The sequence below is a fragment of the Cryobacterium inferilacus genome, assembly GCF_019599185.1.
Taxonomy (GTDB): Bacteria; Actinomycetota; Actinomycetes; order Actinomycetales; family Microbacteriaceae; genus Cryobacterium; species Cryobacterium inferilacus.
In genome coordinates, this window is the sequence record NZ_JAIEUL010000015.1 from 37,481 (window position 1) to 94,647 (window position 57,167).

Here is a 57,167-nt window from a genome sequence, read left to right on the forward strand (position 1 = left end):
CGACCGACGAGACGCGCTCGACCGACGAGACGCGCTCGACCGACGAGACGCGCTCGACCGACGAGACGCGCTCGACCGACGAGACGCGCTCGACCAACGGGGCGGGCGGGGGAGGGCGAGCGGAGCTAGGCGTCCATGACGTGCACGAGCTCGTCGATGAACGACGCGAAGTCGACCGAACGCTTGATCAGGCGCTGCACCTCAACCCGATCGGCGAAGACCTCGACGAACTGGTCGAACACCGCCTGGAAGGTGCTGCGGCCGGCGGCGCTGAACGCGATCAGCGCGACCACGTTGACCCGGTTGTCACCCCAGTCCATCGGGGTGTCGTTGATGACGATCGCGATCGAGGTCTGGGTGGCGCTCATCGACATGGCGTGCGGCACCGCGAGGTTGTCGGTGAACGCGGTGGATGACATCAGCTCGCGTTCGATCGCCCCGTCGACGTAGCTCTGGTCGATCAGGCCCTGCGCCATCATGCGCTCGCCCAGCGCGGTGATCATGGCGGTCTCGTCGCCGGCGTAGAAGTTGCGGGAGAACAGTGACTCGTCGAAGAACTGCAGCAGGTCGTTCTTCAGGCTCGCGCGCCGGCGCATCCGTCGCACCCGGCTGGCATGCTGACGGATGCGGTCGATGTCGCCCTGGGTGAGGAACGGCTGAATCACGATGACACTGTCGAGGTGCAGCTGTGGGTCGATGGTGGTGAGCACCAGGTCGGCGTCGAGGTCGGCCCAGGCCACATCGGAGCGGGTGATCACCGCGACGACCTCGAGGTCGTCGCCGAGCACCCGTTCGATGCGTTCGCGCAGCAGCACGTGCATGTCGTAGTAGTTCGGGCACACGATCGCGCAGGTCACCAGCTCCACCCGCCGGGTCTGCTGCTCGAGGTGCGCGCCCACGTGCATGGCGATGTAGGCGATCTCGTCGTCGTTGATCACGATCTGCTCTGCCCGCTGCAGCTCGCTGGCGATGTACACCGCGAGTTCGTAGATCAGCGGGTACGACGTCTTGATCGAGCGGGTGAGCGGGTTGCGGGAGTACGACTTGTCGTGCGCCCGGTTGATCAGGTTGCGCACGTGCAGGGTGAGCCGCACGATGAAGTCGTCGTCGTCGAGGTCGACGAGGTACTCCTGGCTGGCCCGGTCCACGATCGCGCGCATGCCCGCGAGCTCGTCCGGGCGCACATAGCTCTCGATCAGGGTCTCGGCCGGCTGGTCGTGCCCTGGGGTGATCACCCGGGTGGTGAGCAGGAAGGCGAGATAGGCCAGGTCGCCGCTGCCCAGGCACACGTCGAAATGCTTCATGACCAGGCTCGAGAGCGACGTGGCCAGCTCCGACGGCGGTTCGGCCACGGCCGGCGCGGGGGAGAGGTGCTTGGTGACCCGGTCGATGGCGATGGCCACGTGCAGCAGCACATTGTTGATGCCGTACTCGTTGATGAAGTAGCCCTGGCCGTCGAGCAGCGCGATGAGGTCGGTCTTGAAGGCGCCCAGGTTGTCGGCGCCGACCTGACCGGAGGTGAACTCGCGCTGGATGGTCTCCAGGTCGATCATGCCCCTGGCGCTCTCCTCGCGGAACATGCGGCTGAGCAGCTTGCGCCGGTCGGTCTCCGAGCCGGTGAGGGTGACGACGCTGCCATGCCGCACCAGGGTCAGCCCGCTGTCGGGCAGCATCAGCCGAACCCGGGCCAGGTCGGCCTCCACGGTCGAGTCGCTGACGAAGTATTCCGCCGCCAGCTCGTACACGTCGAGCCCGTCGGGCGACTCGGTGAGCCGGCGCACCAGGCTGGACACCCGCTGCTGCGGGGTGTCGGCATCCGTCTCGCGCAGTTTGGTGCGGTGCAGGGCCGTGAAGCTGGCGAACTCGTCGCGGTTGAGCCGGTAGCCGGCGGTGCCCGATTCGATGACGGTGAGCGGATGCGCGGCCGCCTTTACCGCGGTGACGTACGTGCGCACGCTGCGCGGGGTCACGCCCAGGCGGTCAGCAAGTTCGCCTGCCGTGATCCAGGTGGACGTCTGGGACAGGAGGTCCAGCATCCGTGTCTGTTTATCACTCATCGCGCGCAACTCCATTGTCTCAAGAGTAGTCAAGCAGAGTACGGGCCCGGCACGGGGGAACTCCGACGTTTTTCCGCACCTGCGGAAAAGGCTCTGGTGGCGCCGGCTAACCGTGAGGAGGACAGTGGATCTTGCATTCAAAGATCGATGAAAGGAACGAATCAATGAAGATTCTCATCGTTTGTGGAGCCGGCGCGTCCAGCGCCTTCGTAGCCCACCGGTTGCGGGGCACAGGCAAGGAACGTGGCCTCACGGTCACGGTCGTCGCCGGCAGTGAATCCGACCTTCCATCCTCGCTCGACGGCGTGGATGTGCTCCTGGTCGGACCGCACCTCGCTCCGCGCTTTGACCGCATCAAGGCTCAGGCTAAAAAGGCAGGCGTGGGAGTGGCGCTTCTGCCCGAATCGGTGTTCTCGGCGCGGGATGGCGCTGTGGCACTCGACCTGGCCGTGGACGCCCAACATGAACGTGCCTGGGTCTGACCCAGCCGTTCAGCTCCACCCCCTGATTGCCGGTTTCCGCCGGCCACCCGCACGAAGCCGCACCTCGACTGAGGCCGGTGACACTCCAGCACGTTGAAAGGCAAGGCGAACTCATGGCGCAACGCACCGTCCTGATCGGATCGACCCACGGGCTGCACGCTCGCCCCGCGAAACTCTTCACCAAGGCTGCCGCCGCCGCCGGTTCTCCCGTCACCCTGCAGAAGGGCGACGGCAAGCCGGTCAACGCCGCCAGCATCCTGGGCGTCATAGCGCTGGGCATCAACCACGGCGACAGCGTCACCCTCGCCACCGACGCCGACAACGCCGACAGCATCCTCGACGGCCTCGCCGTGCTCCTCCTCACCGACCACGACGCCTGAGCGGGACACGCTGATGATTGAACTGCAGGGCATCGGGATCGGCCAGGGCGTCGCCATTGGCCGGGTCCTGCGCATGCCCGAACCGCTTCCAGAGCCCGCCAACACCCGCAGCACACTCGACCCCGCCGCCGAATTGGCCCGGGCGACCGCGTCGATGCACGTCGTGGCCGAAGACCTCGAGGCCAGAGGCGAACGCGCCGGCGGCACCGCCCAGGACGTGCTCGAGGCGCAGGCCATGATGGCCGAGGACCCCACCCTGGTCGACGAGGTCACCGCCAGGCTCGACAAGCACCAGACCGCCGAACGTGCCGTGTTCGAGGCCTTCGCCGTCTTCCGCGATCAGATGGTGGCCCTGGGCGGCTACCTCGGTGAGCGCGCCGCCGACCTCGACGACGTCGCCCAGCGGGTCATCGCCAACCTCGGCGGCCTGCCCGCGCCGGGTGTGCCCGACCCCGAGGAGCCGTTCGTGCTCGTCGCCCACGACCTCGCGCCCGCCGACACGGCCCTGCTCGACCTCGACAAGGTGCTCGGCCTGATCACCATCGACGGCGGACCCACCTCGCACACCGCCATCCTGGCCAGGGAGAAGTCGATCACCGCGATCGTCGGCACCCACGCCGCCGCCCAGCTCGCCGACGGTGACGAGGTCATCATCGACGCCGCCAACGGCATCGTGCTGCTGGCGCCCACAGTCAAGCAGCTCGATGAGGCCCGCGCCCGCATCGATGCCCGCGCGGCCCGCGCCCTGGCGCCGATCGGCCCCGGCCGGCTCAAGGACGGCACCAGCGTGCCGCTGTTGGCCAACCTCGGTTCGGCGGATGGCGCGGCCAAGGCCGTCGCCCTCGGCGCCGAAGGGGTGGGTCTGTTCCGCACCGAGTTCCTCTTCCTCGACTCCGCCTCCGCGCCCACCGTGACGCAGCAGCGCGAGCAGTACGAGCGGATGCTGCGCGCCTTCCCCGGCCAGAAGGTCGTGGTGCGTGCGCTCGACGCCGGCGCAGACAAGCCCCTGGCGTTCCTCAACGACGCCGCCGAGGAGAACCCCGCCCTGGGCCTCCGCGGCCTCAGAGCCCTGCGCGCCAGCGAGGACATTCTGCGGGAGCAGCTCACCGCCCTCGCCGAGGCCGACGCGGCCACCGACGCCGACCTCTGGGTGATGGCGCCGATGGTGTCCACCGTGGAGGAGACCGCGTACTTCACCGCCCTCGCCCACGAGCTCGGCCTGAAAATGGCCGGGGTCATGGTGGAGGTGCCGTCCGCGGCCCTGGTGGCCCAGCACATCCTCAAGCACGCCGACTTCGCCTCGATCGGCACCAACGACCTCACCCAGTACACCCTGGCGGCCGACCGGATGCTCGGAAGCGTCGCCGCGTTCCAGGACCCGTGGCACCCCGCGGTGCTGCGCCTGGTGGGCGAGGTCGGCCTGGCCGGCGCGAAGCTCGGCAAGCCCGTGGGCGTCTGCGGCGAGGCCGCAGCCGACCCGCTGCTCGCCGTGGTGCTCGTCGGTCTCGGCGCCACCACCCTGTCGATGACGGCCTCGGCCCTCGCCGACGTTCGGTCCACCCTGGCCGACTTCACCCTTGAGCAGGCCAGGCACCTCGCCGACGCCGCTCTGTCTGCCGACGGCGCAGCATCCGCTCGCGCCGCGGCAACTGCAATCGCACACAGCTACACCAGCACCGCCCCCACCGGCACGGCCCCTACCGTGTCTGCCAACCCCGAGAGAGGTTCACTCTAATGACAACGACGTCCACCCCTACCAAGAAGGGCGCGAGGTCCACGTTCAGGCCTTCGGTACCTTCCTGAGCGGCATGATCATGCCCAACATCGCGGCCTTCATCGCGTGGGGCATCATCACCGCCTTCTTCATCCCCACCGGCTGGACCCCGAACGCGACCCTGGTCACGCTCGTTGACCCGATGATCTTGTACCTACTGCCGTTGCTGATCGCCAACACCGGTGGCCGCATGGTCTACGGCACCCGCGGTGGAGTGATCGCCTCGATCGCCACCATGGGTGTCATCGTGGGCAGCTCGATCCCGATGTTCATCGGCGCCATGATCGTCGGCCCGCTGAGCGCGTGGATCCTGATGAAGGTCGACAAGATCTGGGCCGGCAAGATCAAGCCCGGCTTCGAGATGCTGGTGGACAACTTCTCCGCCGGTATCCTCGGCTTCGCCCTGGCGCTCGGTGCGTTCTTCGGAATCGCCCCGCTGGTCACCGGCCTGAGCGCGTTCCTCGAGACCATCGTGGACTTCCTCATCGTCAACGGCCTGCTGCCGATCGCGTCGATCTTCATCGAACCGGGCAAGATCCTCTTCCTCAACAACGCCATCAACCACGGCGTGCTCACCCCCATCGGTGTGCAGCAGGTTCAGGAGAGCGGCAAGTCCATCCTCTTCCTGCTCGAGGCGAACCCCGGCCCCGGCCTGGGCATCCTGCTCGCGTTCTCGTTCTTCGGCGTGGGCCTGGCCCGCGCGAGTGCACCCGGCGCGATCATCATCCAGTTCCTCGGTGGTATCCACGAGATCTACTTCCCGTACGTGCTGATGAAGCCGATGATGCTGCTCGCCGCCATCGCCGGTGGCATGACCGGTGTTGCCGTGAACGTCGCCTTCCAGACCGGCCTGCGCGCCCCCGCCTCGCCCGGCAGCATCATCGCCGTGCTCGCTCAGACCCCCGGGACCGACTTCGTCGGCGTGATCCTCTCGGTCATCGCCTCCGCCGGTGTCTCGTTCGCGATCGGTGGTGTCATCCTCCGCGCCAGCCGCAAGAAGGACCTCGCCGCTGAGAACGACAACGAACTGGCCGCGGCCATCGCCAAGACCGAAGCCAACAAGGGCAAGTCCAGCTCCGTGCTGGGCAACCTCGGCGCCACCGCCACCAGCGGCTCCGCAGTGAAGAACATCGTCTTCGCCTGCGACGCCGGCATGGGTTCAAGCGCCATGGGCGCATCCGTGCTGCGCAACAAGATCAAGAAGGCCGGCATCGACGGCGTCACGGTGACCAACCAGGCCATCGCGAACCTCGACGGCACCGCCGACCTCGTGATCACCCACCAGGACCTGACGGACCGGGCCCGCGGCAAGAGCCCCAAGTCGGTGCACGTGTCGGTGGACAACTTCATGAACAGCCCCAAGTACGACGAGGTCGTACAGTCCCTGCAGGGCACCAACGAAGGAGCAACCAAGTAATGACCCAGAGCATTCTGGAACCAGCGAACGTGGTGGCCGCCGGCACGGCCACCACCCGCGACGAAGCCATCCGTGAGGCCGGCGCACTGCTGGTCGCCACCGGCGCGGTGAAGCAGGAATACGTCGACTCGATGTTCGAGCGCGAGAACTCCGTCTCCACCTACATGGGCAACTTCCTGGCGATCCCGCACGGCACCAACGACGCGAAGGAGTCGATCGTGCGATCGGCTCTCTCGCTCGTACGTTACGCCGAGCCGATCGACTGGGACGGCCAGCCCGTCAAGTTCGCGGTCGGCATCGCCGGCCTCAACAACGAGCACCTGGAGATCCTCTCCAAGATCGCCGTCGTCTTCTCCGACGAGGACGAAGTACAGAAACTGATTGACGCAGGGTCGCAGGCCGAGATCTTCGCCCTTCTCGAGGAGGTAAACGCAGAATGAAGGCCATTCACTTCGGCGCGGGCAACATCGGCCGCGGCTTCGTCGGACTCCTGCTCCATGAGGCCGGATATGAGGTTGTCTTCGCCGATGTGAATGCTCCTCTTATAGAGGCTCTGCAGCAGGCGCCGTCATACACGGTGCACGAGGCAGGAGAGGTGCCCACCGACAAGGTGGTGAACAACTTCCGCGCCATCAACAGCGCCACCCACGAGGCCGATCTCATCAATGAGATCGCCACGGCGGATGCCGTCACCACCGCGGTCGGTCCGACCGTGCTGCGGTTCGTGGCCCCGGTCATCGCGGCGGGCCTGGCCCGCCGCGAGGCCGGGCTGGCCCCGCTGGCCGTGATGGCCTGCGAGAACGCCATCAACGCCACCGACCTGCTCGCCGAGCAGGTCTGGGCGAACGTGTCCGACGGCGACCGGCAGGCCCTCGCGGGCCGGGTGGCGTTCGCGAACACCGCCGTGGACCGCATCGTTCCCGGCCAGGCGGCTGATGCCGGCATCGACGTGACCGTCGAGGCCTTCTACGAGTGGGTCATCGAAAGCCCCGCGTTCGGCGGCACCCCGCCGGTCATCCCCGGCGCCACCTTCGTGGAGAACCTCGCGCCGTACATCGAGCGCAAGCTCTTCACGGTGAACACCGGCCACGCCACCGTCGCCTACCTCGGCACCCAGGCCGGCGTCTCCAAGCTCTCCGACGCCCTGCTGGTGCCGGCGGTGGCGGATGGCGCCCGTCGGGTTCTCGAGGAGACCAGTGCACTGCTGGTGGCCAAGCACGGCCTCGACGAAGACACCCAGCGTGCCTACCGGGAGAAGATCCTCGGCCGGTTCGCGAACCCGGCGCTGCCGGACACCGTGGAGCGGGTCGGCCGCCAGCCGCTGCGCAAGCTCAGCCGCAACGAACGCTTCATCGGGCCGGCCGCGGAGATCGCCGAACGCGGTACCCGCCCGGTGGCGCTGCTGGAGGCCATCGCCGCGGCGCTGCGCTTCGACGTGGCCGACGATGAGCAGAGTGTGGAGCTCAAGCGGATGCTCGCCACCGACCCGGCCGAGACCATCGTGGCGAACGTGCGGGCTCGAGCCCACCCATCCGCTCTACGCCGATGTGCTCGAGGTCGTGCGCGGCGCTGTCACCGCAGCCTGATCCGTGGAATCCCTCGGTCCGAACGGGCCGGGGGATTCTAGCCGTGAATTGCCAAGGGCAATCGCATAGCATAGGATAAATCCTTGGTGTCTAGCACTGCCTTTATGGGCGTGTCTGGAGGCCAACATCCCGCACGACCAGCAACCAATACTTTAGCGATAGTGAGTTATGGCCAAAAAAGACGGTGTCATCGAGATCGAGGGCGCAGTAGTCGAAGCTCTTCCCAATGCGATGTTTCGCGTTGAGTTGACCAACGGCCACAAAGTTCTTGCCCACATTTCGGGCAAGATGCGTCAGCACTACATCCGCATCCTCCCCGAGGACCGCGTGATCGTGGAACTGAGCCCTTACGACCTGACCCGCGGTCGGATCGTATACCGCTACAAGTAAGCGTTGCTGTAAGTAACGGCCCACGGCATCCCGAGGGTACGAAGACAGCGATTACAAGGACACACCCATGAAGGTCAAGCCCAGCGTCAAGAAGATCTGTGACAAGTGCAAGGTCATCCGCCGTAACGGCAACGTGATGGTCATCTGCGAGAACCCGCGTCACAAGCAGCGTCAGGGCTAGTCACCCGACGAGTTAGTCAGCCTCACCGCTGGTCGAGCTTGTCGAGACCTACAACTCAATACATAGCAGTGCCGGGAACCCTCACGGGTGACACCATCGGTTGGAGGCCGATGCACAGGCGCTGTTACAGACCTCCACCCATCCCACAGGAGAAGCCACAATGGCACGTCTAGCCGGCGTCGACATTCCGCGCGATAAGCGCGTGGAAGTTGCACTTACTTACATCTACGGTGTTGGCCGCACGAGGGCACTCAAGACCCTCGTCGACACCGCAATCGATGGAAACATCCGCGTCAAGGACCTGACCGACGAGCAGCTCGTCCAGCTCCGCGACTACATCGAAGGAACCTTCAAGATCGAGGGTGACCTTCGTCGTGAGGTTGCCGCCGACATCCGCCGCAAGGTCGAGATCGGTAGCTACGAGGGTATTCGCCACCGCAAGGGCCTGCCCGTCCGCGGCCAGCGCACCAAGACCAACGCTCGCACCCGCAAGGGCCCGAAGCGCACCGTAGCCGGCAAGAAGAAGGCGCGCTAGGCCTCGCCTAGCCCGTCTCGCCTCTAGGATTCAGGAGAAATCATGGCAGCACCAAAGTCGGCCGTACGGAAGCCGCGTAAAAAAGAGAAGAAGAACATCGCTGTGGGCCAGGCCCACATCAAGTCGACGTTCAACAACACCATCGTCTCGATCACTGACACCACCGGTGCAGTCATCAGCTGGGCGTCCTCGGGTGGAGTCGGCTTCAAGGGTTCGCGCAAGTCGACCCCGTTCGCCGCTCAGCTGGCTGCAGAGTCGGCCGCCCGTCAGGCGCAGGAGCACGGCATGAAGAAGGTTGACGTCTTCGTCAAGGGACCGGGTTCAGGCCGCGAAACGGCTATCCGTTCGCTGCAGGCCGCTGGCCTCGAGGTCGGTTCGATCAACGACGTGACGCCCCAGGCTCACAACGGTTGCCGTCCGCCGAAGCGTCGCCGCGTTTAATTCCTTTCAGTGACTGGCTTCTGGGCTTGTTCGGGTCTCTTGATCCGGGCAAGCTCACTGGCCGTTCACCGCGATGGCCCCGCCTTGGCGGGCTCGTCGAGACACACAATTAAATAACTCGCCAACAAGTGTCATATAGCGGACACTTCGCCGAAAGGAATCAATAGTGCTTATCGCACAGCGCCCCACGCTCACCGAAGAGAACATCTCGGAGTTCCGGTCCCGGTTCGTCATCGAACCGCTCGAGCCCGGCTTCGGCTACACCCTCGGTAACTCGATGCGCCGCACCCTGCTTTCCTCGATTCCCGGCGCTGCTGTCACCAGCATCCGTATCGATGGAGTGCTTCACGAATTCAGCACCGTTCCCGGGGTCAAGGAAGATGTCACCGAGATCATCCTGAACATCAAGGGCCTGGTCATCTCCAGCGAGCACGACGAGCCCATCACCGCGTACCTGCGCAAGCAGGGCTCCGGCCAGGTCACGGCCGCCGACATCTCGGCTCCGGCCGGCGTCGAGGTTCACAACCCCGAGCTGGTCATCGCGACCCTGAACGACAAGGCCAAGTTCGAGCTTGAACTGACCATCGAGCGTGGCCGCGGCTACGTGTCGGCTACCCAGAACCGCAACGAGTACTCCGAGGCCGGCCAGATTCCGGTCGATTCGATCTACTCGCCGGTTCTCAAGGTGACCTACCGTGTCGAGGCAACTCGTGCCGGTGAGCGCACCGACTTCGACCGCCTCGTCGTTGACGTGGAGACCAAGTCGGCTATCTCGCCCCGCGACGCCATCGCATCCGCCGGTCGTACGCTGACCGAGCTGTTCGGTCTGGCCCGCGAGCTGAACACCGCCGCTGAGGGCATTGAAATCGGCCCCGCGCCGGTTGACGCCGTCCTCTCGACCGAGCTGTCCGTGCCGATCGAAGACCTCGATCTGTCCGTGCGCTCGTACAACTGCCTCAAGCGCGAAGGCATCAACAACGTCAGCGAACTGGTCGCCCTCTCGGAGACCCAGCTGATGAACATCCGCAACTTCGGTCAGAAGTCGGTGGATGAGGTCAAGGACAAGCTCGTTGAGCTCGGTCTGTCGCTGAAGGATTCTGTGCCCGGCTTTGACGGTGCGCACTTCTACAGCGGTTACGACGAAGAAACCAACTAAGGCTCGTCGTTCCTCGACGCCTTTCGACTTTGATACTGGAGATTACCGATAATGCCTAAGCCCACTAAGGGAGCCCGTCTCGGTGGCGGACCGGCGCACGAGCGCCTCATGCTCGCGAACCTGGCCGCCAGCCTGTTCACCCACAAGTCCATCAAGACGACCGAGACGCGCGCCAAGCGCCTGCGTCCGGTTGCCGAGCGCCTGGTGACCTTCGCCAAGCGTGGCGACCTGCACGCTCGTCGTCGCGTTCTCGCGACGATCGGCGACAAGACCGTCGTGCACGAGCTCTTCACCGAGATCGCGCCCCAGGTTGCGCTGCGCGATGGCGGCTACACCCGCATCACGAAGCTCGGCTTCCGCAAGGGCGACAACGCCTCCATGGTGCAGATGGAGCTCGTTCTCGAGCCCGTCACGCCCAAGGTGAAGTCGAACAAGGCCTCCGCCAAGGCGTCCGCGCCCGTCGCCGAGCCGGTTGCTGAAGAGGCACCCGAGGCCGAGGTCGCCCCGACCGAGACCGTCGAGGCCGACGCTGCTGACGCTCCCGCCGAGGACGCCAAGTAACACCTGCTTCACCCGTTTCACCTGAAGGGCCCGACTCCGGTCGGGCCCTTTTGTGCGCCCGGGGAGGGGTCGCTGGGGCGCGGCGGGGCGCATCCGTCGTCGGTGTGGGTTTGCTGAGCCCGCTCTGGCTGGGTGAGCCCGCTGTAGGGGGCTCATCCAGCCAAGCGGGGGTCATTGGCGCCCGAGGGGTGGCGTGAGGTGCCGGCCCGCCCGGTTCGCGCGCGCGGTAGGCCGGATGCCCGGGGCGGTTGGGTAGCCATGGGCCGGATGCCGGGGCGGTGCGCTGGAGCGGTGCGCGGGGCGCGGGCGGGCGCATCCGTCGCCGGTGAGGGCTTGCTGAGCCCGCTCTGGCTGGGTGAGCCCGCTGTAGGGGGCTCATCCAGCCATACGGGGATCATTGGCGCCCGAGGGGTGGCGTATTGTGCCGGCCCGCCCGGTTCGCGCACGCGCAGGAAGGGTGCCGGGGCGGTGCGTGGGGCGCGAACGGTCGCTTTTGTTGCCGTTGTGGGCTCACTGCACCCCCTCTCGGCGACCGCGCCCGCTATAGCGGGCGCGGTGGCCCGTAGGAGGTGCCGTGAGTGCAACTGTGGGGCGGTGGGCCACAGGAAGTGGCGCCGTGAACGGATCTGGCCAGGCGTCGCGGCGGGATCCGGCCGGGCGCGGTGGGCCACGGCGGGCGTCGCGGCGGGATCTGGCCGGGCGCCGAGCGCCGGGTGCTATCGGGCGGCGGGAGGTGCGGGGTCGAGTCAGCTGGGCTGAGGGCGGAATACCTGGAGGGTGTCGGCGCCGAGGGTGCTCGTGGGCAGCGTGCCGGAGAGTCGTTCCAGGGCGGCCGCCACGGAGTCCGCGTAGATGGCGCCGCCGGTCGGGCCGGGGTGGATGCCGTCGCCGGCGAGCACATCGACCCGCGGGGCGATCGCGCTGCTCCAGTCGGCCAGCACCACCTGGCTGCGGCGGGCGGAGAAGTCCGCCAGCTGGGCATTGACGCCGGGGGTCCAGTCGCGTTCGGCGAAGGCGTTGACCACGATCAGCTCGCGGCAGGGCCCGATCACACGCATGATCGCGGCGAGGTCGTCGGGATCGACCGGCCCGTTCGTGCCCAGGCCCACGAGCACCACCGTGCGCAGCGTGCCCGCGTCGCGTTGCGCGGCGAGGATCGCCGGGGCTGCGTCCATGCCGCGGGAGACGGCGGCGTCGATCGCGATGCCGGGGAACTCGGCGTGGAGCTCGGCCGCGGAGGCGAGCATCACCGAGTCGCCGACGGCGGTGATGGTGGAGCCCCTGGTGGCCTCGGCGTCAACCCCGGCCCGCTGGGCGGCGGCATCAAGCAGGGCCTGGGCGGCCGCAGCCTTCTCCGCCCGCACGAGCGCCTGCTGGCCGCGAAGCACCTCGGCCTGCGCCGTCGTCATGCTGGGCGCCGTGACGACGGATGCCACGGTTCCGGCCAGCAGCACCAGCACCATGGCCGCCGCCAGGGAGACTGTCGCGACCGCGCGGCCTCGACGGTCGGTGGCCCCGGACGGCGCCGGCTCGGCGGGACGGGGAGCGGGTGCCGGGTCGGTGCCCGGGGCGGGCACGGGGGAGACCACGGCCGCTGCCGATGGCGCTGCGGTTGCCGCTGCTGTTGATTTTGTCGCTGTCGCTGTCGCTGTCGCTGTCGCTGTCGCTGCCGCCGCCGCCGCCGTGCCCGCGCCGGACACGCGGGCCCACGCCCGCCGGGCTGCCCCGCGTAACCCCAGCCGGCGGATCGGCATCTCCAGCCACCGGTGCGAGAGCGTGGCGGCAGCGACTGCGAGGGCCAGGGCCAGCAGCCCGGTCGCCGCGACACTCGACACTCCCCGGCCGAACGGGGCCCAGAGCTGCACGAGCACCAGCAGCGGCCAGTGCCAGAGGTAGAGGCCGTAGGAACGTTCACCGAGGTAGCGCAGGCCACGGGTGTCCAGCATCCGCCCGAACCGGCCGCCGGCCACGCCCGCCCAGATCACCACGGCCGAGAGCAGGCTCACCAGGAGGAGGCCGCCGCGGTAGGTGACGGCCGCGTCGTCGGGCAACCAGATCGCAGCGGCGAGCAGGCCGGCCAGGGCGGCCGCTCCGCACCACGGGCGCGCCTGCGCCAGAGCCCGATGCCAGGCAGACCTGACGACGGTCGACCCCGACGCCGCCGTCGGCGACAGTGGCCGCAGCAGCAGGGCCAGTCCGGCGCCGATGAGCAGGCCGAAGCTGTGCGTGTCCGAGCCGTAGTACACCCGGGTGGGGTCCATGCCCGGCTGGAAGCCGACGCCCATCCAGACCGCCGACGCGACCGCGAGGGCGGCGATGACGGCCACGCGGAGGCCCGGTCGCGGAATGCGCAGCAGCGCCAGCAGCAGCAACGGCCAGAGCAGGTAGAACTGCTCCTCCACCGCCAGCGACCAGAGGTTGCGGAACAGTTCCGGCTGCGCCGAGCCGAAGTAACTGGATTCGGAGGCCATCGACACCCAATTGTAGCTGAACGTCGCAGCTCCCAGCAGCTTCCAGCCGAGGCCCACCAGCACGTCGCCGCCGATCAACCACGCGGTCGTGCAGGCCACGAGCACCAGCGGCACCAGCGCCGGCAGCAGCCGCCTGGCCCGGTGCAGCCAGAACCGTCGCGCCGAGAACCGGCCGGTGCGGTCCCGTTCGGCCAGAATCAGGCCGGTGATGAGGAACCCGCTGATCACGAAGAAGATGTCGACGCCGATGAAACCGCCCTGCAGCACCGGTGGGAACAGGTGATACACGAGCACCAGGGTGACGGCGACGCCGCGCAGCCCGTCCAAGCCGCTCAGCCGGCGGATGCCCCTGGCCGGCGGGCCGGCAACGATGACAGTTGTGGCACGGTCGCGGGGTTCGGTACGTAGGGAACTGGTCATAACGGTGCAGCCAGACGATGGCCCGTCCAACGATAACCCGGCCCCGCCTCTACACTGACCTCTGTGAGTCTTCCCGAGCCCGTCGACGGCACCCTTCCGACGCTCCCGGCACAGCTCAACCCGGATGGCGCCCTCGCCGAGCCCAGCGATTCACTGCCCGCGCCCGGGTCCACCCGCATCCGGCTGGACATCGGCTACGACGGCACCGACTTCTTCGGCTGGGCCGTGCAACCGGGTTACCGCACCGTGCAGGGCCAGATCGAAGAGGGCCTGGGCTCGATCCTCAAGCGGCACCAGCCCACCCCCACCCTCGTGGTCGCCGGCCGCACCGACTCAGGCGTGCACGCCCTGGGCCAGGTGGCGCACTTCGACCTCAACCCCGACCAGGTGAACGCGCTCGTGCGGGTCAAGCGCGGCACCGGCACCCCCAAGTACCCCAACGAGCTGGCCACCATGGTGCAGCGCCGGCTCGGCGGCATCCTGGTCACCCAGCCCGAGATCGTGATCCACCGCTCCAGCCTGGCGCCCGCCGGGTTCGACGCCCGCTTCTCCGCGCTCTGGCGGCGCTACGAATACCGCATCTCCGACACCGGCGCGCTGCGCGACCCGCTGCAACGGATGCGCACCACCTGGCACGGCTTCGCCCTCGATCTGGCCTCGATGCAGGAGGCCGCGGCCACGCTGATCGGCCTGCACGACTTCGCCACCTACTGCAAGCCCCGCCCGGGCGCCACCACCATCCGCACCCTGCAGTCCTTCGAGTGGCGGCGCGACCCGGACGGCGTGCTCGTGGCGACGCTGCAGGCGGATGCGTTCTGCCACTCGATGGTGCGCGCCCTCGTGGGCGCGTGCGTGTCGGTGGGGGAGGGCAAGCTGGTGGGCACCCGGCTGGTGGACCTGCGGATCGAACGCGCCCGCACCAGCGAGTTCAAGGTGATGCCCGCGCAGGGCCTCACCCTGATGGAGGTGGGCTACCCGGAGGACGCCGGCATGGCCATCCGTGCCGCGCAGACGCGGGCACGCCGGGAACTGCCGGAAGACGAGTGACTCGCCCGGATCTCCGGTCTGGTGTTGCGCGGGGTTGCCCGGGCAACTAGTGTTGTTCCTTGGTGTCTTAGGCGTTGCAGCCAGGCACACGAACGTGAGCCCTCCATCGATCGTGTTCTCTTCGAGAACACACCCGGAGCGGGATTCACGAACACCTCCGTTCGAAAACAAGAAAGCAGCACAACAGTGACGCGCACTTACACCCCCAAGGCAAGCGAACTCCAGCACGACTGGGTCGTCATCGATGCCACCGACATCATTCTGGGTCGGCTCGCCAGCCACGCCGCGATTCTTCTTCGCGGCAAGCACAAGGCGACCTTCTCCCCCCACATGGATGGTGGCGACTTCGTCATCATCATCAACGCCGAGAAGATTGCCCTGACCGGCAAGAAGCTCGACCTCAAGATGGCATACCGCCACTCCGGTTACCCGGGCGGCCTCACGGCCACGAACTACTCGGAGATGCTCGAGAAGCACCCCACCCGTGCGGTAGAAAAGGCGATTCGCGGCATGCTGCCGAAGAACTCGCTCGGCCGTGCACAGCTGCTGAAGCTCAAGGTCTATGCAGGCCCCGAGCACCCGCACGCTGCGCAGCAGCCCAAGCCGTACACCCTCAGCCAGGTCGCTCAGTAGCGTCGGCCCCAGACTTCTCGATATCTAAGAAAAAAGGATTCACACCATCGTGGCGAAGATCGCAGACCAGATTGACGCAGCTCCCGAGAGTTTCACCACCGAGACTCCCGCTGAAGTTGCAACCAAGGCGCCCCGCGCCGTCCTCAACGTTCCCGGCGCAGCCGTGGGCCGTCGCAAGCAGGCCATCGCCCGCGTGCGCATCGTTCCCGGCGCCGGCAAGATTGTCGTCAACGGGCGCGAGCTCGACGACTACTTCCCGAACAAGCTGCACCAGCAGCTGATCAACGACCCGTTCAAGGTCCTCGACCTGCTCGGCAGCTACGACGTCATCGCACGCATCACCGGTGGTGGCCCGTCCGGCCAGGCCGGCGCGCTGCGTCTCGGCATCGCCCGCTCGCTGAACCAGATCGACGAAGAGAACAACCGCGCCATCCTCAAGAAGGCCGGCTTCCTCAACCGTGACGCTCGCGTCAAGGAGCGCAAGAAGGCCGGACTCAAGAAGGCCCGTAAGGCGCCGCAGTTCTCGAAGCGCTAACCCGCTAGTCGAGTTCGCACTCCTATGGCTCGACTATTCGGCACGGACGGCGTCCGGGGCCTGGCTAACCGTGATCTCACGGCTGGCCTGGCCCTGGGCCTCGCCCAGGCGAGCGCCGTGGTTCTCACCTCGGGCCGCCGTGCCGCGCTCCGCGCCGCGCAGGGCAGACGCCCCGTCGCCGTGGTCGCCCGCGACCCCCGCATTTCCGGTGAATTCATCACCTCCGCCGTTGCAGCAGGCCTGGCCAGCTCCGGCGTAGACGTGCTGGACGCCGGCGTCATCCCGACGCCCGCCGCCGCATTCCTCATCGCCGATATCGGCGCAGACTTCGGCGTGATGATCTCCGCCTCGCACAACCCCGCCCCCGATAACGGCATCAAGTTCTTCGCGTTCGGCGGCACCAAGCTGCCCGACGCCGTCGAGGACCGCATCGAATCGGTGCTTGATGCCGGGGACCAGCTGCTCACGCCGATCGGCGGCGATGTCGGGCGCATCCGTCGCTTCGCCGACGCGGAGGACCGTTACGTCGTGCACCTGCTCGGCACCCTGCCGCACCGCCTCGACGGCATCCACGTGGTGCTCGACTGCGCGCACGGCGCCGCCGCCGGCGTCTCCCCGCAGGTCTTCACGGATGCCGGCGCCCGCGTCACCGTGATCGGCGCAGACCCCGACGGCCTCAACATCAACGACGGGGTGGGCTCGACCCACCTCGACAACCTCGCCCGGGCCGTGCTCGAACACGGCGCAGACGTGGGGATCGCCCATGACGGTGACGCCGACCGCTGCCTGGCCGTGGACCGTGACGGCAACATCGTCGACGGCGACCAGATCATGGCGATCCTGGCGGTGTCGATGAACGAGCGCGGTGTGCTCAAGGACAACACCCTGGTGGCCACCGTGATGAGCAACCTGGGCCTGAAGAAGGCCATGGCCGCCAACGGCATCCGCATGATCGAGTCCAAGGTGGGCGACCGCTACGTGCTCGAAGAGCTCGACGCGCACGGGCTCTCGCTTGGCGGTGAGCAGAGCGGGCACGTCATCATGACGAAGTTCGCCACCACCGGCGACGGCATTCTCACCGGGCTGCACATCGTGGCCGAGATGGCCCGCACCGGCAAGACCCTGGCCGAGCTGGCCAGCGTGATGACGGTGTTCCCGCAGATTCTCGTGAACGTGCGCGGCGTCAACCACCACGGGCTGAACGGCGACGAGGTCATCGCGCAGGCCGTGCGCGACGCCGAGGCCGAGTTGGGCGACACCGGCCGGGTGCTGCTGCGACCCTCCGGCACCGAGCCGATGGTGCGGGTCATGGTCGAGGCCGCCGACCAGCCCACCGCGGACCGGCTGGCGCACGCGCTGGCCGACGTCGTGCAGTCCCGCCTGGCCCTGTAGGCCGGCAGCCCTCGCGGTTCTCGCGGCATCCGCTGGGCTGACTGTGCCCCGTGCGGACAAGTGCACCCGGCACACCGGGACCAATTGTCCGCACGGGGAACAGTTGCCGATGGTTAACGGATGCGGGCGGCCGGGAGAACCCGACCGCCCGCATCCGCTGCATCGTGCTGTTACGGCGTGGGCATGCCGCCGTTCACGTTCAGCGTCTCGCCGATGACGTAGCTGGACTCGCCCGAGGCCAGGAAGACGTACGCCGGGGCCAGCTCGGCCGGCTGGCCGGGACGACCCAGGGGAGTCTGCTCGCCGAACTCGGGAAGCTCCTCGGTGGGCTGGCCGCCGGCAGTCTGCAGCGGCGTCCAGATCGGCCCAGGTGCCACGGCGTTCACACGGATGCCCTTGGGCGCGAGCTGCTGGCCCAGGGCCTTGGTGAACGCGTTGATTGTGGCCTTCGTGGAGGCGTAGTCCACCAGGTTCTCCGAGGGGGAGTAGGCCTGGATCGAGGTGGTGTTGATGATGCTCGAACCGGGCGCCAGGTGCGGCAGCGCGGCCTTGGTGAGCCAGAACATCGCGTAGACGTTGGTCTTGAAGGTCTCGTCGAACTGCTCATCGGTGAGGTCGAGCAGGTCCTCCACATGCTGCTGCTTGCCCGCGTTGTTCACCAGAATGTCGAGCCCGCCGAGTCCGTCGACGGCGGATGCGATGATCTTGCGGCAGAACGCGGAGTCGGTGAGGTCGCCGGGCAACGCTACGGCGGTACGGCCGGCCGCCTCGATCAGGGCGACGATCTTCTGCGCGTCCTCTTCCTCCTCCGGGAGGTAGGAGATCGCCACGTCCGCGCCCTCGCGGGCGAAGGCGATGGCCACGGCGGCACCGATGCCGGAGTCGCCGCCGGTGATCAGGGCCTTGCGGCCGGCGAGGCGCTCAGAGCCGCGATACGACGTCTCGCCGCGGTCGGCGGTGTTGTTCAGGTCCGCGTCCAGGCCCGGGCCGTCCTGGGACTGCGCGGTGGTGTCGATGTCGGCGTACTTCTTGCTGGGGTCTTCGAAGGTGTACTGGTCAGAGGACATTCCTGGTGCCTTTCATTCGTCAGCGGCTGGCGTCCGCCGTTATGCTGCGGACGCAACTACCGAGCCTAGAAGTACTCGTCTGAATGCCGGCTGAGTAGATTCCTACGAGAATCCTGCGGACGCTCGGTTGTTCACGGCACTCTGAGGGCCGGACTCGGTGCGGCGAGCAGATATCGCACGTGTGGCCGAAGCGGGGCCCCACGCCCGCCCGGCTACTTCCCCCTCTTCTGGTCGTCCACGAGAACCGCCACGGTGCGGGCGGGCACGGTGACCGTGCCGGATGCCTTGTCCCAGGTGGTGGTCTTGACCACGGCATCCGTGCCATCGGCCTGGATGCTGCTGAGCGTGTAGGTCTTGCCGGCCAGGTCCGCCAGGGCGATGGTCTGCGGCTCCGGGCTGGCGTTGAACACCGTGAGCAGCCCGTCCACCTTGCGGTCGACATCTTTCCCGACGGTGTCGTCGATGCGCATCACGATGACCCCGGGGATGGCGGTGGGTCCGCCGGCGGGGAAGCTCAGCTTCTGCGTGATCAGCTTCGCATCGCCCAACCTGAACAGCTCGGTGGACTGCTTGAGCCGAAGCAGGTCTTGGGCCTGGCTCGACGCCGCCGCGATGTCGGCCGGTGTCGGCACCAGCGCCGGGTTCTCCAGCAGCGGTCGCTGGATGTCCCACTTGTCTTCGTTGGAGCCCGCCGACGGCAGGCCCACCCCGAAGTTGTTCGTCTGGCCGGTCCAGTCGATGCGGTTGAACCAGTCGCCGGCGTTGTAGCTGTCCCGGTCGAGGGACTTGGAGCGCAGCAGGTCGGTGCCGGCGTGCCAGAGTGACGGGGCCTGGGACAGGGTCGCGGTGGCCAGCGACAGGGTGTTCATACGCACCCGGTCGGTCATCGCGGAGTCGGCCGGCATCTTGAGGGCGAGCAGGTCGAAGAGCGTCTCGTTGTCGTGCGCGTCGACGTAGTTGATCACCTCGGCAGGCTGGTCGGCGTAGCCGGCCGGCGAGCCGTTGTAGTCGAGCTCGTCGCCGCGCTTGACGGAGCCGTCAGCGGTCACGAAGCTGAAGTCCCGCAGGTTCGCGGCGAGTCCGAGCCGCACCAGGTCGCTGGCCTGGGCCAGCCTGCTCGACGCCTGCTCAGGCGTGCCGTTGATGGCCGCGCCGTTCGGGTCGGTGCCGAGGCCGGTGCCGAAGCCCTGCTGCTGCACGGTGCCGCCGTCGACGGGGCTGCCGCCGTGTACGGCGTCACGCAACCTGTCGTTGAAGGTGCCGATCCCGGTGCCGCCGAGCTGACCCTGCGTCGCCTGCTCGAACAGGGCGTTGTCGGCGACCTCACCGAAGTTCCAACCCTCGCCGTAGAGGTAGATCGCCTTGCCGTCCACGCCGTCCTTCTTCTCGGTGAGCGCGTTCAGGGCCGCCCGCACCGCGGCCAGGTTCGCCGTGGAGTGGTGGCCCATGAGGTCGAACCGGAAGCCGTCGACCTTGTACTCCCGAGCCCAGAGCACGACCGAGTCCACCATCAGCCGTTCGGCCATCTGGTGTTCGGTGGCCACGTTCTGGCAGCAGGTGGATGTTTCCACCGCGCCGAGCGGGTTCAGCCGGTGGTAGTAGCCGGGCACGACCCGATCGAGCACCGACGTGGCGGCCTGCCCGCTGGCGTTGGTGTGGTTGAACACCTTGTCGAGCACGACCTGGAGGCCGTCCTCGTGCAGGGCACCCACCATGTCGCGGAACTCGGCCACCCTGGCCCCGCCGCGCGGGTTCACCGCGTACGAGCCCTCGGATGCCTGGAAATGCAGCGGGTCGTAACCCCAGTTGAAACCGTCGGCGTCGGCGCTGGCCTGCACGCAGGCCTGCTGCTCCGGCGAGGCCGGACCGAACGATTCGAGATCGCACGCCGGCTCGGCCTGCTTGGCGCGGTCCTCCTCGATGGTGGCGATGTCGAACGTGGGCAGCAGGTGCACGGTGTTGAGGCCGGCATCCGCCAGCGCGGCCAGGTGCTCGGTGCCGGCGCTGTCCACGCCGAACGCGCCGTAGGTGCCGCGGAGCGGTTCGGGCACGGTCTCGTCGGAGATCGAGAAGTCGCGAACGTGGAGCTCGTAGATCGACCGGTCGACGGGGTTGTCGATCGTGGGCGACTTGGTCTTCTCCCACGTCTTGGGCCGGATGTCCTTGTCCGCCAGGTCGACGAACACCGATCGGGTGGAGTTCGTCGTGAGTGCCACCGAGTACGGGTCCGTGACCTGGTTCACCTCGATGGTGCCCGTGGTGGGTGCGAACACCGTGACCTCGAACATGAAGGATGCGTCGGCCCACTTCTTGGCGCCGGTCGCCGACCACGTGCCGTCCTTCTGCCGCTTCAGGGCGACCCGCTCGGGCTCGGCGGCGTCGCCTGCGGTCCAGACGAGCAGGTCGACGTCTTGGGCCGTCGGTGCCCAGACGGCGACCGTCGGGCGTTTCTTCGCCCACGTGACGCCGAGCGCCCGGGAGGATGCGGCATCCGCGTAGAGGTCGTCGAGCACGCCGGGCAACTGCACTCCGGTGAGGGCGGTGAGCACACCGTCCGCATCGGCCTGGCTGACCTGCAACTGGGTGGTGAGCAGTCGCTCGACCGCGGCGCGGTCCGTGTCGGCGGGGCGCAGCACGACGGAGTCTGCCAGAGCGGGGAACGCCGACTTCTGCGTGTCGGTCAGCCCGGCCTTGTCGTAGCCGAGTTTCACGGTGTCGCCACCGGTCACGGCTCCGTCTGCGACGGTCAGCGACGCGTCAGCCGAGCTGTGCAGGGCATAGACCAGGTCGGCCGGATCGGCATTGACCGGCAGCAGGTCGCGCGGCCAGGCCAGAGTCTTCTCGTCGATCCAATGGGCACGCTGCTGCCCGGTGCCGGCCAACGGCTGGCTGGCGGACTCAACGGTGAGCACGTGGCTGGCCAGGTCGTAGCTGAAGGCGGTGTCTTCTCCCTCGGTCACGCTGAAGCCGATGTCTGCGCCGTTCGGCACACCATCCGCGCCGTAGTTCTCTGCCCAACCGAGGTTGTGCGTCACCTTGCCTTCGTAGCTGCCGGTGGGCAGGGTGCTCGTGTTCCAGGTGAGGATGCCGTCACCGTCGATGTCCTGCAGCCAGGTGGCGAGGCAGTCGGGTTTCCAGTCGCCGGGGCAGCCGGCCTCTTCCTGGAACGAACCGGTGGCCGTGACGATCGGGCCCTGGGCGGTGTTCTGGAAGAAGTTGTTGCGCGGGTCGAAGTAGAACGTGACCGGTCCGCCGGGCGCGGTGAAGGAGACGTTCGAGCCGTTCGGCACCCCGCCCGCCCCATAGTTGACGTCCCAGGAGCCGTTGATCGCGATCTTGTACTCGTAGACGCCGGCCGGCAGGTCGAAGGTGGCGGCGTAGATGCCGTCGGCACGCTGGGTGAGCTTCGCGGCCTCGCAGCCGGGCTGCCAGTCGCCCGCACAGCCGATCTCCGAGTCGAGGCTGCCGGCAACGGTTACCAGGTCGAGGGTGGGCGTGGGGGCGTCGGTCTCGGTGAGGGCGACCGTGTTGCCCACGGACGCGAAGGCGGAGGCGGCGGCGCGCTGGCCGGCGGCATCCGTGGTCACCGCGCGGTACTCCACCAGGGTGCCCGTGTCCAGGCCCTTCGTGTCGTGGAAGACCCGCGGCGTGGTGTCCTCGGCGGTGCCGAGGCTGGTCCACTCCGGGGAGCCGACAACACGCCAGGCGAAACCGGTCTCGGCCCAGGTGCCGTCGTCGACCGTGGCGCCGACGGGTGACACTCCGGATACGCCGGCGCCGGCTGTGGGGGCGGCGACCGTGATCGCGGTGGCGGCGGTGGGCGCCGTGACCGTGCGGTCGGCGACGAGCACGACCGAGCCGAGCGCGGGCACCGTCACCGAGAGCTCACCGGTGGCGGTGGCGGTGGCGGGGGTTCCGGCTCCGTAGAGCACCGAGAAGGCGGCGCCGTCGGTGAGGGTGGGTACCGTGACGGTCTTGGCGGCGGCCGAGTTGTTGACGGCGACGAGGTGCTCGATCTTTTCGGTGCGATCGACCCGGCTGAAGGCGTACACGCCGGCCCCGGTGTCGGTGTAACGCTCGATCTGGGCGCCGGTGGCCAGGGCCGGGTGCTCGGTGCGGAGCGCGGACAGGGCGCTGATGTGGGTGTAGAGCGGGGCATCCGTGCCGAACCTGTCGACCGACCCCGCCTTCTCTCCCGTGATCAGCGGCTGGTCGGTGTAGTCGGTGACCTGGCTGGCGAACAGGGACTGGCGGGCGTCCTTGTCGCCGCCGGCACCGGCGAAGCCCTGCTCGTCGCCGTAGTACACGACAGGCTGGCCGCGGGTGAGGTACATGAGTTCGTGGGCGAGCTTGTCGCGCTGCACCGGCGAATCGGAGTTCTTCAGGAACGAGCCGATGCGACCCATGTCGTGGTTGCCGAGGAAGGTCGGCAGGGCGTAGGCGTTGGAGTCGGGGGTGGTGTACCGGTCGTCGCTGGCGTACAGCTGGCTGAGGCCCTTGGCCGAGTTGCCGGCCGCGAAGCTGGTGGCCTGCGACTGGAACCCGAAGTCGAGCACCGAGCTGAGGTCCGTGTCGCGCACGTAGGGAGAGGTCTTGGCGGCATCCGCGTCGTAAACCTCGCCGAACATGAAGAAGTCGGGCTTGCCCTGGGAGTGGGCGTAGTCGCGCACCGCGGTGGACCAGGTCTGCCAGAACTCGAGGTTGACGTGCTTGACGGTGTCGATGCGGAAACCGTCGATGCCGAGGTCGACCCAGGTCTTGTAGATGTCGACGAAGCCGTCCACGACGGCCGGGTGCTCCGTCATCAGGTCGTCGAGGCCGGAGAAGTCGCCGTCGAGGTTGCTCTCTCCCTCGAAGGTCGAGTCACCACGGTTGTGGTAGAGCGTGGGGTCGTTCAGCCAGGCCGGCACCTTGCGGTCGGCGTTGGCCGGGGTCACGGTCGGCGTGTACGGGAACGAGGTCGTGTCCAGCGCGGGGAAGTCGGAGGTGCCCGCGTAGTCGGCGGGGTCGAAGGCCTCGCCGGCGGCGGTCGTGTATGGCGAGGTGGCCTTGTCGATGTAGCTGTAGGCCTTCTCGGCGTTGTCGATCAGGTCGGCGGTGTGGTTGGTGATGATGTCGAAGTAGACCTTGATGCCGCGGGCGTGCGCATCGCCGATGAGGGCCTCGAGTTCGGCGTTGGTGCCCAGGTGCGGATCGATCCGGGTGAAGTCGGTGATCCAGTAGCCGTGGTAACCGGCCGACGCGTCGGCGCCTTCGCCCTGCACCGGGTTGTTCATGAACGACGGGGTGAGCCAGAGGGCGGTGGTGCCGAGCCCCTGGATGTAGTCGAGGGAGGAGCGGAGACCGGCGAGGTCGCCGCCGTTGTAGAAGCCCTTCGCGGTCGGGTCGAAACCGGAGTCCATCGGGTCGGAGCCGAGGCCGGCGGTGTTGTTGGCCGGGTCGCCGTCTTTGAACCGGTCGGTCATCACGAAGTAGAACTGCTCATTGCTGCCGGGCTGGCGGACGGGCGCCGTCGCCAGCGGAGCATCCGCCTCGGAGTACGGTCCGGCGAGAGAGAGCGCTTCCAGACCGACGCGTTTTTTGGCGAGGTCGAAGCTGAACCGCAGGGTGCTCTCGCCCCCGATGGTCAGCGGGATGTTGTCCGCGCCGCCGTCCAGCCCGTAGGTGACATCCCAGCTGTCGTTGAGGGCGACTTTGTACTCGTAGCTGCCCGCGGGGACGGTGAACTCGGCGGCCCAGATGCCCTCGGTTCCGGTCGGGACGAGCTCGGTCGCCTCGCAGGCCGGCGCCCAGTCTTCGGCACAGCCGAGCTCGTCTTGCAGGCCGCCGACGAGGGCGACGGTCGGCGTGGCAGCGGCCGCCGCCATCGGGGCGAAGACCAGCCCGGAGACGATAATCGCCCCTGAACCGATCGTGGCCAGGATGCGGCGTGCGGCGATCTGATTAGTCAGCATTGACTTTCCCCTGTTCGGCGCCAACGGCGCAACGGACAACCCTCGGGACACTACTCCGCGTCACGCAGAAACTGCAAGCGTTTGCATTAATCAGCCGCGGATCGGCCCCGAACAGAAATCAAGCCTGACCGGCCTGTCGCGCTGTCCCTGGCCGACCGCGGGTCGCGCCCGAACGCTGATCGAGCCCGTCGGTCAGACCTTGCGGAGCAGCACCTTGTCGACGGTGTGGTCGGAGTCCTTGCGCAGTACCAGGGTGGCGCGGGAGCGGGTGGGACGCACGTTCTGCAGCAGATTGGGCTCGTTGATGGTGCTCCAGATGGTGCGGGCGCGGGCGCGGGCCTCGTCTTCGCTGAGCGAGGCGAACCGGTGGAAGTACGACTTCGGGTTGGTGAACGCGCCCTGCTGCAGCCGGAGGAAGCGGTCCTCGTACCAGCGCGCGATGTCGGCGGTGCGGGCGTCTACATAGATAGTGAAGTCGAACAGGTCGCTCACTGCGAGACCGTGACCGGGCAACGGCGGCTGCAGCACGTTCAGGCCCTCGACGATGAGGATGTCCGGCTGGCGCACGATGACCTCGGCGTCGGGCACGATGTCGTAGTTCAGGTGCGAGTAGAACGGTGCGCGCACCTCTTCGGCGCCGCTCTTGATGGCGCTGACGAAGCGCAGCAGGGCCCGCCGGTCGTACGACTCCGGGAAACCCTTGCGCTCCATCAGCCCGCGACGGGCCAGTTCGGCGTTGGGGAAGAGGAAACCGTCTGTGGTGACCAGCTCCACCCGGGGGGTGTCCTCCCAGCGGGCGAGCAGCTCGCGCAGCAGCCGGGCGATGGTGGATTTGCCCACGGCGACCGACCCGGCCACACCGATCACGAACGGGGTGTGCTGGGCGCGCTGGCCGAGGAACGCGCTGGTGTCGCGGTGCAGCTGGCGTGCCCCCGCCGCGTAGAGGTTGAGCAGGCGGCTGAGCGGCAGGTAGACATCCGACACCTCGTTGATGTCGAGCGGCTCGCCCAGACCACGCAGCTGCACCACTTCGGTTTCCTTCAGCGGCAACCGGGTGGAGGGTGCGAGGGATGCCCACACAGCACGATCGAGTTCAACGAACGGGGTGCTGTGACCGTTATTACTGGGGCTCGCCACCGGCTCGGACATCTGACCAAGCATAGTGCGACTAAAATCAGGGCCATGTGCGGAATCGTGGGATATGTCGGAGACAACAAAAGCGTCGAAGTGCTCATGGGAGGACTGCGTCGCCTGGAATACCGGGGGTATGACTCCGCGGGAATCGCGGTGATCGACAAGGACGGCCGGCTCAATACGGCCAAGCGCGCCGGCAAGCTCGCCGTGCTCGCCGCCGAGCTCGAGGCGCACCCGATCCCCAACGGGGTCACCGGCATCGGCCACACCCGCTGGGCCACCCACGGCGGCCCCACCGACGGCAACGCCCACCCCCACCTCGGTGACGACGGCAAGCTCGCGCTGATCCACAACGGCATCATCGAGAACTTCTCGCCGCTCAAGGAGGAACTCCTCGCCGAGGGTTACACGTTCCTCAGCGAGACCGACACCGAGGTCGCCGCCGTGCTGCTCGGCCGCGAGTACCGCCGCCTCGGCGACCTGGGCGAAGCGTTCCGCACCGTCGTCGCGCGCCTGGACGGCGCGTTCACCCTGCTGGCCGTGCACGAGAACGAGCCCGGCGTCGTCGTCGGCGCCCGCCGCAACTCCCCGCTGGTGATCGGACTGGGAGACGGCGAGAACTTCCTCGGCTCCGACGTCGCCGCGTTCGTGGAGTACACCCGCCGGGCCGTCGCGATCGGTCAGGACCAGATCGTGACCATCACCCCCGACCTCGTCTCGGTCACCGACTTCTTCGGCACCCCCGTCGAGGTCGAAGAGTTCGACATCGCCTGGGATGCCTCCGCCAGCGAAAAGGGCGGCTGGTCCAGCTTCATGGCCAAGGAGATCTCCGAGCAGCCGGATGCCGTCACCAACACCCTGCGCGGCCGCATCCACGACGGTCAGGCCGTGGTGCCCGAGCTCGTGGCGTTCGGCGACGACGTGCTCGCCGGCATCCAGCGCATCGTCATCGTGGCGTGCGGTACCGCCGCGTACGCCGGTCAGACCGCCAAGTACGCCATCGAGAAGTGGGCGCAGGTGCCGGTGGATGTCGAACTCAGCCACGAGTTCCGCTACCGCGACCCGGTGCTCACCGACCACACCCTGGTGATCTCGATCAGCCAGTCCGGCGAGACCATGGACACCCTGATGGCCGTGAAGTACGCCCGCGAGGCCGGCGCCAAGGCGATCTCGATCTGCAACACCCAGGGCGCCACCATCCCGCGCGAGTCCGACGCCGTGATCTACACGCACGCCGGCCCCGAGGTGGCCGTCGCGTCGACGAAGGGCTTCACCGCCCAGATCGCCGCGCTCTACCTCTTCGCCCTGCACCTGGCGCGGGTGCGCAACACCCTCAGCATCGAGGAACTGGCCGAGCAGGTCGCCGAGCTGCAGGCCATCCCCGAGAAGATCGCCACCACCCTGCTGCAGGGTGAGGCCGTGCAGCAGCTCGCCACCTGGATGACCGACTCCCGTGCGGTGCTGTTCCTCGGCCGCCACGTGGGCTTCCCGATCGCGCTCGAGGGCGCGCTCAAGCTCAAGGAACTCGCCTACATCCACGCGGAGGGCTTCGCCGCCGGCGAGCTCAAGCACGGCCCGATCGCGCTGATCGAACCCGGCCAGCCGGTCTTCGTGGTGGTGCCGAGCCCGCGCGGGTCGGCGCACCTGCACCCCAAGGTGGTCTCCAACATCCAGGAGATCCGCGCCCGCGGTGCCCGCATCATCGCGATCGCCGAACAGGGCGACGCCGCGGTGCTGCCGTTCGCAGACTCCGTGTTCCACATCCCGCTGGCCGCTCCGCTCTTCGAGCCACTGCTGGCCGTGGTGCCGCTGCAGCTGTTCGCCATCGGCCTGGCCACCGCCAAGGGCCTGGACGTGGACCAGCCGCGCAACCTGGCCAAGTCCGTCACGGTCGAATAAAACGGTCGAATAAACAGGTCGAATAAACCGGTCGCACAGGCCAGACCCCGAGAAACGGATGCCGGGGCCTCGTCGCTTCATCGCCTCGCGATGCGGCGCGAGGCCCGGGCATCCGTCTGGTTGTTACCCCAGAGATTGAGCACAGCATGATCAAGGGCATCGGAGTCGACATCGTCGACCTGGCACGCTTCGACCGGCAGGTGGCGCGCACCCCTGGGCTGGTGGCGCGGTTGTTCGCGCCCGCCGAGCGCACCCTGCCGACGCACTCCCTGGCGGCCCGATTCGCGGCCAAGGAGGCCCTGATCAAGGCGCTCGGCGACAGCGTGGGCGCCAGCTGGCAGGAGATGGAAGTGATCACCGACCCGCACGGCAACCCCTCCTTCGCGCTCAGCGGTGTGGTGCAGGCCGCGGTCGCCGCCCGCGGCGTCACCAGCGTGCACCTCAGCCTCACCCACGACGCCGGGGTGGCCTGCGCGTTCGTCGTGATGGAGGGAGGCGCATGAGCGAGTTCCGCGAGGCCGTCATCGACCTCGGCGCCATCCAGGCCAACGTGGCGCACCTGCGCCGGCTCATCCGCACCCGGCACACTATGGCCGTGGTCAAGGCCAACGGGTACGGCCACGGCGCCGTGCAGGTGGCCAGGGCTGCCCTCGCCGGCGGGGCCGACTGGCTCGGCGTCGCCGACATCGACGAGGGCCTGGCCCTGCGCGCCGCCGGCATCGACGCGCCCCTGCTGGCCTGGCTGCACTCACCCGAACCCGACTTCGCCGCGGCGATCGTCGCCGACATCGACCTCGGCCTGTCGTCGGCGCTGCAGGTGCGCCAGGCCGCGGATGCTGCCAGCCGGCTCGGCCGCACCGCCAACGTGCAGATCAAACTCGAGACCGGCCTCAACCGCAACGGTGTCGACGAGGCCGACTGGGCCGAGGTGCTCACCCTCGCCGCCGCATTCGAGCGGGTGGACCGGCTGCGCGTGCGCGGCCTGTTCAGCCACCTCGCCAACACCTCGGCGGCCGACGACGAGGCCGCGATCGCCAGCTTCGACCGTGGGCTCGCCGCCGCCCTCGCGGCCGGGCTCACCATCGACCTCGCCCACCTGGCCTCAACCGCGGCCGCGCTGCGGCTGCCCGCCGCCCGGTACTCCATGGTGCGGCTGGGCATCGGCATCTACGGGCAATCCCCGTTCGCCGACGCCGACTCCGCCGCACTGGGCTTCACCGCCGCCATGACCCTGCGCGCCCGGGTCGCCGCGGTGCGCCGGGTCGCCGACGGCGCCGGCGTCTCCTACGACTACCTGTGGCGCGCCGCCGGCGACACCACGCTCGCGCTCGTGCCGCTCGGCTACGCGGATGGCGTGCCCCGGCAGGCCATGAACGCCGCCAGTGTGGCCATCAACGGGGTGCAGTACCCGGTGGTGGGTCGCGTCGCCATGGACCAGTTCCTCGTGGACGTCGGCTCGGCCCCGGTCGCCGTGGGCGACAACGTGGTGCTCTTCGGCGACGCCGCCACCGGCGCGCCGACCGCCGCCGAGTGGGGCGCCGCCGCGGGCACCATCAACTACGACATCGTCACCCGGGTGGGCGCCCGCGTGCCGCGCCGGTACCTGCCGGCCGCCGTCACCGGCACGGATGCCTCGGCCGACGCCTCCGACGCCGACGCCTCCGCCTCCGCCTCCGCCTCCGCCGACGACACCGACGCCACGGCCGCCGAGCGAGCAGAGTCCTAGCCCGATGCGCCGAATCATCCCGAACCCCGAGTCGATGCACGACCTCGGCCGTGAACTGGCCAGGTGGTTGCGCGCCGGCGACCTGATGGTGCTCACCGGGCCGCTCGGCGCCGGAAAGACCACCTTCACCCGCGGCCTCGGCGAGGCGTTGCAGGTGCGCGGAGCCGTCACCAGCCCCACCTTCGTGCTGGCGCGCACGCATCCGAGCACCGTCGGCGGGCCGCCGCTGGTGCACGTGGACGCCTACCGGCTGGCCAGCGCCATGGAACTGGACGATCTCGACATCGACTTCGCCCGTTCGATCGTGGTCGTGGAGTGGGGCCGGGGGCTGCTCGACGGCATCACCGAGTCCTGGCTCGACGTGGAGATCGAGCGTCCCGTCGGCGCCTCGGAGGCGTCGGTCGACGCCGCGGTCGACGCCGAAGACGCCGCCGCCCTCGACCTGCCCGAACCGCGCACCGTCACCATCACCGGCCACGGCCCACGCTGGCAGGCCGGCCCGGACTCCCCGGTGCGCGCATGACCGCCACCCGCCCCACCGGGGCCCGGTACTGGCTCGCACTCGTGCTCACCGGCATCATCGGCGGGCTGCTGTCCGGCCTGTTCGGCGTCGGCGGCGGCATCGTGATGGTGCCGCTGCTGATGGCACTGGTACGCATGGACCAGCGCCGCGCGGCCACCACCTCGCTCGCCGCGATCGTGCCCACCTCCATCGTGGGCTCGCTCACCTACCTGGCCACCGGGCACATCGACCTGGTCGCCGGTGGCATCATCGCCGCCGGGGCCGTGGTGGGCGCCGTCATCGGCAGCAACCTGCTGCAGCGCATCTCGCTGGTCTGGTTGCGCTGGCTGTTCATCGCGCTGCTGCTCGTTGTCGCCGCACGGATGCTCGTGGTGGAGCCGGAGCGCGGCGCCGCCCTCGAGCTGAACTGGGTCGTGGTGCTCGGCTACGTGGCGTTGGGCCTGGCGATGGGCATCGCATCCGGCCTGTTCGGTATCGGCGGGGGAGTGATCGCGGTGCCGGCCCTCGTGGCGGTGTTCGGCGTGAGCGACCTCATCGCCAAGGGCACCTCCCTGCTGGTGCTCGTGCCCACCAGCATCGTCGGCACGGTGACCAACCTGCGCGCCCACCTGGTGGACCTGCCCGCCGGCCTCGTGGTGGGCGCCGCGGCCACGGTCGCGGCGGTGCCAGGGGTGGCTCTGGCCGTGCTGATCCCACCGCGCCTGTCGAGCATCCTCTTCGCCGTGCTGCTGATCCTCGCCGCCGCCCAACTGACCGTGAAGGCCATCCGCGCCAGGCGCGCCTGACCCCCGCCCCGCCGCCTGCCCCCGCCCGCCCGCGAGTTGCCACTTGCGGCCGGTTGCGCGGCCCTGAAGGGGCCGCAACTGTCCTCTCGCGGCGGAGCGTGTGGGCGAGTGGCCACTTGCGGCCCGTTGGAGGCGCGTGAAGGGGCCGCAACTGTCCTCTCGCGTGGATGCGTTCAGCTGAGTTGCCACTTGCGGCCCCTTGGGGCCCGTGAAGTGGCCGCAACTGTCCTCTCGCGTGGAGGGGCGCGCGCGTCGACCGGTGCATTCGGCTGAGTTGCCTCTTGCGGCCGGTTGCGCGCCCCTGAAGGGGCCGCAGCTGTCCTCTCGCGGGGGAGCGTGTGGGCGAGTGGCCACTTGCGGCCCGTTGGAGGCGCGTGAAGTGGCCACAACTGTCCTCTCGCGTGAGGGCGGGCGCGTCGACCGGTGCGTTCGGCTGAGTTGCCACTTGCGGCCGGTTGCGCGCCCCTGAAGGGGCCGCAACTGTCCTCTCACGGGGGAGCGTTCAGCTGAGTTGCCACTTGCGGCCCGTTGGAGGCGCGTGAAAGGGCCGCAACTGTCCTCTCGCGTGCCTTCGGGCCGGCGGATGCGCGCGGGCCCGGCAAAGGCACGCCCGCTGGCCGAATAGGCTGGACGGGTGCTCCTCGCCATTGATACCTCCGCCGGCACCAGCGTCGCCGTCGTCGACCTTGCCCGGGGTGTGCTCGCCGAACGCGGCGTCGCCGACACCATGCGCCACGCCGAGGTGGTCGGCCGCCTCATCCAGGAGTGCCTCACCGAGGCCCAGGTCCCGGTCGCGGCCCTGTCCGGCGTCGTCGGCGGCATGGGCCCCGGCCCGTTCACGGGCCTGCGCGTCGGCATCGCCGCCGCCCGGGTCTTCGCGCTCGGCATCGATCGCCCGCTCGTGCCCGTGGTCAGCCACGACGCCATCGCCTACGGCCACTACCGCACCGGCCACACCGGCCCGCTGCTCGTGGTCACCGACGCCCGTCGACGCGAGGTCTACTGGTCCGCGTATAGCGGGGCGGATGCCCAGCACCTGCCGGCGCGCATCGGCCCCCCGGCCCTGGCCAAACCGGCCGAGCTGCTCGAGGCGGACTTCGTGCACGCCGCCCTGCCCCGTCTCGACGCCGCCACCATCTCGGCCGGCGACCTCGGCATGGTCGCCGAACTGACCTTCGCCGCCGGTCTGCCGTTCGCCTCCGACGAGGCCCTCTACCTGCGCTCACCCGACGTGACCGTGTCCACCACCGGCCCCAAGCGGGTGAGCTGATGACCTGGCAGCTGCGCAGGGCCAAGCCCGCCGACGTCGACGCGATCATGCTCCTCGAGACGTCGATCTTCGAAAACGACGCCTGGTCCACCGAGATGATGGCCCGCGACGTCGCCGACCCCGGCTGCTACTACCTCGTCGCCTTCCCGCCAGACTCCCCGGAGCACATCGTCGCCTACGCCGGACTGCAGGCGGCCCCGCGCTCGCCGGAGAGCGACATCCAAACCATCGCCGTCGCCGAGGAGGCCCGCGGCCACGGCCTCGGCCGGGTGCTCATGCAGAGCCTCATCACCGAGGCCCGCAAGCGCGGCGCCCGCGAGGCCTTCCTCGAGGTGCGCGCAGACAACCCCGGCGCCCAGCACCTGTACCGCTCGCTCGGCTTCGAAGACCTCGGTGTGCGCCGCGGTTACTACCAACCAGACAACGTGGATGCGATCGTCATGCGCCTGCCCATTCCGCCCGCCGAGATGCACTTCACGGATGCCGCCGCCCCCGCCGCCGCACCGGCCACCGCCCCCGGCGTGCCGCCCGCCGCCGCAAGCAGCGACCCCGCTGCAAGCAGCGACCCCGCCGCATCCGCCCCGGCTCGCCCCATCAACCGCAGCAACCCGCTGGTGCTCGGCATCGAGACCTCCTGCGACGAGACCGGCATCGGCATCGTGCGCGGCACCACCCTGCTCTCCAACACCATCGCCTCGTCCATGGACGAGCACGCCCGCTACGGCGGCGTCGTGCCAGAGGTGGCCGCCCGCGCCCACCTCGAGGAGATGGTGCCCGCCATCCAGGCCGCCGTCGCCGAAGCCGGGATCCGGCTCGACGAGATCGACGCCATCGCCGTCACCAGCGGACCCGGCCTGGCCGGCGCCCTGATGGTCGGCGTCGGCGCGGCCAAGTCCCTCGCCGTGGCGCTGGACGTGCCGATCTACGCCGTCAACCACCTCGTCGGCCACGTCGGCGCCGACCTGCTGCGCGGCGACGGCGTGACAACGGATGCGCCGCTGGAGTACCCCACCATCGCCCTGCTGGTCTCCGGCGGGCACACCTCGCTGCTGCTCGTGCGCGACCTTGTCTCCGACGTCGAACTGCTCGGCGAGACCATCGACGACGCCGCCGGTGAAGCCTTCGACAAGGTCGCCAGGCTGCTCGGCCTGCCCTACCCCGGCGGCCCACAGATCGACCGGGTCGCCGCGACCGGCGATCCCACCGCCATCCGGTTCCCCCGCGGGCTCAGCCATCAGAAAGACGTCGCCAAGCACCGCTACGACTTCTCCTTCTCCGGCCTCAAGACCTCGGTGGCGCGCTGGGTGGAACAGAAGCGCGACGCCGGCGAGACCGTGCCGTTGAACGACGTGGCGGCCAGCTTCCGCGAGGCCGTCGTCGACGTGCTCCTCACCAAGGCCGTCGCCGCCTGCACCGACCTAGGCGTGCCCCGGCTGCTGCTCGGTGGCGGTGTAATCGCCAACGCGCGGCTGCGCCAGGTGGCGATCGAGCGCACGGATGCGGCCGGCATCGCTCTGCGCATCCCGCCGCTGTCGCTCTGCACCGACAACGGCGCCATGATCGCCGCACTCGGCGCCCAGCTGATCATGGCCGGGCACGAACCATCCACCCTCGATTTCGGGGCGGACTCCACCCTGCCGGTGTCGCTCATCCAGGCCTGAAAACCCGGCCGGCCCAGCAATTCGCTCGGCGGCACGATACTCTGGGCGCGGGGGTACGCGCCGTCGCAACACGTTGACCCCCTGCGACGTGGGTGCCACTATGGCACCGCGGAACCCAACGTCGAGAACTGTCCCTGACGCTGTACCCACTCGAAGGAGTCTCCGACATGACCGACCAGAATCCTCCCGCCACCCCGCCGGCAGCCAACCAGCCCACCCCGCCCCCGGCATACGCTCCGCCCACCGCGCCCGCATACGGTGCCGCACCGGCTGCCCCCGCCGCGTACTCCGACAAGGGCTACGGCGCCCCGGCCGGCGGAGACAAGTACAACGTGCTCGCGATCATCTCCCTGGTCAGCGCCTTCTTCGTCTCCCTTGCCGCGATCATCTGCGGCCACATCGCGCTCAACCAGATCAAGAAGACCGGCGAAAAGGGCCGCGGCCTGGCCATCGCCGGACTCGTGCTCGGCTACCTCGGCCTCATCACCGGGATCATCGTCTTCGCGTTCCTCATCATCGCCTGGATGGCAGCGCTGAACAGCGGCAGCATGACCGGCACCTACTAGGCCTCACGCCGGCCCTCGCGGGCCGGTGGAGCCCAGGCCACCCGACGGACCCCGCGTCACAGAAAGGGAATGAACGATCATGTCCGATCCGAACACTCCAGACCCCGCCGTACCGCACGTCCCCGAGGTGCCCCAGGTACCCGACGTCCCCCAGGTTCCCGACGTCCCGCAGGTGCCCGACTTCCCGCAGTCGAACGCGGCCGGGCCCGGCGAGGGGTCTGTGCCCGCGGGTTCGTCGCCCACCGGGTCGTCGCCCACCGGGTCGTCGCCTGACCCCGCGGCCGGCCCTCCGGTTCCGCCGCCCGGCTCCGGCGCGGCCCCGGATGGCTCGGCCGCGGGCTACGGCCCGCCACCGCCCGGCACCGGTCCGGCGCCCGGCTACGGCCCGCCGCCGCCCGGCTCCGGCGCGGCTCCCGGCTACGGCACCCCGCCGCCCTACGGCGGCGCGCCCGCCGGCGGACCTGCCGGCGGCTACACCGGCGCGAAGACGCCCGTGCTCAGCCTCATCTCCATGATCGCCGGCATCGTCGGGCTGCTCAGCGTCCCGATCGTCTTCCTGCCGATCGTCGGCGGGATCTTCGCCCTGTTCCTACCGGTGGCGGCGGTGATCCTCGGCTTCCTCGGCCGCACCCGTGAGGCCGCCGCCCGCGGGTTCTGGCTCACCGGCCTGATCACCGGGTTCGTCGGCATCGCCGTGGCCCTGTTGAGTATCCTGCTGTGGTCGCTGCTCTTCGCCAGCATGCCGATGACCGGCTACAACAACGACTTCAACTACTGATCCACCCGAGAGAACACACCATGTCCAGCCCACAGCCCGCACCTTGCGGCTCGCTCCACCGCGCGGCAACGGCCCCCGACCGCGCATGAGCACTGGACAGTCGCACACTCAGGCGCCCCGCCAGCCGGAGCCCGGCACCTCGGCTGCGCCCGAGCCGGCACAGACCCGCGCCGAGGCCAGGGCCCGCGCCGCCGCTCAGGAGCGAGCCGACGCGCAGCGCGCCGGTTCGCCCAGCCGCCCGCCGGCCGGCCTGACCCGGCCGCCGGCGGCCGGTGAGCTGGCCTACGAGTCCACCATCACCGCGCCCACCGAGTGGGTGCCGTACGTGTACACCACCGCCGAGATCCAGACCCACGCCGCCAGGCGGGGCCTGAGCATCGCATCCGTCGTCTGCGGGGTGATCGGGGTGCTGGCCGGCATCTTCGTGATCTGGGGTGCACCGCTCAGCCTGGCCGCCATCGTGCTCGCCCTCGTCGCCCGGTTCGTCGAGAGCCGGGCCGGAGCCCTGTGGATCCTCGGTCTGGCCAGCGGCATCATGGGCCTGCTGATGGCCGTGCTGTGGTTCGTCGTGAACACCCAGATGGTGCCCGCTTACTACAGCTGACCCATTACAGCTGAATGACCACAGCTGAGCGACCGCGGCTGAGCGACTACAGTTCTGGTGCCCCAGGGGCCCGGCCGACCCGCTCCACCAGCAGGGCCACCTTGTGCCCGGCGGCGCGGGTCAGTACCAGCGTGCCGGACTCCCCGCCCTTGAGCTTCAGCCGGGTGCGCAGCGTGGCCGGATCCACATCCACCCCGCGCTTCTTGATCTCCAGGGTGCCGATCTTGCGTTCCGCCAGGGCCACGCGCAGCTTCTTCTCATCGGTGGGCAGCACCTCCAGCACCCGGAACGCCGTGGCGAACGGGGTCGGGGTGTGCGTGGCATTGGTGAGGTAGGCCAGCCCCTCGCTGAGCATGAGCGCGTCCATCGACCGGGCCAGGTCGCCGATCAGGCGGGCACGGATGATCGCCCCGTCGGGTTCGTAGAGGTACTCGCCGAGCTCGCCCACCCCCACGTCCTCGCTGTCGCCGGGGGCGGTCAGCTCGGCGACCACGCCCTCCTTGCCGAGCAGCAGCGCCGCACGACGGATGCCGGGGCGCGCCAGCGCGCCGAACCACAGACCCATCTCCACCAGCTTGCCGTCCACCGAGACCCACTGCGCCTCGGCGGTCTCGGGGATCTGCTCACGGTCGTGGCCGGGGCCGAGCTTGACGCCGATGGGCATCCGCTCGCGGAGGGCGAAGACGTCGTCGAGGTTGGGGGAGTAATCCTCCGCGCGGGTCAGCCGGCTGGTGTTGCCGTGGCCGGCCGTGCGGCGGGCCGGGTCGAACCAGAGCGCGTCGAAGTCGGTGGGGTCGACGCTGGCCGCGTCGGCGCAGACCACCGAAGAGCTGGGGAAGGGGGCGAGGTTGAAGCTCGCGACGGTGGCGGTCACCTCGTCGATGTCGATCGCGGTGACGGTCAGGTCCATCGCGGCCATCGCCATGGCGTCGCCGCCGATGCCGCAGCCCACGTCGGCGACCCGCTTCAGGCCCGCCTCCACGAACCGGCCGGCGTGCAGCGCGGCGACCCGCAACCGGGTGGCCTGTTCGAGGCCGGCCTCGGTGAACAGCATCCGGCTGGCGAAATCACCGAACTTGGCCGTCGCCTTGGCGCGCAGTCGAGACTGGTAGAGCACCGCATTGACCAGTGCGGGGGAGTGCCCGGCCTTGCGCAGGTCACTGACCGTGCGTACCACGTCGGCGCCGGCCTGATAGGGCGGCAGGGAGTCCAGCAGGCGCAGGCCTTCGGGTGAGAGCAGCTCCACGAGCTCGGCGCGATCCATCCCGCAAACCTATCAACCGAAACGTCGCGACCGACCAACCCCGATTGGCACTCACGTTGCGTGAGTGCCAGTTGCGCCCTAAACTCGACTTAGCACTCTCGCTGTGAGTCTGCTAACTACGTCTTAGCTAAGAAAGAGGTCAACCGTGTCGGTCTCCATCAAGCCGCTCGAAGATCGCATCGTCATCAAGCAGGTGGATGCAGAACAGACCACCGCTTCCGGACTTGTGATCCCGGACACCGCCAAAGAGAAGCCCCAGGAGGGTGAAGTTGTCGCCGTCGGCCCCGGCCGCATTGACGACAACGGCAACCGCATCCCGCTCGACGTCGCCGTCGGCGACAAGGTGATCTACTCCAAGTACGGTGGAACCGAAGTCAAGTTCGGTGGCGAGGACCTCCTCGTTCTGTCGGCCCGCGACGTTCTCGCGGTCGTCGTTCGCTAGTCACACCGCTTATCGTTGAATCCCGGATGGCCTCGGCCATCCGGGATTTTTCATGTCTAAAGGGGTAGCAGTGCCAGAGAGATCGACCGAACGGATGCCCGCGGGCCGGCCGCCGCGCAGCCCGGCGAACACCGGCCTGATCTTCGCGTTCTGCTCCTACGGGCTCTGGGGTGTGCTGCCGCTGTACTTCCTGCTGCTCGCGCCCACCGGGGCGTTCGAGATCGTGGCCTGGCGGGTGCTGTTCTCCCTGGTCTTCTGCGCCGTGCTGATTCTGAGCACCAGGGCCTGGCGTCCGCTGGTCGCAGCCCTCCGCACCCCGCGCATCCTGTGGACCATGGGTCTGGCCGGCGCGCTCATCTACATCAACTGGCAGACCTTCATCCTCGGCACGCTGAGCGGCCATGTCGTCGAGACGGCGCTGGGGTACTTCATCAACCCGATCATCACCGTGCTGCTCGGGGTGTTCGTGCTGCACGAGCGGTTGCGACCCGCGCAATGGGCGGCCGTGCTGATCAGCTTCATCGCCGTGGTGGTGCTCAGCGTCGGCTACGGTCGGCTGCCCTGGATCTCGCTGATCCTGGCGTTCTCCTTCGGTCTGTACGGGCTGATCAAGAAGCGGGTCGGCGGTCACCTCGACGCGCTCACCGGGCTCACGCTCGAGACCATGTGGCTCGCCCCGGTGGCGATCATCCAACTGGTGGCGGTGTCGATCATCTCCGGGTTGACCTTCGGTGCGGTGTCGCCCGTGCACACCATCGGGCTGATCGGGTCGGGGGTGCTCACCGCCGTTCCGCTGCTGTTCTTCGCGGCCGCGTCGCGCCGGTTGCCGCTGACCACGATGGGGCTCGTGCAGTATGTCGCCCCTGTGCTGCAGTTCCTCGTCGGCGTGGTCATCCTGCACGAGCCGATGCCGCCGGAGCGCTGGCTCGGCTTCGGCCTGGTCTGGCTGGCGCTGATCGTGCTCACGGTCGACATGATCACCGCGGCACGGGCCAGACGTCGGCTCGTGCCGGAGACGTTTTAGCGGCGGCGAGGCAAGCATCCTGATCAGAGGCCCGTTCGTAACGATTTGGTCGCGTTACACGGCTGTAACACGACCGCCTTGTTTGATGTCCCTGAGGTGAATAGCTTTTACAACACGGCAACGATCGTTCGCCGTGCTCTTCTTTCGATTCCCCTTACCCTAGGAGCAACATGAGCGTATTCGCTAAGGCCTCGGCCTCCCGCTCGGCACGCGCCGTCGTAACCGGCGTCGCCATCTTCGGCGTCAGCGCACTTCTGCTCACCGGCTGCAGCACTGCTGCCGAAGAGCCGGAGGCATCCGAAGCACCCGCAGCCGAGAGCAGCGACGTCACCGCCATCGAAGCCGGCGAACGCGACCTGGCCATGAAGATCGGTACGATCCTCCCGCAGAGTGGCGCGCTGGCCTTCCTCGGCCCGCCCGAAGAAGCCGGTGTCAACCTGGCCGTGCAGGAAGTCAACGAAGCAGGACTCGGCATCGACATCGAAGCCATCCTCCGCGACTCCGGCGACACCCAGACCGACACCGCCACCGTCTCCGTGACCGACCTGCTCTCGCAGGACGTCTCGGCGATCGTCGGTGCGGCATCCTCTGGTGTGTCCCTCACCGTCATCGACGCCATCACCGGCGCCGGTGTTGTGCAGTTCTCGCCGGCCAACACCTCGGCGCAGTTCACCGACTACGAGGACAACGGCCTGTTCTGGCGTACGGCTCCGTCCGACGTGCTGCAGGGCGAAGTCCTCGGTAACCTGATCGCCGAAGACGGCAACAGCACCCTCGGCCTCATCGTGCTCAACGACGCGTATGGCACCGGCCTGGCCGAGTACACCACCACCGCGTTCGAAGCAGCCGGTGGCGAGGTCGTCGCGACCTCACTGTTCAACGAGGGTGACTCGAACTTCGCCGCTCAGATCTCCGAAGTGACCGCGGCCAACCCCGACGCGATCGCCGTGATCTCGTTCGACCAGGCCAAGATCATCACCCCGGCCCTGGTCGGCAGCGGATACCCGGGCGACTCGCTCTACTTCGTTGACGGCAACCTGGCCGACTACAGCGCCGACTTCGCAGCCGGCCTCATCGAGGGCTCCAAGGGCACGCTGCCCGGCCTCGACACCGCCACCCTGGGTGACTTCACCGACCGTCTCCTCGAGGTCGACCCGGCCCTGACCGACTTCAGCTACGCCGCTGAGTCGTACGACGCCGTCATCCTGATCGCGCTGGCCGCGTACGCAGCCAACGACATCTCGGGTGAAGCCATCGCGAGCCACCTGCAGCAGGTCTCCGGCGGCTCCGGCGACGGCGAGACCGTCACCACGTTCGCCGAGGGCGCCGCGCTCCTCGCCGAGGGTGAGCAGATCGACTACGACGGTTACTCCGGCCCGATCACGTTCGACGAGAACGGCGACCCGACGGATGCCACCATCGGCATCTTCGAGTTCAACGCGGACAACACCTACAGCCGCATCAACTAGTCCCACCCGCTGACCCGCGGCGCCCGCACAGGCGCCACGGCACGCACACAGAAGGGCCCCGGCTTCGGCCGGGGCCCTTCTGCGTGCCCGGCCCCCCTGCTCAGTGCCCGGCCCTCCTGGCGGCGTGCCCAGCCCGCTGCAGTCGGTGCCGACTCGCGCGGTCGGGGCGCATAACTCCTGCAGGATTTGGGCGACCGGATGCCGTTCCGCGGTTTTCCGGGGCCGGGCATCCGTTGCCGGGAGAAATTGCAGGAGTTATGCACCACCGCCGGCCGAGACACGGGGATTGTGGGGGCGAGGCCGCTGGCGTGGGCGTCGCGGGGGATCAGGGTGTGCGCTGGCGGGCTCAGGGGCCGCTGTGCGCGATACGGCAGGCCAGGCCAGGCTCCGGCGAGCTGGCGGCGGAACGGGCGGCAGCGGGGCAAGTCGGGTGAAGCGGGTACGGCGGATGCCGCGAGTTAGTCGTCCTGACCGAGGGTGCCCAGATACAGGCCGATCACCTTGGGGTCGTTCAGCAGCTCACGGCCGGTGCCGGTGTAGGCATCCCGACCCTGGTCGAGCACGTAACCGCGGTCGCAGATCTGCAGGCAGCGGCGGGCGTTCTGCTCGACCATGATGGTGGTCACGCCGGCCTTGTTGATCTCCTTCACGCGCAGGAACGCCTCGTCCTGACGGACGGGGGAGAGGCCGGCGCTGGGCTCGTCCAGCAGGAGCACGTGCGGGCCCATCATCAGCGCCCGCGACATCGCCACCATCTGGCGCTCGCCGCCGGAGAGCGAGCCGGCCCGCTGGGTGAGCCGCTTGCCGAGTTCGGGGAAGATCTCGGTGACGAACTCGAGCCGCTCGGCCAGGCCCTTGGGCTTCTGGTACATGCCCATCTCCAGGTTCTCCTGGATGGTCAACGTCGGGAAGACGTTGTTGGTCTGCGGCACGAACCCGACCCCCTTGGAGACCAGCTTGTTGGCCTTGAGGTTGGTGATGTTGTCACCGCGCAGCCGGATCTCACCCTCGCGCACCTTCACGAGGCCGAAGATCGACTTGAGCAGCGTCGACTTGCCGGCGCCGTTCGGGCCGATGATGCCGATCAGCTCACCGTCGTATGCGGTCAACGAGCACTCGTTGAGGATGTTCACGCCGGGCACATAGCCGGCGGTCACGTTCTTCACCTCGACGACCGCGTTGCGCACCGGGGCGGGCGTGGCGTCAACCAGCGGGCTAGAGTTCGTCATCGAGCAGCTCCTTAATAGCTCCGACATGTTCCTTCTCGGCGTCGGGATCCTCGCCGAGGTCCTCATCGTGGTGCTGGCCCAGGTACGCGTCGATCACGGCCGGGTTGCGCATCACCTCGTGCGGGTCGCCCTCGGCGACCACCTTGCCCTCGGCCATCACGATCACCCAGTCGGCGATGTGACGCACCATGTGCATGTCGTGCTCCACGAAGAGCACGCTCATGCCCTCGGCCTTCAGGTTCAGGATGTGGTCGAGCAGCGACTGCGTCAGCGCCGGGTTGACCCCGGCCATCGGCTCGTCGAGCATCACCAGCGTCGGTTCGCTCATCAGCGCCCGCGCCATTTCGAGGAGCTTGCGCTGCCCGCCGGAGAGGCTGGCCGCGTAGTCGTCCTTCTTGGCGTCGAGCTTGAACCTGGTGAGCAGGTCGAGAGCCTTGACCCGGTTGCCGGCCTCCTGCTTGCGCCAGAGGAACGGCAACAGCGACCGGAAGATGTTCTCCCCGATCTGCCCCTTCGCGCCCAGCAGCATGTTGTCCATCACCGTGAGCAGGCCGAGGGCCTTGGTGAGCTGGAAGGTGCGCACCTGGCCCATCCTGGCCACCTTGAAAGCGGACTTGCCGCCGATGGGGGTGCCCTCGAAGGTCCACGCTCCGGTGTCGGGCTTGTCGAAGCCGGTGAGCAGGTTGAACAGTGTGGTCTTACCCGCACCGTTAGGCCCGATCAGGGCGGTGATGGCGCCGCGGGGAACCTCGAGGTGTTCCACATCCACCGCGGTGAGGCCGCCGAAGGTGCGGCTGACGCCGTCCACGACCAGGATCGGGTCCTTCTTCTTGCAGCCGGGTACGGCCTCGCCGATGTGCATGTCGACGGTCTTGACGGGCTTGCCCGTTGGCACGCTGTTACTTGACAAAAGCCAGCTCCTTCTTATTTCCGAAGATGCCCTGTGGTCTGTAGATGACTATCAGCATGATCGCCACGCCCACCAGGATGAAGCGCAACTGTCCGGCCTGCACGCTCGACATGAACGGCAACCAGCCGGCCTCCACCGCACGGGCGATGAACCCGGAGAAGAAGGACAGCAGCACCCAGAAGATCATCGAACCGATCACCGGTCCGAGAATCGTCGCCGCCCCACCGAGCAGCAGGATGGCGTAGACGAAGAACGTCAGCGACGTCTGGTAGTTCGACGGAACCACGGCGCGCGGCAGGATGAAGATCATGCCGGCGATGGTGCCGTAGACGCCACCGAGGATCAGCGACTGCATCTTGTACGAGTACACGTTCTTGCCCAGCGCCCGCACGGCGTCCTCGTCTTCACGGATGGCCTTGACCACGCGACCCCAGGGGCTGCGCATGATCTGCCAGGTGAACAGGCAGGCCAGCACCACGATGGTCCAGGCCACGATGCGCAGCCACCAGTCGTAGGCGTTGTACTCGAACGGGCCGAAGCCGTAGGTGCCCTCGGGGATCGGGTTGAGGTCGGCGAAGCCGCCCTTGTACCCGCTGAGCCCGTTGGCGGAGCCGGTGAGAGCGTCGAAGGTGTTCGTGGTGAACAGCAGTCGCACGATCTCGGCCGCCGCGATGGTGACGATGGCCAGGTAGTCCGCCCGCAACCGCAGGGTGGGTATACCCAGAATCAGTGCGAAGACCACGGATGCGCCGACACCGACGAGCACGGATGCCCACACCGGAAAGCCGAAGCTCAGGGTGGAGATCGCGAAACCGTATGCGCCGAGGGCCATGAAGCCGGCCTGGCCGAAGTTGAGCAGGCCGGTGTAGCCGAAGTGAATTGCCAGGCCCAGCGCCGCAAGGGCGTAGGCGGCGGTGGTCGGGCTGATCAGCTCGACGGCCGCGTTGCTAAAGATTGCTCCCCAGTCGATCATCGTCAGCCCCTAGCCAATTCTCTCTTTGCGACCCATGATGCCTTGCGGCCGAAGCAGCAGCACCAGGATCAAAACGACAAGTGCACCGACGTACTTGAGGTCGGATGGGAGCCAGAGCGTCGACAGTTCGACGAACAGGCCCACGATGATCGACCCGATCAGGGCGCCGAACGCGGTACCGAGGCCACCGAGGGTGACGGCCGCGAAGACCAGCAGCAGGATCTGGAAGCCCATGTCCCAGCTGACGCCGGGCCGGAAGTACGCCCACAGCACGCCGGACAGGCCGGCCAGCGATCCACCGAGGATCCAGACGATGCGGATGACGCCGTCGACGTCGATCCCGCTCGCCGAGGCGAGGCTGGGGTTGTCCGACACCGCTCTGGTGGCCTTGCCGATGCGGGTGCGCAGCAGGAAGAACGACACCGCGAGGAGCACGACGATGCTGATCCCCATGCTGGCCATGTCGATCGGCGACAGCGCGATCGGACCGAAGTTGATGTCGGCCAGGCCGGAGCCGGGCAGCTGGCTGGTGCTTCCGCCGTAGAAGTACTGGTAGGTGTACCGCATGGCGAGGGAGAGGCCGATGCTGACGATCATCAGCGGGATCAACCCCACACCCTTCTTCCGCAACGGTTTCCAGATGGCGGCGTCGAGGGTGAACCCGAGCACACCGCTGAGCACGATGGCGATGAGGATGGCCAGCCAGATCGGCAGGGAGAACGCCACCGAGAGGGTGAAGGTCGCCAACGCCCCGAACGTGATCATCTCCGCGTGCGCGAAGTTGCTCAGGCCCGTGGTGCCGAAGATCAGCGAGAGGCCGATCGCGGCCAGGGCGAGCAGCAGGCCGAAGTTGAGGCCGTTGACGAACCGGTTGAGGAACTGGTCGAAGAAGCTGACGGTGACCCGTTCGCCCTCCCCGAGGAAGAAGTTCACCGACCGGGAGTCGGTCAGGCCGAATTCGGCCTCGGTCTCTGAGTTGCCCTCTTCGACGATGACGCCATCCGGGAGGGTGTCTTCGTCGAGGATGACCGTGTAGGTCTCCTCGTTGTCGGGGACGCCGATGCGCCACCGGCCGTCGGCATCCGTCACGACTTCGGCCTCGTAGCCGCCGCCCTCTACGGAGATGAGTACGTCTTCGATGGGTTCGCCACCGAATTGCACATTCCCCGAGAGCACGTAGTCGTACTGGTCAGTGTTGATTTCATCCGCATGAGCAGCGCTCGCGCCGAACGTGGATAACGTCAGGGCAGTCAGAAGTAGGCCGAATAGCAGCACCAACATTCTGGGCATTGTTCTGCGGACAGCATGTGTATTGCTCACTGCACCTCCATGGCGGCACCGTCGGTGCGTATTCGAGCTGGCACGGACTTGCCTGCCAGCGACCTTGCTGACAGTACGTGCCGATTATTGCGCATATGTTTCGTACCCCGATCGATGCTGGATCGATTTGGGATCACGGAATGCGTTCGGCCTTCTGTCGCTTAACATTGATTACCGGTTACATCTCTTGGATTTCCGGACATTTTTCCCCATCCGCGAATGTAAAAGAGGTTCCATGGATCAGCCAGATCCCTTCGGTTTCACCGGTCTCACCTACGACGACGTTCTCCTGCTGCCGGGACACACCGACGTCATTCCCAGCGAGGCCGAGACAAAGTCCCGGTTGACCCGCAGAATCAGTGTCGCGACGCCGTTGCTCTCCAGCGCGATGGACACCGTCACCGAGACGCGCATGGCCATCGCCATGGCTCGTGAAGGCGGCCTGGGCATCCTGCACCGCAACCTGTCGATCGCCGACCAGTCGGAGCAGGTCGACCTGGTCAAGCGCAGCGAATCCGGCATGATTACCAATCCGGTAACGACTTCGCCGGATGCCACCGTGGCCGAGGTGGATGCCCTCTGCGGGCAGTTCCGCATCAGCGGTCTGCCGGTCGTCGACAACGACGGTGTGCTCGTGGGCATCATCACCAACCGCGACATGCGGTTCGTCTCCTCGGTGAAGAAGCACACCACCAAGGTGCGCGAGGTCATGACCACCTCCCCGCTGATCACCGGCAAGGTCGGCATGGCGCCGATGGATGCCGTGGCCATCTTCGCCACCCACAAGATCGAGAAGCTGCCCCTCGTCGACGACTCCGGCCGGCTCACCGGCCTGATCACGGTGAAGGACTTCGACAAGAGCGAGGAATACCCCAACGCCACCAAGGACGACGCCGGGCGCCTGCGCGTCGGCGCGGCCATCGGCTTCTTCGGCGACGCCTGGCGCCGGGCATCCGCCCTGCTCGAAGCCGGCGTTGACGTGCTCGTGGTCGACACCGCCAACGGCGACAGCGCCGGGGTGCTCGAGATCATCCGCAAGCTCAAGAGCGACTCGGCCTTCGCCGACGTCGACGTCATCGGCGGCAACGTCGCCACCCGCTCCGGCGCCCAGGCGCTCATCGACGCGGGCGCGGACGCGATCAAGGTGGGCGTGGGCCCCGGCTCGATCTGCACCACCCGCATCGTCGCCGGCGTGGGCGTGCCGCAGATCACCGCGGTCTACCAGGCCTCGCTGGCCGCGCGCGAGACCGGCGTGCCGGTGATCGCCGACGGTGGACTGCAGTACTCCGGTGACATCGCCAAGGCGCTCGTCGCCGGCGCGGACACCGTGATGCTCGGCTCCCTGCTGGCCGGTTGCGACGAGAGCCCCGGCGAGCTGGTCTTCACCAACGGCAAGCAGTTCAAGACCTACCGCGGCATGGGGTCGCTGGGTGCGCTGCAGACCCGCGGCAGCAAGACCTCCTACTCCAAGGACCGCTACTTCCAGTCGGACGTGCCGAGCGACGACAAGCTCATCCCCGAGGGCATCGAGGGTCAGGTGCCCTACCGCGGCCCGGTGTCGAACGTGGCGTACCAGCTCATCGGCGGGCTGCGCCAGTCGATGTTCTACGTGGGTGCACGCACCATCGAGGAGCTCAAGCAGAAGGGCAAGTTCGTGCGGATCACCTCCGCCGGCCTCAAGGAGAGCCACCCGCACGACGTGCAGATCATGGTCGAGGCGCCCAACTACCGCCGCTAGCCATCCGCTCAACCGGGTAGCTGTTACCCGAACGGACAATTGCGCCCGGTACGCCGGGCGCAATTGTCCGTTTTGGCAACAGTTGACGGATGGCGGTGCCGGTCGGATGCGCGCGGCAGAGCCGGGTTGACGCATCCGCGCGCCCACCGGCCGGGCCGCCGGGGACGGGCTGAGTGTGGGCTGCGTCTAAACTGGGCGGGTGAGTATGGAAATTGAGATCGGCCGGTCCAAGCGCGCTCGGCGCGTGTACGCCTTCGACGACATCGCGGTGGTGCCCTCCCGGCGCACCCGTGACCCCGAGGATGTGTCGGTCGGTTGGTCCATCGACGCCTACCAGTTCGACATCCCGTTCCTGGCTGCCCCGATGGACTCCGTCGTCTCCCCGACGACCGCGATCATGATGGGCCAGCTCGGCGGACTGGGTGTTCTCGACCTGGAGGGCCTCTGGACCCGCTACGAGGACCCGGAGCCGCTGCTCAAGGAGATCCGTGAGCTGCCCGCGAACCAGACCACCGCGCGCATGCAGGAGATCTACGCCGCACCGATCCAGCCGGCCCTCGTCACCGAGCGCCTCGCCCAGATCCGCGCCGCCGGGGTCACCGTCGCCGCAGCCCTGTCGCCGCAGCGCACCCAGGAGCTCTACGAGACCGTTGTCGCCGCCGGCGTCGACCTCTTCGTCATCCGCGGCACCACGGTCAGCGCCGAGCACGTCTCGCGCAACCAGGAGCCGCTGAACCTCAAGAAGTTCATCTACGACCTCGACGTGCCCGTCATCGTCGGCGGCGCCGCCACCTACACCGCGGCCCTGCACCTGATGCGCACCGGCGCCGCCGGCGTGCTCGTCGGCTTCGGCGGCGGCGCGGCGTCCACCACCCGCACCAGCCTGGGCATCCACGCCCCCATGGCCACCGCCGTGGCCGACGTCGCCGGCGCTCGCCGCGACTACATGGACGAGTCCGGCGGCCGGTACGTGCACGTCATCGCCGACGGGGGCCTCAGCACCTCCGGTGACATCGTCAAGGCCATCGCCTGCGGTGCGGATGCCGTTATGCTCGGCACAGCCCTGGCCCGCGCCACCGACGCCCCCGGCGGCGGCTTCCACTGGGGTGCGGAAGCGCACCACTCCCAGCTGCCCCGCGGCAAGCGCGTGGAGGTGGGCACCGTCGCCCCGCTCGAGGCGATCCTGTACGGACCGGCCCCCGTCGCCGACGGCACCGCCAACCTGGTCGGCGCCCTGCGCCGCTCGATGGCGACCACCGGATACAGCGGAATCAAGGAATTTCAGCGGGTAGAGGTAGTTGTCGCGCCGTACTGAGTGAACTAGCGTCGAAGCAAGCACCACCGATGGCGATGGGAGTTTGCAGATGACGCACGATAATTCGGTGACCAGGTCCACAAAACTCGGACCTGAGGAACGCGCGGCGGCGATCGAACGCCTGAAGTCCGCGGAGCTGGACATCCTGGTGGTGGGCGGCGGCATCGTCGGCACCGGTTGTGCCCTGGATGCCGTCACCCGCGGCCTGAACGTGGGCCTGCTCGAGGCCAGGGACTGGTCCTCCGGCACCTCCAGCCGGTCATCGAAGTTGGTGCACGGCGGCATCCGCTACCTGGAACAGCTGGACTTTCGCCTCGTGCGGGAGGCGCTCACCGAGCGCGGACTGCTGCTCAAGCGCATCGCGCCGCACCTGGTCAAGCCGGTGCGGTTTCTGTACCCCTTGAAGAAGCGGGTGTTCGAGCGTGCCTACGTGGGCGCCGGCATGCTGCTCTACGACGTGCTGTCGTACATCGGCGGACGCCCCGGCGTTCCGCACCACCGGCACCTCAGCCGTAGCCAGGTGGCGAAGCTGGTGCCCAGCCTCAGCCACAACGCCCTCGTCGGCGGCATCACCTACTACGACGCCCAGGTGGATGACGCCCTGTACGTGGCGTCGCTGGCCCGCACGGCGGCCGCGTACGGTGCTCACGCCGCCAGCCGGGTGCGGGTGGAGGGCTTCATCAAGGTGGGCGAACGCGTCGTCGGCGTGCAGGCACACGACCTGCAGACCGGGGAACGGTTCGAGGTGCGCGCCAAGCAGGTCGTCAACGCCACCGGGGTGTGGACGGACGACACCCAGCGGATGGTCGGCGAACGCGGCACCTTCAAGGTGCGCGCGTCCAAGGGCATTCACCTGGTCGTGCCGCGCGACCGGTTCCAATCGTCGATGGGGCTGCTGCTGCGCACCGAGAAGAGCGTTCTGTTCGTCATCCCCTGGGGGCGGCATTGGCTGATCGGCACCACCGACACGGACTGGCACCTGGACAAGGCGCATCCGGCGGCCACGGCCGCGGACATCGACTACCTGCTCGAGCACGTCAACGCCGTGCTGCAGGTGCCGTTGACCCGGGAGGACGTGGAGGGCGTGTACGCGGGCCTGCGGCCGCTGCTGGCCGGGGAGAGCGAGCAGACCTCCAAGCTGTCCCGCGAGCACCTCGTCGGGCACTCGGTGCCCGGTCTGGTCGTGATCGCCGGCGGCAAGTGGACCACATACCGGGTGATGGCCAAGGACGCGATCGACGCCGCGGTGGATGCACTCGACGGGCTCGTTCCGCCGTCCACCACCAAGGAGATCCCGTTGCTCGGCGCCGAGGGCTACCGGGCGGCGTGGAACAAGCGTGCGAAGATCGCCTCGTCGTTCAACCTGCACACCGTGCGGATCGAGCACCTGCTCAACCGCTACGGCACCCTCACCGATGAGCTGCTCGACCTGATCAAGGAGCGGCCGGAGCTCGCCGACCCGCTGCCCGGCGCGGACGACTACATCCAGGCCGAGGTGATCTACGCGGCCACCCACCTGGGCGCCCTGCACCTCGAGGATGTGCTCGCCCGGCGCACCCGCATCTCGATCGAGGCCTGGGACCGCGGGGTGTCCGCGGCGCCGGTCGCCGCGCGGCTGCTCGCCGGGGTGCTCGACTGGGATGCCGAGCGTGAGGAGCGGGAGGTGTCGCACTACCTCAAGCGGGTCGCCGCGGAGCGGGCCTCGCAGACCCAGCCAGACGACGAGTCCGCCGACCGGGTGCGGCTGGAGGCGCCGGACATCGTGACGAACTGAGCGCGCGCGTACGTCGTCTGCTCTCGCGGGGATGAGACCCCTGTGGCTGGATGACCCTCCTATAGCGGGGTCATCCAGCCACTCAGGGTGCATCGACTGGTGCACGAGGCGCTTCCCGCCCGGGGCGGAGGCGGTCATGAGCGCGCATGAACTAGTCCGCAGGTAGGCGGCGTCGTCGCGCAGCCCGGGCTTCGTCGGGGATGAGCCCCCTGTGGCTGGATGACCCTCCTATAGCGGGGTCATCCAGCCACCTGGGGTGCGGCGACCCGTTCAGGACGCGAGCAGCGACCCGGGGCAAGGCGGCGGCGCGCCGTTGCGTCTAGCGAGCGCGGGGAATCCCTTTTCTGGTGAGGAGGTCCCCGAGAGCCGGAAGGGAAGTCGCGACCGGCCAGCCCCAACGGAAGACATCGAATCCCAGGGCGCGAAGCCGGTCTTCGCGGATCTTCTCGGCAATGACGATGTCGGCAGTGGACCGCCCGCCTGTGAACTCTTCCCGCAGATACTTGCCGAGCCCGTCGAATTCGCCCGCCTTGCCGACAGAGCGCCAGAAGAAGTCGGTGAAGCCGATCAAGCCGTCGCGATCCCAGTGCGGCACTTGCAACTCGGGCAGGAGGAAACCGAGCATGAAGATGCCGGCACGGCTGATTGACTCGCCGGCCGACCCGGACAGCGGAGACGCGAACTCCAAGACCCGCCGCGCCGCCGTTCGCCCGTGAACCCGCCCGAGCTGAGCGAGGGCTTGTTCGAGTTCCGCCCTGGTGGTCAAGGCCTGGCCGTCGCGTGGTTCGTGGATGGCCTTGTCCATCACCGCTACCGCTTGGCCGAACCGGAGCACTCTGGCCAGCGTCACCGCCGTGGCGGCGACGGAGGTCACACGGAGCCCCTCGTGCACAATGAGGTCGAGGTCGTGTTCCTGCGTATGGCGCACCACTCCGTGGCGAGCCCGTCCCCCGGCCGCATTCGTGACGGTGACATGAATCTCGGTGGGCCACGCGCCGACGATGGGGAGGCCCCAGAGCGCGGCCGCCGACACGTGTGAGTACACCGCAGGCTCCTCCGCCACTGCGGCGTGGGCGTGGATGCGTCGGATGTAGCGCTCATCCGCGCCGAGGGCTTCCCACTCAGCGGCGAGCACATACACACCGCGCCGCAGGCGAACGACCGTGCGACGGTCGAACTCCCTGCGGAGTTCGTGCTGGAGGCCGACCCGCGCCGCGTCGCTGGCCAGGATGAGTCCGCTGTGCACGGACAGCGCTGCGAGGACCTGCACGGTGGCCGATGAAATGGTGTCCATGCCGAGAGGCTCGCAGAGCGAGAGGGCTCTGAGGCCAGGCGAGGCGCATCTGTGCACTTTCGCGAACGCTCGCCCCCTGTGGACTGCCACGCTCTGGATCAGCCCGCCAGCCCACTCTGGATGGATGAACCCCTTGTGGGCGATCAGGACGGGTGGATGCTCCTGCTCTGGCTGGATGAGCCCCCTAAAGCGGGATCATCGAGCCACACGGGGTGCATCGAACCTCAGGCACGAACAACCGAACGCGGGGCACGCGGCGAGCGGATGCTCACCGCCGCGGCCCGCGCATCCGCCCGGGTCCGCTCCCGGCGAACCGGCCGCGACCCTCCGGTAGAATGACTACACCGCCCACAAGCCTTCAGGAGTCGCACCATGGTTGACGTTCGACGGGTCAAGCTCCCCGGTGTGGGTGTGCTGCACACCTTCATCACCGACGACGGCGGCAAGGTCGGTGTCATCGCGCACCGCTCCGGTCATAGCGACCTGATCACCTTCGCCGACGACGAAGGCGGCCCCGACGCCAGCAAGGTCTCGCTGCGCCTGAGCGAAGACGAGGCGCACACCCTCGCCGAACTGCTCGGCGGCACCCAGATCACCGAGTCGCTCACCGCGCTCGACCAGATTCCCGGCCTCAGCATCGACTGGTTCACCGTGGACTACGAGGACCACATCGCCGGGCAACCGCTCGGCAACCCGGCCGAGCGCGGCATCGCCGGGCTCACCGTCGTGGCCGTCGTACGCGGCGAATCCGCCAACCCCGCCCCCGCGGCCGACTTCAAGGTCTTCCCCGGCGACACCCTCGTGGTGGCCGGTTCTCCCGAGAAGGTGGCGAAGGCGTTCGCGTTCTTCCGCACCGGTGAGATCAAGGCCAAGCCCGTCGACTCGCCGCCAGGAGGTTAGCCGATGCACCTCGGTGAAGACCTCCTCACCCTGGGCATCCTGCTCGTGGTGGCCTACGTCCTCGGCCGGTTGGGCAAGCTGATCGGCCTGCCGTCGATCCCGATCTACATGATCGTCGGCCTGCTGGCCAGCCCGTACACCGGCTGGTTCCCCCTCGACTTCCAATCCGCCGACATCGAACTGATCGCGGTCTTCGGGCTGATCCTGCTCCTGTTCAGCCTGGGCCTCGAGTTCGACCAGGAGGCGTTCTTCGGCGACGCCGGAAAGCTCCTGATCTCCGGCGGCTCCTGGATCCTGATCAACATGGGCGCTGGTTTCGCCTTCGGCCTGATGACCGGCTGGGGCGCCAGGGAAGCCCTGGTCATCGCGGGCATGACCGGCACATCCTCGAGCGCGATCATCACCAAGCTGCTGATCGAACTGCGCCGGCTGGCCAACAAGGAAACGCCGATGATCCTCGGTGTGACCGTGGTGGGTGACATCTTCATCGCCGTCTACCTCGCCATCGTCTCCGTCGTGCTCAGCGGCAAGACCGAGATCTGGCCGATCGTGCTGCAACTGGGCATCGCATTCCTGTTCCTCGTGGTGATGTTCTCCATCGCCAGGTGGGGCGGCCGGTACGTGTCGCGGCTGATGCGCACCAAGGACGACGAACTCTTCACCATCCTGTTCTTCGGCCTGGCCGTGCTCTTCGCGGGCATCGGCGAGATCATCGGTGTCACCGACGCGATCGGCGCGTTCCTCATCGGTGTGGTGCTCGGCGCGAGCACCTACCGCGGCCGCATCGAGCGGGTCGCCGTGCCCCTCCGCGACGTGTTCGGCGCGTTCTTCTTCCTCAACTTCGGCCTGGCCCTCAACGTGGCCGAGTTCGGCTCGGTGATCGGCCTGGTCGGCGTCGCCATCGTGATGACCTTCGTGCTCAGCCTGGGCTCTGGCATGCTGCTGGCCCGGATGCACCAGATGGGTCTGCGGGAAGGCCTCAACACCGCGGCGATCTTCGTCAACCGCGGCGAGTTCACCCTCATCCTGGCGACCCTCTCGGTGAGCGCCGGCCTCGACCCGCGGCTGCAACCGTTCGCGGGCCTGTACGTGCTCACCATGGCCATCCTCGGCCCGCTCTTCACCGCCAACTCCGAGACGATCGGCGCCGCGATCGGCCGACGCTCGAAGGCGGCGCATCCGCCCACCCGCACCCCGGAGCGCGACGCCATGCGCGCCGAGGAGATCGCGCTCGTGGAGGCGGCTACCTCCGACCAGAAAACCGGCGACCCGATGGTGGACTTCATTTCCGACACGTACCCGACACAGAAGAAGAAGGCCGATTCGGCCGCGCAGGACGACAAGGCCGGTGACTACTCGTGATCCGCATGATGCTGCAACCCCGCTGGATCGCCGCGCTGCTGCTCGCCCTGGCCATCGCCGCCGGCTTCGCAGCGCTCGGCCAGTGGCAGTTGGCCCGTGCCATCTCCACCGGCGAGGTCGTGGAGCGCAGCACCGAGGTGGTGCAGCCGTTGACCGACACGCTGGCTCCGGATGGCCCGCCCGAGCAGATCGCCGAGGGCCAGATGGTCGAGACGGCCGGGTCGTTCGTGCCCGGTGACGAGCAGCTCATCGCCGAGCGGCAGAACGGCGGGGAGACCGGCTACTGGGTGGTCAGCCACTTCGTCACCGTCGAGGGCGCCAGCATCGCGGTCGCCCGCGGGTGGGCCGCCGACGCAGACGAGGCCGCCGCCGCCGCCGACCGCCTGGCCGCGGAACCGAGCACCGAACAGCCGCTGACCGGCCGGTTCCTCTCCTCCGACGCCCCGGCCCTGCCCGACGAAGATGCCGACCCGCACACCATGACCGCAGTGTCCACCGCCGCGCTGATCAACCTCTGGGAGAACTGGTCCGACCAGTCGGTCTACCAGGGCTACATCATCGACGCTGCCGCCCCCGACGGCCTCGCGGTCATCGACTCCCCGGAGCCGGTGGTGGAGGTGCCGCTGAACTGGCTGAACATCTTCTACGCCCTCGAGTGGGTGGTCTTCGCCGGCTTCGCCGTGTTCCTCTGGTACCGCCTGGTGCGGGATGCCTGGGAGCGGGAGACCGAGGAAGCCGCGATCGCCGCGGACACCGCGGACGGCGCATCCACCGACCCCACCGACGATGCGGCCGGTGCCGGCGTCGGCACCGACCGGCCGCACGCCACGGCCCCGTAGAATTAGCCCATGCCACTTCAACCCAAGCCCGCCGACCTGCCTAAGATCCCCGGTGCGCTACGGCTGTACCAGGTCTCGTCGATCATCACCGGCGTCATGCTGCTGCTGCTCTGCGCTGAAGTGGTCGCCAAGTACTTCTTCGGCACCGAACTCGAGGGCGGCGGGCCGAACGGCTTCCTGGCCCTCGTGCCGGAGGGAACCGTCACGGCCGTCAACCTGAGCACCGGGTTGCTGATCGTGCACGGCTGGCTGTACGTCCTGTATCTGTTCGCCGACTTCCGCCTCTGGAGCATCATGCGCTGGCCCTTCCTGTCCTTCCTGGTGATCGCCCTCGGTGGCATCATCCCGTTCTCGTCCTTCCTGCTCGAGGTGAAGGTGGGCCAGAAGGTGAAGGCGTTCCTCGCCGAGCACCCCGTTGCCCAGGTCGAAAGCGGGGTGCGCGCATGAGCACCGTGAACCCGATGGACGTCGTGGGCGCCGACGGCGCCGAGGGCGCCGAAGGCCTGGAGAACACGCTCGGCGCCGAAGAGGGCACCGAGAACCCCGCGGATGCCGGTTCCGGCATCAGCCGCCCCGTGCTCGTGGTCGACTTCGGTGCGCAGTACGCGCAGCTGATCGCCCGCCGTGTGCGCGAGGCATCCGTCTATTCGGAGATCGTCGCGCACTCGATCACCGCGGCCGAGGTCGCCGAGAAGAACCCGATCGGCATCGTGCTCTCCGGCGGGCCGTCCAGCGTCTACGCCGAGGGCGCCCCCACCTTCGACCCGGCGATCTTCGACCTCGGCATTCCGGTGCTGGGCATCTGCTACGGCTTCCAGGTGATGGCCACCGCCCTCGGCGGCGAGGTCTCGCACAACGGCCAGCGCGAGTACGGCTCCACCCCCGTGGTGGTCTCCGACAGCGTCAACGCGCTGCTGGCCGACCAGCCGGCCGAGCAGACCGTGTGGATGAGCCACGGCGACTCGGTCTCCAAGGCGCCCGACGGTTTCACCGTGTTGGCGTCCACCGCCTCCACCCCTGTCGCCGCGTTCGCCAACGACGAGCGCCGGCTCTACGGGGTGCAGTGGCACCCAGAGGTCAAGCACTCCGCGCACGGCCAGCACCAGCTGGAGAACTTCCTGCACCGCGCCGCCGGCATCGCAGCGGAATGGAACAGCGGCAACGTCATCGCCGAGCAGGTCGCCAAGATCCGCGCCCAGGTCGGCACGGGCAAGGTCATCTGCGGACTCTCCGGCGGCGTCGACTCCGCCGTCGCGGCCGCCCTGGTGCACAAGGCCATCGGCGACCAGCTCGTCTGCGTGTTCGTCGACCACGGCCTGCTGCGCGAAGACGAGCGCCGCCAGGTGGAAGAGGACTACGTCAAGGCCACCGGCATCCGCCTGGTCACGGTGGATGTGCGTGAGCAGTTCATCACCGCCCTCGCCGGCGTCAGCGACCCGGAGACCAAGCGCAAGATCATCGGCCGCGAGTTCATCCGCACCTTCGAGCAGGCCCAGGCCGAGCTGATCAAGGAGGCCGCCGAGATCGATGGCGACCCGATCCGCTTCCTCGTGCAGGGCACCCTGTACCCCGACGTCGTCGAGTCCGGCGGCGGCAGCGGCACCGCCAACATCAAGAGCCACCACAACGTGGGCGGCCTGCCGGAGGACCTGCAGTTCGAGCTCGTCGAGCCGTTGCGCGCGTTGTTCAAGGACGAGGTGCGGGCCATCGGCGCCGAGCTGGGCCTGCCCGCCGAGATCGTGCAACGCCAGCCGTTCCCCGGACCCGGCCTGGGCATCCGCATCGTCGGTGAGGTCACCCAGGAGCGTCTCGACCTGCTGCGTCAGGCGGATGCGATCGTGCGCGCCGAACTGACCGCCGCCGGCCTGGACCGGGAGATCTGGCAGTGCCCCGTGGTGTTGCTCGCCGACGTGCGCTCGGTGGGCGTGCAGGGCGACGGCCGCACCTACGGTCACCCGATCGTGCTGCGCCCGGTGTCCTCTGAGGACGCCATGACCGCCGACTGGACCCGCCTGCCGTACGACCTGCTCGCGAAGATCTCCAACCGCATCACGAACGAGGTCGACGGCGTGAACCGCGTGGTGCTCGACGTCACGTCGAAGCCACCGGGGACCATCGAATGGGAGTAGGCGTTCAGCCTCCCCAGTACTTGTGCCGGAAGCACCCTCGCGTCGCGTGAGGGTGCTTCCGTCGTTAACGCTGGCCGGTGCGGCCGGTGCGGCCGGTGCGCGGGTCAGGCGCCGTTTCGCGGGCTGCGTGCCACCCGCGAAACGGCGCGGTGCCGGCGCAGCTCGAGGAGTGGCGTTGCGCGGGGTGTGAGCCCAGCCCGCACCAACGAGGTCGCAGGTGATGGCCGTCTGTGCGTGCCCGGGCGGGTGCTGTCGCGATTCGCGGGTCAGGCGCCGGTTCGCGGGCTGCGTGCCACCCGCGAAGCGGCGCGGTGCCCGCGCAGCTCTGCTGAGCCGCGAGAGGGGCAGCCCCGGCACGCGGGAACGGGAGGGGCGGGGCACAGGCGACGAGAGGGCCGGCTCTGGTGGGCCGGCCCTCTCGGGTGGTGGTGCGGGTGGCGCGAGCGCCGGGAAAACTACTCGCGGGCGATCATGAAGATGCGCAGCAGCTCCACGTAGAGCCACACGACGGTGACCATGATGCCGAACGCGCCGGTCCAGCCGTACTTGCGCGGGGCGCGGTTGTTCACGCCCTTCTGGATGAAGTCGAAGTCGAGCACCAGCGAGTACGCGGCCATGAGCACGGCCAGCACACCGATGACCAGGCCCAGCTTGATGTCGAAGCCCAGGATGCCGATCGAGGCGCTGCGCATGCCGAACCCGCCGTCGACCGCACCGAACATCATCATGCCGATGTTGACGAGGGAGAAGACCGCGTACCCGATCATCGCGATCAGGAAGACCTTGGTGGCCTTCTTGGAGGCACGGATCTTGCCGCTGCGGAACAGCGCCAGGGTCACACCCACCACCACGAGGGTCGCGATGACCGCCTGGGACACGACGCCGGGCGCCGACTGTTCGAAGACCCGCGAGATACCACCGACGAACAGCCCCTGGAAGCCGGCGTAAGCGAGGATCAGCGGCGCCGACGGCTCCTTCTTGAAGGCGTTGACGAGGCCGAGGACCAGACCGACGATGGCGCCGAGGATGAAGACGAACGGCACGTACGGGGTGATGACCCACGAGGCAGCCGCGGCCGCCAGCATCACGCCGAAGGCGAGCACCGACTTGCGGATGGTGTCTTCGTACGTCATCCGGTCGGTGTCCTGCGACCCGGCGGACGGGGCGTTGTACAGCGCGTTCAGATCGTTGTCGGAGAGCACCTTGGACGTTGCAACGGCGCCGGGAGCGCCGAACGCGGCGTTTCGAAATGCGGGGTTGGAGGTTGCCATGGTTTCCTGCCTAACAATCAGCTGGGGGAGGGGTGCGCCCGTGGTGGGTGCGCCAGTCAGTGCAACAAATCTACTGGATCAATCCGGAGTTTGCTGAGAGTCTACTCAGGGTCCGTCGGGTGCCCAGGGGCGGATGCCGCGCCCACGGTCTCCGGTGCCGTCGCCCGCCCTGGCGGGTGCGTCGCACCACCATCCGCTGCGGCCCGTTTGGCCGCCAGCCGGCGCCACCGCCGCACCGCCAACGCCCGGCCGATCCACGCGCAGAGCACCGTCACTAGCGCACCGATGAGCAACCCCACCCAGTTCTGACCGTACTCGTTGAGGGCGGCCTTGAGCACGAAGCTCATCACGATCACCGGCAGCACAACCACAAAGCTCAGCGCCGGTCGGTGCCGGGCGAACAGCCATCCGGCCAGCAGCACCGCGAACGCGCCGACGAAGTCGGGCCCGGCCAGGAGCACCAGCGCGGCCAGCAGGCAGGGCAGCGCC

The 57,167-nt window shown here is 68.3% G+C and carries 49 protein-coding genes and 1 pseudogene (1 of these 50 cut by a window edge); 37 read left to right on the forward strand and 13 right to left on the reverse strand.

The genetic code is table 11. From position 1 onward, the window contains the following. Positions 1-125: 125 nt before the first annotated feature. Complete coding sequence (locus K2F54_RS13620; protein ID WP_255577107.1) at positions 126-2,057, reverse strand: BglG family transcription antiterminator; 1,932 nt, start codon at positions 2,055-2,057, stop codon at positions 126-128. A 164-nt stretch (positions 2,058-2,221) separates the two neighbouring features. Here K2F54_RS13620 and K2F54_RS13625 point away from each other — a divergent pair, with 164 nt between their 5' ends. The 12 genes and pseudogenes from K2F54_RS13625 (at position 2,222) to rplQ (ending at position 10,960) form a co-directional block, all read left to right on the forward strand. Further along, positions 2,222-2,539, forward strand: a complete 318-nt coding sequence (locus tag K2F54_RS13625) for a PTS sugar transporter subunit IIB (RefSeq protein WP_220606400.1) — start codon at positions 2,222-2,224, stop codon at positions 2,537-2,539. 113 nt (positions 2,540-2,652) lie between these two features. Beyond that, positions 2,653-2,919, forward strand: a complete 267-nt coding sequence (locus K2F54_RS13630) for an HPr family phosphocarrier protein (protein WP_220606401.1) — start codon at positions 2,653-2,655, stop codon at positions 2,917-2,919. 13 nt (positions 2,920-2,932) lie between these two features. After that, a complete protein-coding gene (gene ptsP, locus K2F54_RS13635; protein WP_220606402.1) occupies positions 2,933-4,654 on the forward strand; it encodes a phosphoenolpyruvate--protein phosphotransferase in 1,722 nt (573 codons plus the stop codon). A gap of 73 nt (positions 4,655-4,727) precedes the next feature. Beyond that, the gene (locus tag K2F54_RS13640; protein ID WP_308287660.1) at positions 4,728-6,110 is read left to right on the forward strand and encodes a PTS mannitol transporter subunit IIBC; all 1,383 of its coding nucleotides are present in this window, start codon (positions 4,728-4,730) and stop codon (positions 6,108-6,110) included. Beyond that, positions 6,110-6,550 carry a PTS mannitol transporter subunit IIA gene (locus K2F54_RS19600; protein WP_220606403.1) on the forward strand — a complete coding sequence of 147 codons (441 nt, stop codon included), beginning with the start codon at positions 6,110-6,112 and terminating at the stop codon, positions 6,548-6,550. Before K2F54_RS13640 ends, K2F54_RS19600 begins: the two co-directional genes overlap by 1 nt. Continuing rightward, a pseudogene (locus K2F54_RS13650) lies at positions 6,547-7,696 on the forward strand (mannitol-1-phosphate 5-dehydrogenase). The gene K2F54_RS19600 and the pseudogene K2F54_RS13650 overlap by 4 nt, the downstream one beginning before the upstream one ends. A 168-nt stretch (positions 7,697-7,864) precedes the next feature. Next, positions 7,865-8,086, forward strand: a complete 222-nt coding sequence (gene infA / locus K2F54_RS13655; protein ID WP_022883252.1) for a translation initiation factor IF-1 — start codon at positions 7,865-7,867, stop codon at positions 8,084-8,086. A 67-nt stretch (positions 8,087-8,153) separates the two neighbouring features. Then, positions 8,154-8,267 carry a 50S ribosomal protein L36 gene (rpmJ, locus tag K2F54_RS13660; protein ID WP_035834639.1) on the forward strand — a complete coding sequence of 38 codons (114 nt, stop codon included), beginning with the start codon at positions 8,154-8,156 and terminating at the stop codon, positions 8,265-8,267. Between the two features lie 160 nt (positions 8,268-8,427). Then, entirely contained in the window at positions 8,428-8,802 is a 375-nt protein-coding gene (rpsM, locus tag K2F54_RS13665) for a 30S ribosomal protein S13 (RefSeq protein WP_220606404.1), read from the forward strand. A 42-nt stretch (positions 8,803-8,844) separates the two neighbouring features. Further along, positions 8,845-9,243, forward strand: a complete 399-nt coding sequence (gene rpsK, locus K2F54_RS13670; protein ID WP_055821293.1) for a 30S ribosomal protein S11 — start codon at positions 8,845-8,847, stop codon at positions 9,241-9,243. A gap of 166 nt (positions 9,244-9,409) precedes the next feature. Continuing rightward, positions 9,410-10,399 (forward strand): DNA-directed RNA polymerase subunit alpha, encoded by a 990-nt coding sequence (locus K2F54_RS13675; RefSeq protein WP_220606405.1) that lies wholly within the window; start codon positions 9,410-9,412, stop codon positions 10,397-10,399. A 51-nt stretch (positions 10,400-10,450) separates the two neighbouring features. After that, on the forward strand, positions 10,451-10,960 hold the full coding sequence (gene rplQ, locus K2F54_RS13680) for a 50S ribosomal protein L17 (RefSeq protein ID WP_220606406.1): 510 nt from the start codon (positions 10,451-10,453) through the stop codon (positions 10,958-10,960). A gap of 746 nt (positions 10,961-11,706) precedes the next feature. Here rplQ and K2F54_RS13685 read toward each other — a convergent pair. After that, positions 11,707-13,851 (reverse strand): acyltransferase family protein, encoded by a 2,145-nt coding sequence (locus tag K2F54_RS13685; protein ID WP_220606407.1) that lies wholly within the window; start codon positions 13,849-13,851, stop codon positions 11,707-11,709. Positions 13,852-14,004: 153 nt separating this feature from the next. Between K2F54_RS13685 and truA the strand changes: the two genes are divergently transcribed. From truA to glmM, 4 genes are all read left to right on the forward strand, one after another. Next, positions 14,005-14,898, forward strand: coding sequence for a tRNA pseudouridine(38-40) synthase TruA (gene truA, locus K2F54_RS13690; RefSeq protein ID WP_220606449.1), 894 nt, complete (start codon positions 14,005-14,007; stop codon positions 14,896-14,898). 186 nt (positions 14,899-15,084) lie between these two features. Then, entirely contained in the window at positions 15,085-15,531 is a 447-nt protein-coding gene (gene rplM, locus K2F54_RS13695; protein WP_110128290.1) for a 50S ribosomal protein L13, read from the forward strand. A 49-nt stretch (positions 15,532-15,580) separates the two neighbouring features. Continuing rightward, positions 15,581-16,066, forward strand: coding sequence for a 30S ribosomal protein S9 (gene rpsI / locus K2F54_RS13700; protein WP_134640270.1), 486 nt, complete (start codon positions 15,581-15,583; stop codon positions 16,064-16,066). A gap of 24 nt (positions 16,067-16,090) precedes the next feature. Then, complete coding sequence (gene glmM, locus K2F54_RS13705; RefSeq protein ID WP_220606408.1) at positions 16,091-17,458, forward strand: phosphoglucosamine mutase; 1,368 nt, start codon at positions 16,091-16,093, stop codon at positions 17,456-17,458. 170 nt (positions 17,459-17,628) lie between these two features. Here the strand turns inward: glmM and K2F54_RS13710 are convergent, their stop codons facing one another. The 3 genes from K2F54_RS13710 to coaA all read right to left on the reverse strand — a co-directional run bounded on the left by K2F54_RS13710 (position 17,629) and on the right by coaA (position 25,628). Next, positions 17,629-18,525, reverse strand: coding sequence for an SDR family oxidoreductase (locus tag K2F54_RS13710; protein WP_220606409.1), 897 nt, complete (start codon positions 18,523-18,525; stop codon positions 17,629-17,631). A gap of 212 nt (positions 18,526-18,737) precedes the next feature. Further along, complete coding sequence (gene pulA, locus K2F54_RS13715) at positions 18,738-24,479, reverse strand: pullulanase-type alpha-1,6-glucosidase (protein ID WP_220606410.1); 5,742 nt, start codon at positions 24,477-24,479, stop codon at positions 18,738-18,740. Positions 24,480-24,671: 192 nt separating this feature from the next. Then, a complete protein-coding gene (coaA, locus tag K2F54_RS13720; RefSeq protein ID WP_255577109.1) occupies positions 24,672-25,628 on the reverse strand; it encodes a type I pantothenate kinase in 957 nt (318 codons plus the stop codon). Positions 25,629-25,661: 33 nt separating this feature from the next. Between coaA and glmS the strand changes: the two genes are divergently transcribed. The 10 genes from glmS (at position 25,662) to K2F54_RS13770 (ending at position 35,425) form a co-directional block, all read left to right on the forward strand. Next, positions 25,662-27,512 (forward strand): glutamine--fructose-6-phosphate transaminase (isomerizing), encoded by a 1,851-nt coding sequence (gene glmS / locus K2F54_RS13725; RefSeq protein WP_220606412.1) that lies wholly within the window; start codon positions 25,662-25,664, stop codon positions 27,510-27,512. A gap of 146 nt (positions 27,513-27,658) precedes the next feature. Next, the gene (locus tag K2F54_RS13730) at positions 27,659-28,015 is read left to right on the forward strand and encodes a holo-ACP synthase (RefSeq protein ID WP_220606413.1); all 357 of its coding nucleotides are present in this window, start codon (positions 27,659-27,661) and stop codon (positions 28,013-28,015) included. Beyond that, on the forward strand, positions 28,012-29,238 hold the full coding sequence (alr, locus tag K2F54_RS13735; protein ID WP_220606414.1) for an alanine racemase: 1,227 nt from the start codon (positions 28,012-28,014) through the stop codon (positions 29,236-29,238). Before K2F54_RS13730 ends, alr begins: the two co-directional genes overlap by 4 nt. A gap of 4 nt (positions 29,239-29,242) precedes the next feature. Continuing rightward, complete coding sequence (tsaE, locus tag K2F54_RS13740) at positions 29,243-29,761, forward strand: tRNA (adenosine(37)-N6)-threonylcarbamoyltransferase complex ATPase subunit type 1 TsaE (protein WP_220606415.1); 519 nt, start codon at positions 29,243-29,245, stop codon at positions 29,759-29,761. Beyond that, entirely contained in the window at positions 29,758-30,546 is a 789-nt protein-coding gene (locus tag K2F54_RS13745) for a sulfite exporter TauE/SafE family protein (protein WP_220606416.1), read from the forward strand. The genes tsaE and K2F54_RS13745 overlap by 4 nt, the downstream gene beginning before the upstream one ends. A 634-nt stretch (positions 30,547-31,180) precedes the next feature. Beyond that, positions 31,181-31,816 carry a tRNA (adenosine(37)-N6)-threonylcarbamoyltransferase complex dimerization subunit type 1 TsaB gene (gene tsaB / locus K2F54_RS13750; protein ID WP_220606417.1) on the forward strand — a complete coding sequence of 212 codons (636 nt, stop codon included), beginning with the start codon at positions 31,181-31,183 and terminating at the stop codon, positions 31,814-31,816. Further along, the gene (gene tsaD / locus K2F54_RS13755) at positions 31,816-33,477 is read left to right on the forward strand and encodes a tRNA (adenosine(37)-N6)-threonylcarbamoyltransferase complex transferase subunit TsaD (protein ID WP_220606418.1); all 1,662 of its coding nucleotides are present in this window, start codon (positions 31,816-31,818) and stop codon (positions 33,475-33,477) included. Before tsaB ends, tsaD begins: the two co-directional genes overlap by 1 nt. Positions 33,478-33,644: 167 nt before the next feature. Beyond that, positions 33,645-34,043 (forward strand): DUF4190 domain-containing protein, encoded by a 399-nt coding sequence (locus K2F54_RS13760; RefSeq protein ID WP_220606419.1) that lies wholly within the window; start codon positions 33,645-33,647, stop codon positions 34,041-34,043. Between the two features lie 79 nt (positions 34,044-34,122). After that, positions 34,123-34,821, forward strand: coding sequence for a DUF4190 domain-containing protein (locus K2F54_RS13765; protein ID WP_220606420.1), 699 nt, complete (start codon positions 34,123-34,125; stop codon positions 34,819-34,821). An 85-nt stretch (positions 34,822-34,906) separates the two neighbouring features. Continuing rightward, positions 34,907-35,425: a hypothetical protein gene (locus K2F54_RS13770; RefSeq protein WP_220606421.1), complete on the forward strand. Its 519-nt coding sequence runs from the start codon at positions 34,907-34,909 to the stop codon at positions 35,423-35,425. Positions 35,426-35,471: 46 nt separating this feature from the next. Here K2F54_RS13770 and K2F54_RS13775 read toward each other — a convergent pair whose 3' ends face one another. Next, positions 35,472-36,689 carry a class I SAM-dependent methyltransferase gene (locus K2F54_RS13775; RefSeq protein ID WP_220606422.1) on the reverse strand — a complete coding sequence of 406 codons (1,218 nt, stop codon included), beginning with the start codon at positions 36,687-36,689 and terminating at the stop codon, positions 35,472-35,474. A gap of 145 nt (positions 36,690-36,834) precedes the next feature. Here K2F54_RS13775 and groES point away from each other — a divergent pair, with 145 nt between their 5' ends. The 3 genes from groES (at position 36,835) to K2F54_RS13790 (ending at position 39,624) form a co-directional block, all read left to right on the forward strand. Beyond that, entirely contained in the window at positions 36,835-37,131 is a 297-nt protein-coding gene (gene groES, locus K2F54_RS13780) for a co-chaperone GroES (protein ID WP_066597535.1), read from the forward strand. Between the two features lie 94 nt (positions 37,132-37,225). Beyond that, positions 37,226-38,155, forward strand: a complete 930-nt coding sequence (gene rarD / locus K2F54_RS13785; protein WP_220606450.1) for an EamA family transporter RarD — start codon at positions 37,226-37,228, stop codon at positions 38,153-38,155. Between the two features lie 170 nt (positions 38,156-38,325). Further along, on the forward strand, positions 38,326-39,624 hold the full coding sequence (locus K2F54_RS13790) for an ABC transporter substrate-binding protein (protein WP_220606423.1): 1,299 nt from the start codon (positions 38,326-38,328) through the stop codon (positions 39,622-39,624). A gap of 458 nt (positions 39,625-40,082) precedes the next feature. On the opposite strand, the gene K2F54_RS13795 is transcribed toward K2F54_RS13790, so the two are convergent. From K2F54_RS13795 to K2F54_RS13810, 4 genes are read right to left on the reverse strand one after another with little or no spacing between them, the layout of a single operon-like run. Beyond that, a complete protein-coding gene (locus K2F54_RS13795) occupies positions 40,083-40,853 on the reverse strand; it encodes an ABC transporter ATP-binding protein (RefSeq protein WP_220606424.1) in 771 nt (256 codons plus the stop codon). Next, entirely contained in the window at positions 40,840-41,715 is an 876-nt protein-coding gene (locus K2F54_RS13800; protein WP_220606451.1) for an ABC transporter ATP-binding protein, read from the reverse strand. The genes K2F54_RS13795 and K2F54_RS13800 overlap by 14 nt, the downstream gene beginning before the upstream one ends. Positions 41,716-41,752: 37 nt before the next feature. Continuing rightward, entirely contained in the window at positions 41,753-42,733 is a 981-nt protein-coding gene (locus K2F54_RS13805; RefSeq protein WP_220606452.1) for a branched-chain amino acid ABC transporter permease, read from the reverse strand. A gap of 12 nt (positions 42,734-42,745) precedes the next feature. Further along, positions 42,746-44,017 carry a branched-chain amino acid ABC transporter permease gene (locus tag K2F54_RS13810; RefSeq protein ID WP_220606425.1) on the reverse strand — a complete coding sequence of 424 codons (1,272 nt, stop codon included), beginning with the start codon at positions 44,015-44,017 and terminating at the stop codon, positions 42,746-42,748. A gap of 274 nt (positions 44,018-44,291) precedes the next feature. Between K2F54_RS13810 and guaB the strand changes: the two genes are divergently transcribed. The 3 genes from guaB (at position 44,292) to K2F54_RS13825 (ending at position 48,883) form a co-directional block, all read left to right on the forward strand. Next, entirely contained in the window at positions 44,292-45,794 is a 1,503-nt protein-coding gene (guaB, locus tag K2F54_RS13815; protein ID WP_220606426.1) for an IMP dehydrogenase, read from the forward strand. Between the two features lie 205 nt (positions 45,795-45,999). Beyond that, positions 46,000-47,109 carry a GuaB3 family IMP dehydrogenase-related protein gene (locus tag K2F54_RS13820; protein ID WP_220606453.1) on the forward strand — a complete coding sequence of 370 codons (1,110 nt, stop codon included), beginning with the start codon at positions 46,000-46,002 and terminating at the stop codon, positions 47,107-47,109. A gap of 49 nt (positions 47,110-47,158) precedes the next feature. After that, positions 47,159-48,883, forward strand: coding sequence for a glycerol-3-phosphate dehydrogenase/oxidase (locus tag K2F54_RS13825; protein ID WP_220606427.1), 1,725 nt, complete (start codon positions 47,159-47,161; stop codon positions 48,881-48,883). Positions 48,884-49,202: 319 nt separating this feature from the next. Here K2F54_RS13825 and K2F54_RS13830 read toward each other — a convergent pair whose 3' ends face one another. Next, on the reverse strand, positions 49,203-50,177 hold the full coding sequence (locus K2F54_RS13830; protein ID WP_220606428.1) for a type IV toxin-antitoxin system AbiEi family antitoxin domain-containing protein: 975 nt from the start codon (positions 50,175-50,177) through the stop codon (positions 49,203-49,205). A 372-nt stretch (positions 50,178-50,549) separates the two neighbouring features. On the opposite strand from K2F54_RS13830, the gene K2F54_RS13835 reads away from it, so the two are divergent. From K2F54_RS13835 to guaA, 5 genes are read left to right on the forward strand one after another with little or no spacing between them, the layout of a single operon-like run. Further along, positions 50,550-51,077 carry a cation:proton antiporter regulatory subunit gene (locus K2F54_RS13835; RefSeq protein WP_066597514.1) on the forward strand — a complete coding sequence of 176 codons (528 nt, stop codon included), beginning with the start codon at positions 50,550-50,552 and terminating at the stop codon, positions 51,075-51,077. Between the two features lie 3 nt (positions 51,078-51,080). After that, positions 51,081-52,439 (forward strand): cation:proton antiporter, encoded by a 1,359-nt coding sequence (locus K2F54_RS13840; protein ID WP_220606429.1) that lies wholly within the window; start codon positions 51,081-51,083, stop codon positions 52,437-52,439. A gap of 5 nt (positions 52,440-52,444) precedes the next feature. Further along, positions 52,445-53,278 (forward strand): SURF1 family protein, encoded by an 834-nt coding sequence (locus K2F54_RS13845; protein WP_220606430.1) that lies wholly within the window; start codon positions 52,445-52,447, stop codon positions 53,276-53,278. A 9-nt stretch (positions 53,279-53,287) separates the two neighbouring features. Further along, positions 53,288-53,725 carry a DUF3817 domain-containing protein gene (locus tag K2F54_RS13850; protein WP_220606431.1) on the forward strand — a complete coding sequence of 146 codons (438 nt, stop codon included), beginning with the start codon at positions 53,288-53,290 and terminating at the stop codon, positions 53,723-53,725. Continuing rightward, positions 53,722-55,407: a glutamine-hydrolyzing GMP synthase gene (guaA, locus tag K2F54_RS13855; protein WP_255577111.1), complete on the forward strand. Its 1,686-nt coding sequence runs from the start codon at positions 53,722-53,724 to the stop codon at positions 55,405-55,407. Before K2F54_RS13850 ends, guaA begins: the two co-directional genes overlap by 4 nt. Positions 55,408-55,862: 455 nt before the next feature. On the opposite strand, the gene K2F54_RS13860 is transcribed toward guaA, so the two are convergent. Both K2F54_RS13860 and K2F54_RS13865 read right to left on the reverse strand, forming a co-directional pair. Continuing rightward, positions 55,863-56,678 carry a Bax inhibitor-1/YccA family protein gene (locus K2F54_RS13860; protein WP_220606432.1) on the reverse strand — a complete coding sequence of 272 codons (816 nt, stop codon included), beginning with the start codon at positions 56,676-56,678 and terminating at the stop codon, positions 55,863-55,865. Between the two features lie 101 nt (positions 56,679-56,779). Beyond that, a protein-coding gene (locus K2F54_RS13865; protein WP_220606433.1) for a hypothetical protein crosses the window boundary here: on the reverse strand, positions 56,780-57,167 show its 3' portion. The gene runs 206 nt beyond the window's last position; 388 of the gene's 594 nt are visible here — the last part of the coding sequence; its start codon lies off the right edge, out of view — the gene reads right to left on this strand; its stop codon occupies positions 56,780-56,782.

What these genes read in the sequence shown, in the direction of transcription:
- K2F54_RS13770 (WP_220606421.1), top strand. Translation starts at nt 34,907, where the DNA reads ATGAGCACTGGACAGTCGCACACTCAGGCGCCCCGCCAGCCGGAGCCC.
- rpmJ (WP_035834639.1), top strand. Translation starts at nt 8,154, where the DNA reads ATGAAGGTCAAGCCCAGCGTCAAGAAGATCTGTGACAAGTGCAAGGTC.
- K2F54_RS13625 (WP_220606400.1), top strand. Translation starts at nt 2,222, where the DNA reads ATGAAGATTCTCATCGTTTGTGGAGCCGGCGCGTCCAGCGCCTTCGTA.
- K2F54_RS13845 (WP_220606430.1), top strand. Translation starts at nt 52,445, where the DNA reads ATGATGCTGCAACCCCGCTGGATCGCCGCGCTGCTGCTCGCCCTGGCC.
- guaA (WP_255577111.1), top strand. Translation starts at nt 53,722, where the DNA reads ATGAGCACCGTGAACCCGATGGACGTCGTGGGCGCCGACGGCGCCGAG.
- K2F54_RS13795 (WP_220606424.1), bottom strand. Translation starts at nt 40,853, where the DNA reads ATGACGAACTCTAGCCCGCTGGTTGACGCCACGCCCGCCCCGGTGCGC.
- K2F54_RS13850 (WP_220606431.1), top strand. Translation starts at nt 53,288, where the DNA reads ATGCCACTTCAACCCAAGCCCGCCGACCTGCCTAAGATCCCCGGTGCG.
- rpsK (WP_055821293.1), top strand. Translation starts at nt 8,845, where the DNA reads ATGGCAGCACCAAAGTCGGCCGTACGGAAGCCGCGTAAAAAAGAGAAG.
- guaB (WP_220606426.1), top strand. Translation starts at nt 44,292, where the DNA reads ATGGATCAGCCAGATCCCTTCGGTTTCACCGGTCTCACCTACGACGAC.
- K2F54_RS13860 (WP_220606432.1), bottom strand. Translation starts at nt 56,678, where the DNA reads ATGGCAACCTCCAACCCCGCATTTCGAAACGCCGCGTTCGGCGCTCCC.
- K2F54_RS13685 (WP_220606407.1), bottom strand. Translation starts at nt 13,851, where the DNA reads ATGACCAGTTCCCTACGTACCGAACCCCGCGACCGTGCCACAACTGTC.
- K2F54_RS13790 (WP_220606423.1), top strand. Translation starts at nt 38,326, where the DNA reads ATGAGCGTATTCGCTAAGGCCTCGGCCTCCCGCTCGGCACGCGCCGTC.
- K2F54_RS13760 (WP_220606419.1), top strand. Translation starts at nt 33,645, where the DNA reads ATGACCGACCAGAATCCTCCCGCCACCCCGCCGGCAGCCAACCAGCCC.
- K2F54_RS13640 (WP_308287660.1), top strand. Translation starts at nt 4,728, where the DNA reads ATGATCATGCCCAACATCGCGGCCTTCATCGCGTGGGGCATCATCACC.
- K2F54_RS19600 (WP_220606403.1), top strand. Translation starts at nt 6,110, where the DNA reads ATGACCCAGAGCATTCTGGAACCAGCGAACGTGGTGGCCGCCGGCACG.
- coaA (WP_255577109.1), bottom strand. Translation starts at nt 25,628, where the DNA reads ATGTCCGAGCCGGTGGCGAGCCCCAGTAATAACGGTCACAGCACCCCG.
- rarD (WP_220606450.1), top strand. Translation starts at nt 37,226, where the DNA reads ATGCCCGCGGGCCGGCCGCCGCGCAGCCCGGCGAACACCGGCCTGATC.
- K2F54_RS13730 (WP_220606413.1), top strand. Translation starts at nt 27,659, where the DNA reads ATGATCAAGGGCATCGGAGTCGACATCGTCGACCTGGCACGCTTCGAC.
- K2F54_RS13745 (WP_220606416.1), top strand. Translation starts at nt 29,758, where the DNA reads ATGACCGCCACCCGCCCCACCGGGGCCCGGTACTGGCTCGCACTCGTG.
- K2F54_RS13825 (WP_220606427.1), top strand. Translation starts at nt 47,159, where the DNA reads ATGACGCACGATAATTCGGTGACCAGGTCCACAAAACTCGGACCTGAG.
- K2F54_RS13775 (WP_220606422.1), bottom strand. Translation starts at nt 36,689, where the DNA reads ATGGATCGCGCCGAGCTCGTGGAGCTGCTCTCACCCGAAGGCCTGCGC.
- rpsM (WP_220606404.1), top strand. Translation starts at nt 8,428, where the DNA reads ATGGCACGTCTAGCCGGCGTCGACATTCCGCGCGATAAGCGCGTGGAA.
- K2F54_RS13820 (WP_220606453.1), top strand. Translation starts at nt 46,000, where the DNA reads ATGGAAATTGAGATCGGCCGGTCCAAGCGCGCTCGGCGCGTGTACGCC.
- K2F54_RS13800 (WP_220606451.1), bottom strand. Translation starts at nt 41,715, where the DNA reads ATGCACATCGGCGAGGCCGTACCCGGCTGCAAGAAGAAGGACCCGATC.
- ptsP (WP_220606402.1), top strand. Translation starts at nt 2,933, where the DNA reads ATGATTGAACTGCAGGGCATCGGGATCGGCCAGGGCGTCGCCATTGGC.
- K2F54_RS13710 (WP_220606409.1), bottom strand. Translation starts at nt 18,525, where the DNA reads ATGTCCTCTGACCAGTACACCTTCGAAGACCCCAGCAAGAAGTACGCC.
- K2F54_RS13840 (WP_220606429.1), top strand. Translation starts at nt 51,081, where the DNA reads ATGCACCTCGGTGAAGACCTCCTCACCCTGGGCATCCTGCTCGTGGTG.
- K2F54_RS13810 (WP_220606425.1), bottom strand. Translation starts at nt 44,017, where the DNA reads ATGTTGGTGCTGCTATTCGGCCTACTTCTGACTGCCCTGACGTTATCC.
- K2F54_RS13630 (WP_220606401.1), top strand. Translation starts at nt 2,653, where the DNA reads ATGGCGCAACGCACCGTCCTGATCGGATCGACCCACGGGCTGCACGCT.
- K2F54_RS13835 (WP_066597514.1), top strand. Translation starts at nt 50,550, where the DNA reads ATGGTTGACGTTCGACGGGTCAAGCTCCCCGGTGTGGGTGTGCTGCAC.
- pulA (WP_220606410.1), bottom strand. Translation starts at nt 24,479, where the DNA reads ATGCTGACTAATCAGATCGCCGCACGCCGCATCCTGGCCACGATCGGT.
- infA (WP_022883252.1), top strand. Translation starts at nt 7,865, where the DNA reads ATGGCCAAAAAAGACGGTGTCATCGAGATCGAGGGCGCAGTAGTCGAA.
- glmS (WP_220606412.1), top strand. Translation starts at nt 25,662, where the DNA reads ATGTGCGGAATCGTGGGATATGTCGGAGACAACAAAAGCGTCGAAGTG.
- glmM (WP_220606408.1), top strand. Translation starts at nt 16,091, where the DNA reads ATGGCTCGACTATTCGGCACGGACGGCGTCCGGGGCCTGGCTAACCGT.
- K2F54_RS13620 (WP_255577107.1), bottom strand. Translation starts at nt 2,057, where the DNA reads ATGAGTGATAAACAGACACGGATGCTGGACCTCCTGTCCCAGACGTCC.
- K2F54_RS13765 (WP_220606420.1), top strand. Translation starts at nt 34,123, where the DNA reads ATGTCCGATCCGAACACTCCAGACCCCGCCGTACCGCACGTCCCCGAG.
- K2F54_RS13830 (WP_220606428.1), bottom strand. Translation starts at nt 50,177, where the DNA reads ATGGACACCATTTCATCGGCCACCGTGCAGGTCCTCGCAGCGCTGTCC.
- tsaD (WP_220606418.1), top strand. Translation starts at nt 31,816, where the DNA reads ATGACCTGGCAGCTGCGCAGGGCCAAGCCCGCCGACGTCGACGCGATC.
- rplQ (WP_220606406.1), top strand. Translation starts at nt 10,451, where the DNA reads ATGCCTAAGCCCACTAAGGGAGCCCGTCTCGGTGGCGGACCGGCGCAC.
- alr (WP_220606414.1), top strand. Translation starts at nt 28,012, where the DNA reads ATGAGCGAGTTCCGCGAGGCCGTCATCGACCTCGGCGCCATCCAGGCC.
- tsaE (WP_220606415.1), top strand. Translation starts at nt 29,243, where the DNA reads ATGCGCCGAATCATCCCGAACCCCGAGTCGATGCACGACCTCGGCCGT.